This is a genomic window from Pseudomonas izuensis, from assembly GCF_002356535.2.
In the GTDB taxonomy this organism is placed as follows: Bacteria; Pseudomonadota; Gammaproteobacteria; order Pseudomonadales; family Pseudomonadaceae; genus Aquipseudomonas; species Aquipseudomonas izuensis.
Map to the genome: position 1 here is coordinate 4,837,501 of NZ_AP017423.2, position 56,109 is coordinate 4,893,609.

General features: G+C 59.2%; 57 protein-coding genes (1 of these 57 only partly in view). 34 read left to right on the forward strand and 23 right to left on the reverse strand.

Annotation, left to right across the window (positions count from 1 at the left end):
• Window positions 1-146, forward strand: partial view of a hypothetical protein gene (locus LAB08_RS21290; RefSeq protein ID WP_096509846.1) — the 3' portion only. Its footprint begins 136 nt before the window's first position; only the last 146 of its 282 coding nucleotides appear in the window; the start codon falls outside the window, past its left edge; its stop codon occupies window positions 144-146.
• An 18-nt stretch (window positions 147-164) separates the two neighbouring features.
• On the opposite strand, the gene LAB08_RS21295 is transcribed toward LAB08_RS21290, so the two are convergent.
• The gene (locus LAB08_RS21295) at window positions 165-725 is read right to left on the reverse strand and encodes a TetR/AcrR family transcriptional regulator (protein ID WP_096509845.1); all 561 of its coding nucleotides are present in this window, start codon (window positions 723-725) and stop codon (window positions 165-167) included.
• Window positions 726-816: 91 nt separating this feature from the next.
• Here LAB08_RS21295 and LAB08_RS21300 point away from each other — a divergent pair, with 91 nt between their 5' ends.
• Together LAB08_RS21300 and LAB08_RS21305 are read left to right on the forward strand one after the other, a co-directional pair.
• Window positions 817-1,545, forward strand: a complete 729-nt coding sequence (locus tag LAB08_RS21300) for an SDR family oxidoreductase (RefSeq protein ID WP_096509844.1) — start codon at window positions 817-819, stop codon at window positions 1,543-1,545.
• Window positions 1,546-1,581: 36 nt separating this feature from the next.
• Entirely contained in the window at window positions 1,582-2,172 is a 591-nt protein-coding gene (locus LAB08_RS21305) for a 2-hydroxychromene-2-carboxylate isomerase (RefSeq protein ID WP_096509843.1), read from the forward strand.
• Here the strand turns inward: LAB08_RS21305 and LAB08_RS21310 are convergent.
• Complete coding sequence (locus LAB08_RS21310; protein ID WP_096509842.1) at window positions 2,169-3,167, reverse strand: zinc-dependent alcohol dehydrogenase family protein; 999 nt, start codon at window positions 3,165-3,167, stop codon at window positions 2,169-2,171. The genes LAB08_RS21305 and LAB08_RS21310 overlap by 4 nt on opposite strands.
• A 104-nt stretch (window positions 3,168-3,271) precedes the next feature.
• On the opposite strand from LAB08_RS21310, the gene LAB08_RS21315 reads away from it, so the two are divergent.
• Window positions 3,272-4,192 (forward strand): LysR family transcriptional regulator, encoded by a 921-nt coding sequence (locus LAB08_RS21315; RefSeq protein ID WP_172901574.1) that lies wholly within the window; start codon window positions 3,272-3,274, stop codon window positions 4,190-4,192.
• Here the strand turns inward: LAB08_RS21315 and LAB08_RS21320 are convergent.
• The 4 genes from LAB08_RS21320 to LAB08_RS21335 form a co-directional block, all read right to left on the reverse strand.
• Window positions 4,185-5,993 carry an aminopeptidase P family protein gene (locus LAB08_RS21320; RefSeq protein WP_096509840.1) on the reverse strand — a complete coding sequence of 603 codons (1,809 nt, stop codon included), beginning with the start codon at window positions 5,991-5,993 and terminating at the stop codon, window positions 4,185-4,187. The genes LAB08_RS21315 and LAB08_RS21320 overlap by 8 nt on opposite strands.
• 72 nt (window positions 5,994-6,065) lie before the next feature.
• Window positions 6,066-7,223: an aminotransferase class V-fold PLP-dependent enzyme gene (locus LAB08_RS21325; protein ID WP_096509839.1), complete on the reverse strand. Its 1,158-nt coding sequence runs from the start codon at window positions 7,221-7,223 to the stop codon at window positions 6,066-6,068.
• A 205-nt stretch (window positions 7,224-7,428) separates the two neighbouring features.
• Window positions 7,429-8,043 carry a LysE family translocator gene (locus tag LAB08_RS21330; protein WP_096509838.1) on the reverse strand — a complete coding sequence of 205 codons (615 nt, stop codon included), beginning with the start codon at window positions 8,041-8,043 and terminating at the stop codon, window positions 7,429-7,431.
• Between the two features lie 101 nt (window positions 8,044-8,144).
• Complete coding sequence (locus tag LAB08_RS21335) at window positions 8,145-8,414, reverse strand: hypothetical protein (RefSeq protein ID WP_096509837.1); 270 nt, start codon at window positions 8,412-8,414, stop codon at window positions 8,145-8,147.
• A gap of 410 nt (window positions 8,415-8,824) precedes the next feature.
• On the opposite strand from LAB08_RS21335, the gene msuE reads away from it, so the two are divergent.
• The 4 genes from msuE to LAB08_RS21355 all read left to right on the forward strand — a co-directional run bounded on the left by msuE (window position 8,825) and on the right by LAB08_RS21355 (window position 12,991).
• Entirely contained in the window at window positions 8,825-9,388 is a 564-nt protein-coding gene (msuE, locus tag LAB08_RS21340) for an FMN reductase (protein ID WP_096509836.1), read from the forward strand.
• Window positions 9,389-9,398: 10 nt separating this feature from the next.
• Window positions 9,399-10,544: an FMNH2-dependent alkanesulfonate monooxygenase gene (ssuD, locus tag LAB08_RS21345; protein ID WP_096509835.1), complete on the forward strand. Its 1,146-nt coding sequence runs from the start codon at window positions 9,399-9,401 to the stop codon at window positions 10,542-10,544.
• Window positions 10,545-10,675: 131 nt separating this feature from the next.
• Window positions 10,676-11,863 (forward strand): acyl-CoA dehydrogenase family protein, encoded by a 1,188-nt coding sequence (locus LAB08_RS21350; protein WP_096509834.1) that lies wholly within the window; start codon window positions 10,676-10,678, stop codon window positions 11,861-11,863.
• 24 nt (window positions 11,864-11,887) lie between these two features.
• Entirely contained in the window at window positions 11,888-12,991 is a 1,104-nt protein-coding gene (locus tag LAB08_RS21355; protein ID WP_096509833.1) for a sigma-54 interaction domain-containing protein, read from the forward strand.
• A 136-nt stretch (window positions 12,992-13,127) separates the two neighbouring features.
• Here LAB08_RS21355 and LAB08_RS21360 read toward each other — a convergent pair whose 3' ends face one another.
• From LAB08_RS21360 to LAB08_RS21370, 3 genes are all read right to left on the reverse strand, one after another.
• A complete protein-coding gene (locus LAB08_RS21360) occupies window positions 13,128-13,898 on the reverse strand; it encodes a MetQ/NlpA family ABC transporter substrate-binding protein (RefSeq protein WP_096509832.1) in 771 nt (256 codons plus the stop codon).
• Between the two features lie 89 nt (window positions 13,899-13,987).
• On the reverse strand, window positions 13,988-14,653 hold the full coding sequence (locus LAB08_RS21365) for a methionine ABC transporter permease (protein WP_096509831.1): 666 nt from the start codon (window positions 14,651-14,653) through the stop codon (window positions 13,988-13,990).
• A 2-nt stretch (window positions 14,654-14,655) separates the two neighbouring features.
• Window positions 14,656-15,879 (reverse strand): SfnB family sulfur acquisition oxidoreductase, encoded by a 1,224-nt coding sequence (locus tag LAB08_RS21370; protein ID WP_096509830.1) that lies wholly within the window; start codon window positions 15,877-15,879, stop codon window positions 14,656-14,658.
• Between the two features lie 298 nt (window positions 15,880-16,177).
• Here LAB08_RS21370 and LAB08_RS21375 point away from each other — a divergent pair, with 298 nt between their 5' ends.
• Window positions 16,178-16,636 carry a VOC family protein gene (locus LAB08_RS21375; protein ID WP_096509829.1) on the forward strand — a complete coding sequence of 153 codons (459 nt, stop codon included), beginning with the start codon at window positions 16,178-16,180 and terminating at the stop codon, window positions 16,634-16,636.
• 171 nt (window positions 16,637-16,807) lie between these two features.
• On the opposite strand, the gene LAB08_RS21380 is transcribed toward LAB08_RS21375, so the two are convergent.
• The 3 genes from LAB08_RS21380 to LAB08_RS21390 all read right to left on the reverse strand — a co-directional run bounded on the left by LAB08_RS21380 (window position 16,808) and on the right by LAB08_RS21390 (window position 19,516).
• Window positions 16,808-17,302 (reverse strand): GNAT family N-acetyltransferase, encoded by a 495-nt coding sequence (locus LAB08_RS21380; RefSeq protein WP_096509828.1) that lies wholly within the window; start codon window positions 17,300-17,302, stop codon window positions 16,808-16,810.
• A 211-nt stretch (window positions 17,303-17,513) separates the two neighbouring features.
• The gene (locus LAB08_RS21385) at window positions 17,514-18,839 is read right to left on the reverse strand and encodes an ATP-binding protein (protein ID WP_096509827.1); all 1,326 of its coding nucleotides are present in this window, start codon (window positions 18,837-18,839) and stop codon (window positions 17,514-17,516) included.
• Window positions 18,836-19,516, reverse strand: coding sequence for a response regulator (locus LAB08_RS21390; RefSeq protein ID WP_095196723.1), 681 nt, complete (start codon window positions 19,514-19,516; stop codon window positions 18,836-18,838). The genes LAB08_RS21385 and LAB08_RS21390 overlap by 4 nt, the downstream gene beginning before the upstream one ends.
• Before the next feature lie 351 nt (window positions 19,517-19,867).
• On the opposite strand from LAB08_RS21390, the gene LAB08_RS21395 reads away from it, so the two are divergent.
• The 5 genes from LAB08_RS21395 to dsbG all read left to right on the forward strand — a co-directional run bounded on the left by LAB08_RS21395 (window position 19,868) and on the right by dsbG (window position 25,173).
• A complete protein-coding gene (locus LAB08_RS21395; RefSeq protein ID WP_096509826.1) occupies window positions 19,868-20,605 on the forward strand; it encodes a hypothetical protein in 738 nt (245 codons plus the stop codon).
• 165 nt (window positions 20,606-20,770) lie between these two features.
• Window positions 20,771-21,724: a tetratricopeptide repeat protein gene (locus tag LAB08_RS21400; protein ID WP_096509825.1), complete on the forward strand. Its 954-nt coding sequence runs from the start codon at window positions 20,771-20,773 to the stop codon at window positions 21,722-21,724.
• Window positions 21,725-21,833: 109 nt separating this feature from the next.
• On the forward strand, window positions 21,834-23,576 hold the full coding sequence (gene dsbD, locus LAB08_RS21405; RefSeq protein WP_096509824.1) for a protein-disulfide reductase DsbD: 1,743 nt from the start codon (window positions 21,834-21,836) through the stop codon (window positions 23,574-23,576).
• Window positions 23,576-24,430, forward strand: coding sequence for a TlpA disulfide reductase family protein (locus tag LAB08_RS21410; RefSeq protein ID WP_096509823.1), 855 nt, complete (start codon window positions 23,576-23,578; stop codon window positions 24,428-24,430). The genes dsbD and LAB08_RS21410 overlap by 1 nt, the downstream gene beginning before the upstream one ends.
• Complete coding sequence (gene dsbG, locus LAB08_RS21415) at window positions 24,406-25,173, forward strand: thiol:disulfide interchange protein DsbG (protein WP_096509822.1); 768 nt, start codon at window positions 24,406-24,408, stop codon at window positions 25,171-25,173. The genes LAB08_RS21410 and dsbG overlap by 25 nt, the downstream gene beginning before the upstream one ends.
• 120 nt (window positions 25,174-25,293) lie before the next feature.
• Here dsbG and LAB08_RS21420 read toward each other — a convergent pair whose 3' ends face one another.
• A complete protein-coding gene (locus tag LAB08_RS21420; RefSeq protein ID WP_096509821.1) occupies window positions 25,294-26,106 on the reverse strand; it encodes an alpha/beta fold hydrolase in 813 nt (270 codons plus the stop codon).
• 337 nt (window positions 26,107-26,443) lie between these two features.
• Here LAB08_RS21420 and LAB08_RS21425 point away from each other — a divergent pair, with 337 nt between their 5' ends.
• The 6 genes from LAB08_RS21425 (at window position 26,444) to LAB08_RS21450 (ending at window position 33,951) form a co-directional block, all read left to right on the forward strand.
• Window positions 26,444-28,486, forward strand: a complete 2,043-nt coding sequence (locus LAB08_RS21425; protein ID WP_096509820.1) for a type VI secretion system Vgr family protein — start codon at window positions 26,444-26,446, stop codon at window positions 28,484-28,486.
• Window positions 28,483-29,337: a DUF4123 domain-containing protein gene (locus LAB08_RS21430; protein ID WP_096509819.1), complete on the forward strand. Its 855-nt coding sequence runs from the start codon at window positions 28,483-28,485 to the stop codon at window positions 29,335-29,337. The genes LAB08_RS21425 and LAB08_RS21430 overlap by 4 nt, the downstream gene beginning before the upstream one ends.
• 44 nt (window positions 29,338-29,381) lie before the next feature.
• The gene (locus tag LAB08_RS21435) at window positions 29,382-30,104 is read left to right on the forward strand and encodes a hypothetical protein (RefSeq protein ID WP_254007485.1); all 723 of its coding nucleotides are present in this window, start codon (window positions 29,382-29,384) and stop codon (window positions 30,102-30,104) included.
• A gap of 12 nt (window positions 30,105-30,116) precedes the next feature.
• Window positions 30,117-30,968, forward strand: coding sequence for a hypothetical protein (locus LAB08_RS21440; RefSeq protein ID WP_254007486.1), 852 nt, complete (start codon window positions 30,117-30,119; stop codon window positions 30,966-30,968).
• Window positions 30,969-30,980: 12 nt separating this feature from the next.
• A complete protein-coding gene (locus LAB08_RS21445) occupies window positions 30,981-33,128 on the forward strand; it encodes a lipase family protein (protein WP_096509817.1) in 2,148 nt (715 codons plus the stop codon).
• 274 nt (window positions 33,129-33,402) lie between these two features.
• Window positions 33,403-33,951 (forward strand): RNA polymerase factor sigma-70, encoded by a 549-nt coding sequence (locus tag LAB08_RS21450; protein ID WP_096509816.1) that lies wholly within the window; start codon window positions 33,403-33,405, stop codon window positions 33,949-33,951.
• A 139-nt stretch (window positions 33,952-34,090) separates the two neighbouring features.
• Here the strand turns inward: LAB08_RS21450 and LAB08_RS21455 are convergent, their stop codons facing one another.
• On the reverse strand, window positions 34,091-34,894 hold the full coding sequence (locus LAB08_RS21455) for a substrate-binding periplasmic protein (RefSeq protein ID WP_096509815.1): 804 nt from the start codon (window positions 34,892-34,894) through the stop codon (window positions 34,091-34,093).
• A gap of 95 nt (window positions 34,895-34,989) precedes the next feature.
• Complete coding sequence (locus LAB08_RS21460) at window positions 34,990-35,613, reverse strand: TetR/AcrR family transcriptional regulator (RefSeq protein WP_096509814.1); 624 nt, start codon at window positions 35,611-35,613, stop codon at window positions 34,990-34,992.
• A gap of 163 nt (window positions 35,614-35,776) precedes the next feature.
• Here LAB08_RS21460 and LAB08_RS21465 point away from each other — a divergent pair, with 163 nt between their 5' ends.
• The 8 genes from LAB08_RS21465 (at window position 35,777) to ppnP (ending at window position 45,108) form a co-directional block, all read left to right on the forward strand.
• Window positions 35,777-37,579 carry an acyclic terpene utilization AtuA family protein gene (locus tag LAB08_RS21465; protein WP_096509813.1) on the forward strand — a complete coding sequence of 601 codons (1,803 nt, stop codon included), beginning with the start codon at window positions 35,777-35,779 and terminating at the stop codon, window positions 37,577-37,579.
• A 12-nt stretch (window positions 37,580-37,591) separates the two neighbouring features.
• Window positions 37,592-38,461 carry an SDR family oxidoreductase gene (locus LAB08_RS21470; protein ID WP_096509812.1) on the forward strand — a complete coding sequence of 290 codons (870 nt, stop codon included), beginning with the start codon at window positions 37,592-37,594 and terminating at the stop codon, window positions 38,459-38,461.
• Window positions 38,462-38,464: 3 nt separating this feature from the next.
• Window positions 38,465-40,081 carry a geranyl-CoA carboxylase subunit beta gene (gene atuC, locus LAB08_RS21475; RefSeq protein WP_096509811.1) on the forward strand — a complete coding sequence of 539 codons (1,617 nt, stop codon included), beginning with the start codon at window positions 38,465-38,467 and terminating at the stop codon, window positions 40,079-40,081.
• Window positions 40,082-40,107: 26 nt separating this feature from the next.
• Entirely contained in the window at window positions 40,108-41,265 is a 1,158-nt protein-coding gene (gene atuD, locus LAB08_RS21480; RefSeq protein WP_096509810.1) for a citronellyl-CoA dehydrogenase, read from the forward strand.
• Window positions 41,262-42,059: an enoyl-CoA hydratase/isomerase family protein gene (locus tag LAB08_RS21485; protein WP_096509809.1), complete on the forward strand. Its 798-nt coding sequence runs from the start codon at window positions 41,262-41,264 to the stop codon at window positions 42,057-42,059. The genes atuD and LAB08_RS21485 overlap by 4 nt, the downstream gene beginning before the upstream one ends.
• Window positions 42,060-42,174: 115 nt before the next feature.
• Entirely contained in the window at window positions 42,175-44,139 is a 1,965-nt protein-coding gene (locus LAB08_RS21490; RefSeq protein WP_096509808.1) for an acetyl-CoA carboxylase biotin carboxylase subunit, read from the forward strand.
• A gap of 71 nt (window positions 44,140-44,210) precedes the next feature.
• Window positions 44,211-44,762, forward strand: coding sequence for a 3'-5' exonuclease (locus tag LAB08_RS21495; protein WP_096509807.1), 552 nt, complete (start codon window positions 44,211-44,213; stop codon window positions 44,760-44,762).
• A 61-nt stretch (window positions 44,763-44,823) separates the two neighbouring features.
• On the forward strand, window positions 44,824-45,108 hold the full coding sequence (gene ppnP / locus LAB08_RS21500; RefSeq protein ID WP_007973461.1) for a pyrimidine/purine nucleoside phosphorylase: 285 nt from the start codon (window positions 44,824-44,826) through the stop codon (window positions 45,106-45,108).
• Between the two features lie 73 nt (window positions 45,109-45,181).
• Here the strand turns inward: ppnP and LAB08_RS21505 are convergent, their stop codons facing one another.
• Window positions 45,182-45,988 carry an MOSC domain-containing protein gene (locus LAB08_RS21505; protein WP_096509806.1) on the reverse strand — a complete coding sequence of 269 codons (807 nt, stop codon included), beginning with the start codon at window positions 45,986-45,988 and terminating at the stop codon, window positions 45,182-45,184.
• A 169-nt stretch (window positions 45,989-46,157) separates the two neighbouring features.
• Complete coding sequence (locus LAB08_RS21510) at window positions 46,158-47,093, reverse strand: chemotaxis protein CheV (RefSeq protein WP_096509805.1); 936 nt, start codon at window positions 47,091-47,093, stop codon at window positions 46,158-46,160.
• Window positions 47,094-47,557: 464 nt separating this feature from the next.
• Between LAB08_RS21510 and LAB08_RS21515 the strand changes: the two genes are divergently transcribed.
• The 3 genes from LAB08_RS21515 (at window position 47,558) to LAB08_RS21525 (ending at window position 50,080) form a co-directional block, all read left to right on the forward strand.
• Window positions 47,558-48,028, forward strand: a complete 471-nt coding sequence (locus LAB08_RS21515) for a hypothetical protein (protein ID WP_096509804.1) — start codon at window positions 47,558-47,560, stop codon at window positions 48,026-48,028.
• A 505-nt stretch (window positions 48,029-48,533) separates the two neighbouring features.
• Window positions 48,534-49,427, forward strand: a complete 894-nt coding sequence (locus tag LAB08_RS21520; protein ID WP_096509803.1) for a sensor histidine kinase — start codon at window positions 48,534-48,536, stop codon at window positions 49,425-49,427.
• Window positions 49,424-50,080, forward strand: coding sequence for a response regulator (locus LAB08_RS21525; protein WP_096509802.1), 657 nt, complete (start codon window positions 49,424-49,426; stop codon window positions 50,078-50,080). Before LAB08_RS21520 ends, LAB08_RS21525 begins: the two co-directional genes overlap by 4 nt.
• Here the strand turns inward: LAB08_RS21525 and yegS are convergent.
• Window positions 50,064-50,981: a lipid kinase YegS gene (gene yegS, locus LAB08_RS21530; protein ID WP_096509801.1), complete on the reverse strand. Its 918-nt coding sequence runs from the start codon at window positions 50,979-50,981 to the stop codon at window positions 50,064-50,066. The genes LAB08_RS21525 and yegS overlap by 17 nt on opposite strands.
• 228 nt (window positions 50,982-51,209) lie before the next feature.
• Here yegS and LAB08_RS21535 point away from each other — a divergent pair, with 228 nt between their 5' ends.
• Window positions 51,210-51,506, forward strand: coding sequence for a hypothetical protein (locus LAB08_RS21535; protein ID WP_096509800.1), 297 nt, complete (start codon window positions 51,210-51,212; stop codon window positions 51,504-51,506).
• Between the two features lie 62 nt (window positions 51,507-51,568).
• Here LAB08_RS21535 and LAB08_RS21540 read toward each other — a convergent pair whose 3' ends face one another.
• Both LAB08_RS21540 and moaB read right to left on the reverse strand, forming a co-directional pair.
• Complete coding sequence (locus tag LAB08_RS21540; RefSeq protein ID WP_096509799.1) at window positions 51,569-52,795, reverse strand: molybdopterin molybdotransferase MoeA; 1,227 nt, start codon at window positions 52,793-52,795, stop codon at window positions 51,569-51,571.
• On the reverse strand, window positions 52,779-53,318 hold the full coding sequence (moaB, locus tag LAB08_RS21545; RefSeq protein WP_096509798.1) for a molybdenum cofactor biosynthesis protein B: 540 nt from the start codon (window positions 53,316-53,318) through the stop codon (window positions 52,779-52,781). Before moaB ends, LAB08_RS21540 begins: the two co-directional genes overlap by 17 nt.
• Before the next feature lie 81 nt (window positions 53,319-53,399).
• Here moaB and mobA point away from each other — a divergent pair, with 81 nt between their 5' ends.
• Window positions 53,400-54,002 carry a molybdenum cofactor guanylyltransferase MobA gene (gene mobA, locus LAB08_RS21550; RefSeq protein ID WP_096509797.1) on the forward strand — a complete coding sequence of 201 codons (603 nt, stop codon included), beginning with the start codon at window positions 53,400-53,402 and terminating at the stop codon, window positions 54,000-54,002.
• A gap of 78 nt (window positions 54,003-54,080) precedes the next feature.
• Entirely contained in the window at window positions 54,081-54,302 is a 222-nt protein-coding gene (locus LAB08_RS21555; protein ID WP_096509796.1) for a YgdI/YgdR family lipoprotein, read from the forward strand.
• 84 nt (window positions 54,303-54,386) lie between these two features.
• Here the strand turns inward: LAB08_RS21555 and LAB08_RS21560 are convergent, their stop codons facing one another.
• The 3 genes from LAB08_RS21560 to LAB08_RS21570 form a co-directional block, all read right to left on the reverse strand.
• The gene (locus tag LAB08_RS21560) at window positions 54,387-54,665 is read right to left on the reverse strand and encodes a PA2433 domain-containing protein (protein WP_096509795.1); all 279 of its coding nucleotides are present in this window, start codon (window positions 54,663-54,665) and stop codon (window positions 54,387-54,389) included.
• Between the two features lie 160 nt (window positions 54,666-54,825).
• Window positions 54,826-55,716 carry a pseudouridine synthase gene (locus tag LAB08_RS21565; RefSeq protein WP_096509794.1) on the reverse strand — a complete coding sequence of 297 codons (891 nt, stop codon included), beginning with the start codon at window positions 55,714-55,716 and terminating at the stop codon, window positions 54,826-54,828.
• A gap of 71 nt (window positions 55,717-55,787) precedes the next feature.
• Window positions 55,788-56,105 carry a transcriptional regulator gene (locus LAB08_RS21570; RefSeq protein WP_096509793.1) on the reverse strand — a complete coding sequence of 106 codons (318 nt, stop codon included), beginning with the start codon at window positions 56,103-56,105 and terminating at the stop codon, window positions 55,788-55,790.
• Window positions 56,106-56,109 lie beyond the last annotated feature (4 nt).

Genomic DNA, 56,109 nt, shown 5'->3' on the forward strand with positions numbered 1-56,109 from the left:
ACACCAGCGCCGCCAACTCGTGCGCCCCCAAGGGATACAAGGTCATCGCCAAGTCAGGGGATGCCGTGGAAGAACCCGGGGATTATCCGTTCGGCCTCAACCCCGCCGGGTATACCAGCCGCAGCATGATTGTCATCTGCAAATAAAAAATCGATACCTCGCCGTCAGGTTCTCGAACCAGCGATCTGACGGCCGATCTCTGTGTAACTCGACTTCAACACCGTACGCTGAAGCTCCGGCGTGGCGAGCATCCGCGCCACCACCAACGCACCAATACATTGCGACAGAATGGCCCAGGCCAGGCTATCGCTCTCCAGCACCTGCGCCCAACTCTCCTGAAGTCGACAAATCCAGTGCTCCGCCTGCTGTCGGATCATCACATCGGAACGGGCAATCTCGGCGCCCAATGCCGGCAACGCACAGCCGGTTTCCGGATGATCCACATGGGACATGCTGAGATAGTGCTTCAGGCAACGCTCAAGCTTGTCGCGATCCTGATCAGCCCCCAAACGCTCCATACTCTGGCGCAACTCATGTTCGACTATTGAAGCGAACAACTCGTCCTTCGACGAAAAGTGGCTGTAAAAAGCGCCTCCACTCAAGCCGATGGCTTTCATCAGGCCGTCGACACCCACGGTGGAAAAGCCGGACGCCTTGGCAGACACCGCACTGCTCTGCAGCAATTTTTCCCTTGTTTCCAGCTTGTGATTGGCTGAGTAACGCATGCCCTTCCCTCAGAGATGATCGTCTTGACGCTGATCGAATCGTAGCATAACGTTCGTTTAGTTAACGATCGTTTACCAAAGGGATCTATCCATGAATAACAAGAAGGTCGTACTGGTCGTCGGCGCAGGTGATGCCACGGGTGGCGCCATCGCCAAACGTTTTGCGCAGGGAGGATTTGTCGCCTGTGTCACCCGGCGCAGCGCGGATAAGCTTCAGCCGTTGGTGGATTCCATCAAGGCCTCTGGCGGTGAGGCCCACGGTTTTGCCTGCGATGCCCGCAAGGAAGAAGACGTAGTGGCACTGGTCGAGCAGATCGAAAGCGAGATTGGCCCCATTGAAGCGTTCGTGTTCAACATTGGCGCCAACGTGCCTTGCAGCATTCTTGAAGAAACTGCCCGCAAGTATTTCAAGATTTGGGAAATGGCCTGTTTCTCAGGGTTTCTCAATGCCCGTGAAGTGGCCAAGCGCATGGCCCAGCGACAACGGGGTACGATCCTGTTTACCGGTGCCACCGCCGGCATGCGCGGTGCCGCCGGTTTTGCCGCATTCGCGGGCGCCAAGCACGGGATCCGCGCGCTGGCGCAAAGCATGGCCCGTGAACTCGGGCCGATGAACATTCACGTTGCACACATCATCGTCGACGGCGCCATCGACACCGATTTCATCCGCGAAAGCTTCCCTGAAAAATACGCGACCAAGGACCAGGACGGCATTCTCAATCCCGACCACATTGCCGAGAATTACTGGTACCTGCACAGCCAGCCCCGCGACGCCTGGACCTTCGAGCTGGACCTGCGCCCCTGGAGCGAACGCTGGTAAGCCCTCCCCCACAACAATAAGCAGAGTGCATCGACCATGAGCAAAACCGTGGAATTCCTGTTCGATCTGGGCAGCCCCGCTACGTACCTGGCATACACCCAGCTACCGAAAATCTGTGAGCAAACCGACAGCCAGTTGATCTACGTTCCGATCCTGCTCGGTGGCGTGTTCAAAGCCACCGGCAATGCCACCCCGGCGGCCATTCCGGCCAAGGGTCGCTATATGTTTCAGGATCTCGACCGATATGCGAAACGCTATGGCGTGCCGTTGAAGTTCAATCCGCATTTCCCGATTAACACGCTGATGCTCATGCGCGCCGTCACCGGCATGCAGCTACGCCATCCTGAACGCTTCGCGGCATTCATCGATTGCCTTTTCAAAGCGCTATGGGTTGAAGGCCACAACCTCAATGAACCGGCAACCGTTGCGACTGTACTGAGTCAAAACGGTTTCGATCCCAACGAAGTGCTGGCCCTGACAGCCGATGAGGACGTCAAGGCTGTGCTCAAGGACAACACCGAGAAAGCAGTGCAACGCGGTGTATTCGGTGCCCCGAGCATGTTTGTCAGTGGCCAGCTGTTTTTCGGCCAGGACCGACTGGAATTCGTCCGCGAAGCCCTGAGTTAAATCTCGATGACCAACCGCCCCTGCGCCGCTCCCGACAGGAGCAGCCCATGGGCGGCCTCGGCAGTGTGCAGAGTGAAACGGCGCGGATCGATAATGGGTGTGAGCTTGCCCGCCTCGATCAGACGCGCCGCCTCGCGCAAAATTTCACCATGACGCTCACGCCCCTGGCCCGTCAACAACGGCAACAAGGTGAACACCCCGGAATAACTCGCCCCGCGAAACGACAGCGGCGCGAGACTGTGTTGCCCCCAGCCCAGACAACTCACCACATGACCGTGATACATCCGCACAGCCTTGAAGGACGCATCCAGGGTTTCGCCTCCCACAGTGTCATAGACAATATCGAAGCCCTCCCCGGCCGTGTGCTCAGCCACATAATCGTCGACTGAAGCGTTGCGGTAATCGATAAAGGTCGCGCCCAATGCTTCTATGATCCCCTGCTGCCGCGCAGAGCCGGTAGCAAATACCTCTGCACCAAATGCACGAGCGATTTGTACAGCGACATGCCCTACACCACCCGCCCCGCCGTGAATCAACACTTTGTGCCCCACCCTTACCCGAGCCCGGTCGACCAACCCTTCCCATGCCGTGATGAGCACCAACGGCAACCCGGCCGCTTCACGCATGCTCAGATTGCCCGGTTTTCGCGCCAGCAGCCGTGCATCGACCACCGCGTACTCAGCCAACGAACCCTGAACCCCACCAATCCCCGTCGCCATGGCGTAGACCTCATCGCCCGGCACCCAGCCACTGACGCCTTCTCCCGACGCCTCCACGACTCCCGCCAGATCCATGCCCAACACCGCCGGCAGCGGCTGCCGAGCATGAGCGGCCTGGCCCGAACGAATCTTCCCGTCCAATGGATTCACCCCACTGGCCGCTATCCGTATCAATACCTGTCCAGCGCCAGGTACGGGCCGCTGTATGGAAGCCAAGCGTAGTGGCGCGTTAGCCGAGTCAACAATCAGTGCGCGCATTTGCAGTGAGTCAGTCATTTCGCCTATTTCCGTCAGAGGTGGTTGTAGGACTGATCTTCCTCCCACCCGCTCATGCCGATAAGACGCTATATAGCTATAGTAAGCATGCCCCTTTGGCATGAATGAGGCCCCCTGTGGATAAGCTCAATGCAATGGCTACTTTCGTGCGAGTCGTCGAACGCGGCAGTTTTTCCGCCGTCGCCCGGGAGCTGCAGACCAGCCAGCCGACCATCAGCAAAGTGCTGCGAGCGCTGGAATCACAGCTGGGGGGAAAGCTGCTCGCCCGCAGTACCCGACGGCTTTCCCTGACTGATGAAGGGCAGCGTTACTACAACCAATGCCGACAAATCCTCGCAGCGGTGGACGCCGCCGAGAACAGCTTTCAGTCCGGCCGGGAAATCATCGCCGGGCCACTGAGAATTGGCTCCTCGGTCAGTTTCGGGCGCTTGCAGATTGCTACGCGCCTGCCGGAGTTTCTCAGGCGTCATCCCGAAGTTCAGATTGACTTGCAACTGAGCGATCAGAATCAGGATCTGGTCAGCGAAGGTCTGGATGTCACATTCAGGATCGGCGCGCTGAACGACAGCGGTCTGATCGCCCGCCATATCGGCATCACTCACCGAGTGACTGTCGCAACGCCGGATTACCTGGTTCAACACGGCCTGCCGCAAACGCCCGAGGAACTCAGCAGACACAACTGCCTGCTGTTCAATTTACTGACCAGTCAGAATTTTTGGATTTATGAGAAAGATACCCAGCGCTACGAAGTGCGGATCAAGGGCAATGCGCAAAGCAACAATTCCGAAGCGATTCGCGAGATGGTGCTCGGAGGTTTGGGGATCGCGTTGTCGCCGGTATGGCTGTTCAGCGAGGATCTGAAAGCCGGGAGAGTGACGGCAATATTGCAGGAATACACCGCGCAGTCGTTGCCGATACATGCCGTGTCCCCGGCGAATCGTCGCCAATCCGCCAGGGTCAAAGCCTTTGTCGACTACATGAGCCAGGCGCTGGAATCAGCGCCGGAGCTACAGCCGATTAAATAGCCGCAGTGCGAGTGTTCAGCCACTCAAGGGCCGCACCGTCGAGCAACGGACTCAGGCGCTCACGCACTTCGGCGTGATAAGCGTTGAACCACTGCTTTTCTTCCTCGCTCAGCAACGACGGTTCCAGGCAACGGGTGTCGATCGGGCACAGCGTCAGGGTTTCGAATTTCAGGAACTCGCCGAATTCACTGCTGCCTGCTTCACGGTTCATCGCCAGGTTCTCGATGCGCACACCCCAACGACCCGGACGGTAGGTGCCTGGTTCGATGGAAGTGATCATGCCCGGTTGCATCGCGGTTTGCGGTGCAGGCGCGGCTTGATAGGCGATGACTTGCGGACCTTCGTGAACATTGAGGAAGTAGCCCACGCCGTGACCGGTGCCGTGACCATAGTCGACGCTTTCGGCCCAGATCGGCGCGCGGGCGATGGCATCGAGCAGTGGCGACAAAATGCCTTTGGGAAATTGCGCGCGAGACAAGGCAATCACGCCCTTGAGTACGCGGGTGCAATCGCGCTTCTGCTCGGCGGTCGGCGTTCCCACCGCTACCATTCGCGTGATATCGGTCGTTCCGCCCAGATACTGGCCACCGGAGTCGATCAGCAACAGACCGTCGCCCTCGATCACCGCGTGCTCTTCTTCAGTGGCGTGGTAATGCGGCATGGCGCCGTTGGCGTTGAACGCGGCAATGGTGTTGAAGCTCAACGAAACGTAACCCGGACGACGTTCACGTGCGGCGGTGAGTTTCTCGTCGATGGTCAGTTCGGTGATGTGCTCACGGCCCAGCGCCGAATCGAGCCAGGTGAAAAACTCACAGAGCGCCGCCCCGTCCTGCTCCATGGCCTGACGGATGTGCTCGGCATCGGCCAGGCTTTTCTGCGATTTGGCCAGGGTGGTCGGGTTGAGACCCTCGATCAGCTTCACGCCGCTGTCGAGGTTATCGAGCAGCCCCGCCGTCACGCGTGCCGGATCGACCAGCAGGTTCGCACCGCTCGGCACGGCGCGCAGTGCATCAGCCACTTCGCTGTAATCGCGCAGGGTCACGCCGTCCTGTTCCAGGACCGCGCGCAGCTCCGCATCGACCTTGCTCAGCGCCACGAACAGCGTTGCCTGTTGCTGGCTGATCAAAGCGAAGGAAACGAAGACCGGGTTGAACGACACATCGCCGCCACGCAGGTTGAACAGCCAGGCGATGTCATCGAGGGTGGCGATGAAGTGCCAGTCGGCACCCTTGGCCTGCAAGGTCTCGCGCAGCTTGGCGAGCTTTTCGCCACGGCTGACGGTGGCTTGCGGTGGCAAGTGCTGATAGATCGGCTCGTTCGGCAGAATCGGGCGATCTTTCCAGACTTCGCTCAACAGATCGATGTCGGTGCGCAGGCGTGCGCCACGCTCCTGGAGTTTGCTGCCCAGGGTGCGCGCCGAGGCCACGGCCATGACTGCACCATCGACCGCGACCACGCCGCCTTCAGGGGTTTGCTCAGCCAACCAGTCCAGAGGACTCGGTTGCCCCGGTTGCAGCTTGACCAGTTCGATGCCGCTGCCCTTTAGCTCCTTGGTCGCCTGTTCCCAATAACGGCTGTCGGCCCAGACCCCGGCAAAGTCCGGGGTCACGATCAGGGTGCCGACAGAACCATGGAAACCGGACAACCACTGGCGCCCTTGCCAATAGCCCGGCAGGTATTCGGACAGGTGCGGGTCGGCCGACGGCACCAGAAGCGCGTGAATGCCCTCCCGGCTCATCAGCTCGCGGGTGTGCGCCAGGCGCTGGGGCACAGATCCATCGATTGAAGACTGCGTATTCATCGTAACTCCTGCTAACCACTCATCATTATTGTGTTGTTGTGTCGGTGCCGATCAGTGCCGGTACCAATCGCCCTATTGCCAGAATGCCGGAGCACTGGCGCAGGCCGCTTTAATCAGTTGTGCCGCTTGATCGATATCCTGCTCCGTGGTGAAACGTCCCAGGCTCAAGCGAATGGTGCGACTCGCCGCGCGAGCGTCATGCCCCAGTGCCAGCAGCACATGGGACGGCGCATTGCTTGCAGAATTGCAGGCCGAGGTCGCCGAAAACGCGATCGAGGCCAGCAAGGCCGTCGAATTGAACTCACCTTCACTGAAGGTCAGGCTCAGGGTGTGCGGGATGCGTTGGGTGGGGCTGCCGTTGAGTCGCACGCCCGCAATACCGAGCAATTGCTTGAGCAAGCGCTCACGCAAACCCACGATCAAGGCCTTTTCTTCATCGAACGAAGCGGCGGCCAGGGCGAAAGCTTCGCCCATCGCGACAATCTGATGAGTCGCCAGGGTGCCGGAGCGCAATCCGCCCTCGTGCCCGCCGCCGTGGATCTGCGCCAGCAAGCGCTGTTGCGTCCGCAGGCCGACATACAGCGCGCCGATGCCCTTGGGGCCATAGAGTTTGTGCGCCGAAAACGACATCAGGTCCACCGGCCATTCGGCCAGATCGATCGCTACTTTGCCGGCGCCCTGGGCCGCGTCGACATGGAACAGCGCACCACGATTGCGCACCACCTGGCCGATGGCCGGGATGTCGTTGACCGTGCCCAGTTCGTTGTTGACCAGCATCAGCGAGACCAGGAAGGTGTCCTCGCGCATGGCTTCGCTGACAGCTTGCGGGGTGATCAGGCCGTCGGCGTCCGGCACCAGGAACGTCACCGCGATGCCGGCGTCCTGCAACTGCTTCGCGGTATCGAGGATTGCCTTGTGTTCGATCTGGCTGGTGATGATGTGGCCGCCGGCAATGCCCCGCGCCTGGGCGACACCCTTGAGGGCGAGGTTGTTGGATTCGGTGGCGCCGGAGGTCCAGACGATCTGCTCAGGTTGCGCACCGACCAGTTCGGCGACCTGGCGCCGCGCCTGTTCGACCGATTGCCGGGCCTGCTGGCCGAACGCGTGGGAGCTGGAGGCCGGGTTGCCGAAATTGCCGTTGAACCCCAGACACTCGACCATGACCTTGATGACCCGCTCATCCACCGGCGTGGTGGCGGCGTAGTCGAAATACAGCGGACGTTTATTCATAAAAGACTCGCAGAGCGTGTTCCGGGATCAGGAAGCTCGTGACTGAAAACGTCGAGACGCAGCCTCGTGAGCTGCGTCCGGGTTCAGAACGTTACCAATACCTGATCGGATGCCGTTAAAGAAGTACAACTTCATTTAAAAGTGCGTAGGAACGCTCCTGAAAAGCCAGCTTAACAGGCATCGGGCAACCGGTTGAAGCAATGCGTCAGCTAAAGCTTTCGAGCAATATCGGATACAGCGATGCCACCAGCAGCGCGGCCATGCCCCAATTGAACAGACGCAACCAGCGTCGGTCCTTGAGCACGTTGCGCAACAGCGTGCCGCATGCCGCCCAGACACCGACGCTCGGCAGGTTGATCACCGCGAACACCGCGGCAATCACGATCACATTGGTGAAGTAACCTTGCATTGGTGTGTAAGTGGTAATGGCGCCGATGGCCATGATCCAGGCCTTGGGGTTGACCCACTGGAACGCAGCGGCGCCGAGGTAGCTGATCGGTTTGGCCTCACCGTTCTCGCTGTCCGAGACCGGCCCGGAATGGGCGATTTTCCACGCCAGATACAGCAAATACGCCGCGCCGACGTAGCGCAGCACCGTATAGAGCACAGGGTAAGTCTGGAATACCGCGCCCAGGCCGAAACCGACCGCCACAACCAGCACGAAGAAGCCGCAGGTGATGCCAAGCATATGGGGAATGGTGCGGTTGAAGCCGAAGTTCACGCCGGATGCCAGCAACATCGTGTTGTTCGGGCCGGGCGTGATCGAGGTGACAAGGGCAAATAGCGCAAAGCCCATCAGCAGATCGAGCGAGAGTGTCATGGGTGGCAGTCCGTCAGGGTCGGTCAGGTATTGACCCTATCGCACACCTCGGGGGAAACCCACGGACAGTTAGGTGAAAGTTCGAGCAGTACAGTTCTTGATCAGCTTGGGCGACCGTGCAGCTGTACAGTTCGCTCTGCATTCATTTCGCCCTGTTTGTCGAAGCCAAAAGTCTTGCGCGGCTCACCGAGCAATTCGGCCTTCTTCGCATGGTACTCGTCGAAGGACAAACCACGGCGATTCAACGCCTCCAGCGCCAGCTCCCGGGTTTCTTCAGCGGTGTAGGGGCGCAGTTCCGGGGAAACATGACTGGCACATCCGGCGAGAACGGAGAGGGTCAGCATCAGGAAAGTGGTGATGAGGGTTTTCATGTCGAGCATCCTGGCAAACTGGGTTCGGGGCAATGAACACAGGCTACTCGCGCCTTCGAACGGGCAGAAATCAACGCTCTCGATAGTCGTTATCGCGTTTTTCTAATTGGCTCGCCATTCAGCACCTTATATTCCATAAAGAACTATAAATATTAAATAAACTTCTTTTACGGAATAAAAACGAAGCTTTATAACGAGTGCATCCGCTGATGAACTGTTGCTCTCGCAACTGTTCGCCACGCAACAGTCATTCAACAAACAACCCTGAATTTTCAACAGTGTGGACTGATCAACGCGCTGCAGGCCCCGTAAAACCTGGCTTCGAGGGATTGGTACAGCTCTTGCTCAAGGGGGAGAAGCCCAGTGATGACTCACTGCTTCCCCAGCAACTGTTTAAAAAGGAACTGATCATGTCGCGTCCATTGAAAGTCGTTGCCGTTTCCGGCGGTACCTGGCGCCCCTCTCGCACCCTGGTGCTGACTCAAGCGTTGTTGGCGCAATTGGCCGGGCATCTGCCGATCGAGAGCACGCTGATCGAACTGGGCGATATCGCCCGGCCACTGGGCGCGGCGCTATCCCGTCAGGAAGTGAGTGCGCAAATCGAAGCCGAGCTGCAGGCGATTGAAAGTGCCGATCTGCTGATTGTCGCCGCACCGGTGTATCGCGGTTCCTACCCTGGCCTGCTCAAGCACCTGTTCGACCTGATCGATCTGAATGCACTGATCAACACCCCGGTGTTGCTGGCTGCCACCGGTGGCAGCGAACGACATGCACTGGTGCTCGATCATCAGTTGCGGCCGCTGTTCAGCTTCTTCCAGGCGCTGACTTTGCCGATTGGCGTGTATGCCACCGAAGCCGATTTTTCCAATTACCAAATAACCAGTGAGCCCTTGAAGGCCCGCATTCGATTGGCTGCAGAACGCGCCGCGCCCTTGTTCAGTGCCTATCCCGACCCTCTGCTGAAAATCGCTTAAGGACTTCTTCATGGATGTTTTCTGGTTTCTGCCCACCCACGGCGACGGCCATTACCTGGGCACCACCCAGGGCGCGCGCCCGGTCACCCTCAACTACCTGAAACAAGTGGCCCAGGCCGCCGACAGCCTGGGTTACCACGGCGTGCTGATTCCCACCGGGCGTTCCTGCGAGGATTCGTGGGTGATCGCTTCGGCGCTGGTGCCACTGACCGAACGCCTGCGTTATCTGGTAGCGATCCGCCCGGGAATCATTTCGCCGACCGTATCGGCGCGCATGGCCGCCACCCTGGACCGCCTGTCCAACGGCCGCTTGCTGATCAATGTGGTGACCGGCGGCGATCCCGATGAAAACCGCGGTGACGGCAGCTTCCTCGATCACAGCGAACGCTACGAAGTGACCGACGAATTTTTGAAGATCTGGCGCCGGGTGTTGCAAGGTGAGTCAGTGGATTTCGAGGGCAAACACCTGCGGGTGCAGAACGCCAAGGCGCTGTATCCGCCGGTGCAGAAACCCTATCCACCGCTGTATTTCGGCGGTTCGTCCGATGCTGCTCATGACCTGGCCGCCGAGCAGGTCGATGTCTACCTGACCTGGGGCGAACCACCGGCCGCCGTGGCGCAAAAACTCGCCGATGTTCGTGAGCGGGCCGCCCGTCACGGGCGCACGGTGAAGTTCGGCATTCGCCTGCATGTGATCGTTCGCGATAGCGCCGAAGAGGCGTGGAAAGCCGCGGACAAACTGATCGAACACATCAGCGACGAAACCATCGCCGCCGCGCAGAAGTCATTCTCGCGTTTCGATTCCGAAGGCCAGCGGCGCATGGCCGCCCTGCATGACGGGCGTCGCGACAACCTGGAGATCTCGCCGAATTTGTGGGCCGGTGTCGGCCTGGTACGCGGTGGCGCCGGGACGGCGCTGGTGGGCGACCCACAGCAAGTGGCGGCACGCATCAAGGAGTATGCGGACCTCGGGATCGAGAGTTTCATCTTCTCCGGCTACCCGCATCTCGAAGAAGCGTATCGCTTTGCCGAACTGGTGTTTCCGCTGCTGCCGGAGCCGTACGCCAGCCTTGCCGGGCGGGGCGTCACCAACCTCACCGGGCCGTTTGGCGAAATGATTGCCAATGATGTGCTCCCGGCCAAAGCCTCAGCCTGATTCCGCTCCTGTAGGAGCAAAGCTTGCTCGCGATGCAGACACTGCGGTTTATCCAGCTGGACCGAGTCATCGTTCATCGCGAGCAAGCTTTGCTCCTACAGAAGTGTGTCGATTTTTAGAAGGAAACCCGCGTGACTGCCAAGCCGCACAGCGCCCTGATATCCCCGCTGCAAACCGCCCGCCAATTGGCCGCCGGGTTTGCCTTGACTGCCGTCGAACGCGACGAGCGTGGCGGTACGCCCAAGGCCGAGCGTGACGCCCTGCGTCAAAGCGGCCTGCTGGCGTTAAGTATTCCCACCCGGTTCGGTGGTCTTGGCGCCCACTGGAGTGAAACCCTGAACGTCGTGCGCGAGTTCGCCAAGGTCGACAGTTCGATTGCCCATGTCTTCGGTTTCCATCACCTGATGCTCGCTACCGTGCGCCTGTTCGCCCGCCCCGAACAATGGCAGCCATGGTTCGAACAGACCGCCCGCCAGAACTGGTTCTGGGGCAATGCCCTCAATCCGCTGGACACCCGCACCGTGGTGAAAAACCTCGGTGGTTGGCGTGAGTTTTCCGGAAAGAAGAGCTTCTGCTCCGGCGCCAGCGATTCGCAAATGCTCATTGCCTCGGCGGTGGATGAAAGCGCTGGCGGAAAGCTGTTGATCGCCGCCATTCCCAGCGGTCGCAGCGGCATCACCTTGCACAACGACTGGAACAACATGGGCCAGCGCCAGACCGACAGCGGCAGCGCCACGTTCGAACGGGTGCGCGTCGAGGAATCGGAACTGTTGCTTGATCCGGGGCCGCTGAGCACGCCGTTCGCCTGCCTTCGCCCGTTGATCGCCCAGCTCACGTTCACCCACCTGTTTCTCGGCATCGCCGAAGGCGCCTTCGAAGAAGCGCGGCAATACACGCTGACCGAGACCCGTCCGTGGCACAAATCCACGGTTCGGGATGTGCGTCAGGACCCTTATGTACTCGGCCACTTCGGCGAGTTCTGGGTGGCGCTCGAAGGTGTCCGGTTGCTGGTGGAGCGCGCCGCCGAACGGCTCGACCAAGCCTGGGCCAAAGGTCCGGATCTGAGTGCTGAAGAGCGCGGACATCTGGCCACGGCCATCGCCACGGCCAAGGTCGCCGCGACCCGCCATGGCCTGGAGTTGTGTAGCCGCTTGTTCGAAGTGACCGGCGCGCGTTCGACCCACGCCTCTCTGCGCCTGGACCGTTACTGGCGCAACCTGCGCACCCAGACCCTGCATGACCCGGTGGACTACAAGATTCACGAACTGGGTGACTGGGCGCTGAACCAGGCCTTGCCGATTCCGACTTTCTATTCCTAGCCTGCCCTCATTGGAGCGTGCCTTATGCAACTGCTGACCTTACCGCCCTCGCCCGCTCTGGCGACATCGATCCGCGCCACCGCGCAGGTGTTCGAAGACCCGAAATCCCAGGCCTTGCTCGCGCACCTGCAACAAGTCGCGCCGAGTGAAGCCAGCGTGCTGATCATTGGCGAAACCGGCACCGGCAAAGAGCTGGTGGCGCGGCACATCCACAACCTCAGCGCCCGGCGCAACCGGCCATTCGTGGCGGTGAACTGCGGCGCGTTCTCCGAATCCCTGGTCGAGGCCGAGCTGTTCGGCCATGAAAAAGGCGCGTTTACCGGCGCATTGAGCGCCAAGGCCGGCTGGTTCGAAGAGGCTGACGGCGGCACGCTGTTCCTCGATGAAATCGGTGATTTGCCGATGGCGATCCAGGTCAAGTTGTTGCGCGTACTTCAAGAGCGCGAAGTGGTGCGTCTGGGTTCGCGCAAGAGCATTCCCATCAATGTGCGAGTGCTGGCAGCGACCAACGTGCAACTGGAAAAAGCCATCAACGCCGGGCATTTTCGCGAAGACCTGTATTACCGGCTCGATGTGGTCAGCCTGGAGTTGAGTCCACTGCGCGATCGTCCCGGCGACATCTTGCCGCTGACCCGCCACTTCATCGACGCCTACAGCCAGCGCCTGGGCTACGGCAGTATCACCATCAGCAAAGAGGCTGAACTGAAACTGCGCGGCTACAGTTGGCCGGGCAACATTCGCGAACTGGAAAACGTCATTCACCACACCCTGCTGATTTGCCGAAACGGCGTGATCGAACGCGACGACCTGCGCCTGTCGAACATGCGTATCGAGCGTCAGGATGACCACCAGGCGCAGGTCGATGACTCTGCCCAGGCGCTGCTGGATCGTGCTTTCCAAAAGCTCTTCGAAGAACAGGCGGGTGCGCTGCACGAAAAAGTCGAAGACGCCCTGTTGCGCGCCGCCTACCGATTCAGCCACTACAACCAGGTGCACACCGCCGCGTTGCTGGGCCTGAGCCGCAACGTGACCCGCACGCGCCTGATCAAGATCGGCGAACTGGCGGTGAACAAGCGCCGGCCCACGGAAAACGTGCAGGGCGAGCGCTTGATGCAGCTGTCGATCTAGCTTCTGGAATTGGAGGCAAATCCAGAATCAGCGGTGCGGCCTTCGCGGGCAAGCCCGCTCCCACAGGGTTTGTGAACAACACCAATCCTGTGGGAGCTGGCTTGCCAGCGATGGCATCCTAAAGGCCAACGAAAAATCAGAACCCTGGCGCAATCTGTCCTTTGTAGCGCGTCAGAATGAACTGGCGCACGTCATCGGAGTTCAACGCCTTGGCCAGTTTCTGCAGGCCCGGATCGTTGATGTTGTCTGGCCGGGCCACCAGGAACTCGATATACAGGCTCTTGCCCTTCTCGACGATCAACGCACTGTTGGTGTCGATCCCCGCTTCCAGCGCGTAATTGGCAAACACGAACGCCAGGTCCACCTGGCTCACTGAACGTGCCAGCAATGCACCTTCCAGCTCACGGATTTTCAGGTGCTTGGGGTTTTCGGCGATGTCCCGTTGGGTTGCCAGGGTATTGCTCGGGTCCTTGAGTTTGATCAGCCCCGCTTCGTGCAGCAGCACCAGCGCGCGCCCGGTATTCACCGGATCGTTGGGGATCGACACGGTGGCGCCGTCCTTGAGCTCGGAGATGTTTTTGATCTTGGTCGAATAAGCCCCGAACGGCTCGATGTGCACGCCGACCACCGGCACCAGATCGGTATGGCGGGTCTTGTTGTAATCATCGAGGAACGGTCGGTACTGGTAATAGTTGGCGTCGAGATTCTTCAGCGCCAGTTGCTGGTTCGGCTGGATGAAGTCGGTGAACACCTTGATGTCCAGGTCCACGCCTTCCTTGGCCAGGGTCGGTTTGACGAATTCGAGGATTTCCGCGTGGGGCACCGGCGTAGCGCCGACGGTGAGTTTTTCATTGGCGTGAACGCTCAACGAGACGAGGGCAGCCAGAATGGCCAGGGTCTTTTTCATGCTGTGCTCCTAGGCATATTTCAAGTGGCCGTCGTGGGGCGGACGTGGGGCCGGTTTTTTGTTTCTATTAAAGAGAAGGAATCGAATGCTTATCGCCGGCTGTAACGCGCCACCAGACGGTCGCCACTCATTTGCAGGGCCTGGACCAGGATCAACAGCAGCACCACGGTGACCACCATCACGTCCGTCTGGAATCGCTGATAGCCATAGCGGATCGCCAGATCGCCAAGACCGCCACCACCTATCACCCCGGCCATCGCCGTGTAATCGACCAGCACGATCGCGGTCACCGTAACCGCTGCCAACAGCCCTCCCCTGGCTTCAGGCAACAAGGTGTGGCGGATGATTTGCCAGGTATTGGCGCCCATGGCCTGGGTCGCTTCCACCACGCCGCGGTCGACTTCCCGCAACGCGGTTTCCACCAGTCGTGCGAAAAACGGCGTGCACCCCACCACCAACGGCGGAATGGTCCCCGGCACACCCAGCGAGGTGCCCACCAGCAAGGTAGTCAGGGGAATCAGCACGATCAGCAAAATGATGAACGGCAGCGAACGCAGCATGTTCACGATCACCGACAGCACCCGGTAAATACCGACGGCTTCATGCAATTGGCGCTTGCCGGTGAGGAACAGCAGCACTCCCAGCGGCAGCCCCAGCAGCACGGTAAAACCGAGGGCCGCGCCGAGCATGCTCAGGGTGTCAAGGCAGGCCTGGCCGATGTCTGCCCAGTAAATGTTTTTGAACAGTTCGGCCATGGTCACGACCAATCGTGGCGTGGCGGTTTCACACCGTTGAGCAGCCAGTTGCCGACCACGTGGTACTTCCAGCGCACCGGGTCATGCAGGGTATGCACCCGTGCGTTGCGCCAGTGACGGTCGAAGTTGTGCTTCTTCAAGGTCGAACGGGTACCGCCGAGCTCGAACAACTTGTTGGTGGCTTCGATGGCAATTTCGGTGGTCAGCACCTTGGCCTTGGCCACCGCCAGCGAGGCATGGGCAACATTGTCTTCATCCGGTGCCGGGCGCGCCGCATCCAGCGCTTGACCAGCGCGCTCCAGCAAGGCTTCGGCAGCCTCCAGGCGAATCTCCAGGCCTCCGACCTGAATGATGGTCAGCGGGTCTTCGCTGGCCTTGTCCACGCCCGCATCGATCCATGGCCGGGCTGACTGCCGGACGAACGCGATGGTGTCGCGCAGGGCGGCACGGGCGATGCCGGCGTCGATGGCGGCCGTGGTCAACTGGGCGAACGGGCCGGCCAGGGTCGGGCTCTCATAGGAACGATAAGTCGGGAACAGGTTGAATGCCGGGACGTGCAGATCCTCGGCCAGCACCGTCCCGCTGGAGGTGGTGCGCTGGCCGATGCTGTCCCAGTCGTCGACGACCACCAGCCCCTGGGTACCGCGCTCGACGAAGGCCAACTGGCCCTTTTGCTCTTCATCCAGCGCCAGCACCGCCAGCCAGTGGGCGTAGAGCGAACCGGTGCAATAACCCTTGCGCCCGTTGATCACATAACCGTCGCCGTAGCGACGGACTGTCGCCTGGATGTCCTGCACATTCTTGCCGCCGGTTTCCGACAAGGCATTGGCAAACCGGTGACCTTGTAGCGCCACCGCGAAGAAATGCGCCTGTTGCTCCGGTGTGCCCTGCAGGCGGATGTCTTCCAGTAGGCAGTAGTGGTTTTGCGGAATTTGTCCCAGGGACGGATCGGCCGCCGAGATGATCGCGATGACCTGCGCCAGCACGGCATAGGACACCTGCGCGCCGCCGAATGCCTTCGGCACGGTGATCCCCCACAGGCCACTGTTGGAATACAGATCGACGACTTCGGCGGGTACCTGTCGGGTTCGGTCACGCTCGGCGTCCTGCTCCAGCAGGATCGCGGCGACACGCTCGGCTACCCGCAGGGCTTCAGCTTCGTCGACGATCCGGTGGGCGGCCGGCGGATTGATCGGATAAACGGCAGATTCGGAATAGGCAGACATACAGGACTCTCGATACCAGTGATGACTGAGTCATTGCAGCTTCTGTGCCTGACCGCGCGGGTCAATGTTTACGGGCGTTGAAAGGGCCCTTGGGAGGTTTCAGGATGATGAGGCCGGACAGTCTGTTGCTTCACTGTTGATGGCTGAACAGTGGCGTTGTTAGCGATCGCTGCGATTTTTTTGTGAACTTGAAACATGCTGAAAGTCAAAATCAAGAGATCGCCGCCTTCAGCAACTCCTACACTTGTTTGTCCTGCTCAAAGGCAGCGGATTCACAACAACTTCAGGGAGAACCATCATGAGCGTCAAACCTATTCCAGAGGGTTATCACAGCATCACCCCGTACCTGGGCATTCAAAAAGCCGCTGAAGCCATCGACTTCTACAAAAAAGCCTTCAATGCCATCGAAGTCATGCGCCTGGCCATGCCCGATGGCCGCGTCGGTCACGCCGAACTGCGTATCGGCGACTGCCCGATCATGCTCGGTACGCCGTGCGATCAAGGGCCGTTGAGCAATCCTAGCCAGTCGCCGTCCGTGGGTCTGCATCTGTATGTGACCGATGTCGACAAGTCTTATAAACAGGCGATTGCCGCCGGCGGCATCGTGGTGTCGGAGGTCAAGGATCAGTTCTATGGCGACCGTTCCGGCACCTTGAAGGATCCCTATGGCCATCTGTGGTTCCTGGCCACGCGCAAGGAGGATCTGACTCAGGAACAGATCGAACAGCGGGCGAAGGAGATGTTTCAGCAGGGCTGAATTCTTCGTCGACTCATCGGCCGTCATCGCGGGCAAGCCCGCTCCCACAGACATCATGCCGGTCGCAAAATGAGCGTGCGACTCGGATCTGTAGGAGCGGGCTTGCCTGCGATGACGTTAGTACATTCGACAAATGTGTCGGCAGTCAGACCTCAATCGCGGCTCAAGGATTTAGCCTTTCGATGAAACAGAGATCAGGCCCTTGTGCATGGGAATGGCCTGGAGCCCTGAGACCATGAAGGCCCGGGCACAGGGCTGATAGCCCAGATGCCGGTAGAACGCTTCGCTGGTGCGGGTGCTGTTGAGTCGCGCCTGGCGCAGGCCCTGACTGATCAGCCAGCCTTCGAGGTCCTGCACCAGTGCTTGCCCGGCGCCCCGGCGAAACCATTCCGGTTGCACGTAACAGAACGCCACCTTGCCGCTGATCGAGGCCATGGCGACGCCAACCGGTTTGTCCTGCAACAGGGCGATGTTCAAGTACAGCCGCGGGTCGGTGAGCCAGGGCTGGATGTGTTCGATGGTCTTGTTGTGGGTCCAGGTGGCAACGGTTTGCGGATGGTTGCGGTGATCGCGGGCGCAACCGACGCGAATGGAGCGCTCGATGATGCGGCTGATGATGCCGGCGTCGGTTGGAGTTGCCTTGCAGGTGCGAATCGGATCTTCCATGGCGCTGTTACCTCAATCCGTTGAGTGCGAGGAACGATAGCCTTGCGAGGCCCGGGCGGCCAATGGAGAGAAGTTACATTTGATGTGCAACACAACACCAACTGTGGGAGCGAGCCTGCTCGCGAAAGCGTTCTGTCAGTCACATCAAATGCTGGATGTGCTGCCGTCTTCGCGAGCAGGCTCGCTCCCACAAGGAGTGTTGTGGTGTTTTTTAGACCGGCTGCAACGGCATGGTCAGCTCAACCCGCAGTCCATCCGGCCGGCTGTCGAAATACAGGGTACAGCCGCAGCGCTGGACAATGGCCTGGACAATCGCCAGGCCCAGGCCGCAACCGGTGCTCTGGCCGTTACGCCAGAAGCGCTGGGTCAAATGCTGCAGATCGTCTTCTGCAATGCCCGGCCCGTGGTCGCGCACCACGAACTGCACACGGTTGCCAGTGGTTTGCAGGCTCAGTTCCACCGAGCCGTCGCCGGGCGTATGGCGCAGGGCGTTGTCCAGCAGATTGCGCAGCGCGGCAATCGACAGCACCGCGGGCATTTGCACCGGCGCGTGGGAGAGTCTGGCCGGTAGCTCGAACCTGATGCGCTGGCGATCGCCGCCGGCGGTGTCTTGAATCGCCAGTTTCGCCACTTGTTCGGCGCTGCATTGCACACCATCGTCAAACGACAGGCTGCCCTCGACCCGCGCCAGCAACAGCAATTGTTCGAGTGTCCGGTGCAGACGGTCGGCGCCCTCCTCGGCCCGGGCCAGGGATTGATCCCGGGCCGCCCCCTCGGTCATGCGCGCCACTTGCAGGTGAGTCTTGATCGCCGTCAGCGGGCTGCGCAATTCGTGGGCGGCGTCACCGGTCAGACGGCGTTCGCGCTCGATGGTCTTGCCGATTCGCTGGAGCAACTGGTTCTGCGTATCGAGCAATGGTTGCAGCTCACTGGGCAATGGCTGGACCTGCAAGGGTTCCAGGGAGTCGGCGCTGCGACGCATCAAGGCATCGCGCATGCGGTTGAGCGGCGCCAGCCCCTGGCCGATCCCCAGCCAGAGCAGGCACAGGCAACCAAGCAAGGCCACGCCCACCGGCACCGACGCGGCCAACAGGATCGACATGTTCAACGCCTCCCGCTCGATCTGCCGATCAGCCGTGGTGATGCGCAGATCGCCCCTGGCCAGGGTGAAACTGCGCCATGGCGCGCCGTCGATCATTTGATCGTGGAAGCCCAGTTTTTCGGCTTCCAGGGTTTGTCCCGGATCGCTGTGACTGCGGGCGAGGATTTCCCCGCGTAATGAGCTGACCTGACAGGCCATGCCCCCGGGAATATTAAGCTGTTCGGCACTGAAATGCGTGCCCTCGCCCTTGCTCGGCACCGGCGGCAATTGCTCCATCAACCCGGCGACCATCCGCGCCGAAGCCACCAGGCGCTGGTCGAGGGAAAACATCATTTGATTGCGCAGATCGCTGAGCATCCACGCCGCCGCCAGCGCCCAGATCAGCGCAAACGCGGCGCCGAGCGTCAGGCTCAGGCGCAAACGCAGACTCATCACTTCGATTGTTCTCCACCATCGGCCGGCCCCAGGCGATACCCCAGGCCGCGCACCGTCTCGACGATACCATTGCCGAGTTTGCGCCGCAGGTGATGGATATGGACGTTGAGGGCGTTGCTCTCAAGCTCGTCGTTGAAGCCATAGACGCTGTCCTTGAGTTGCTCGGTGGACAGCACGCGACCACGGTTGTGCAGCAGGGCCTGCAACAACGATTGCTCGCGGCGCGAGAGATCCACCGGCTGGCCGGCCAGCGTGGTTTCGCGACTGCTCGGGTCGTAAGTCAAGGCACCGTGTTCGATCAGGTTGACGCTGCGCCCCGCCACCCGTCGCAACAGGGTGTGCAGGCGCGCGGCCAATTCGCGCAGGTCGAAAGGTTTGAGCAGGTAGTCATCGGCGCCGGCCTGCAAACCGTCGACACGGTCGGTGACCGAGTCCCGGGCCGTGAGGATCAGCACCGGCAGTTCCAGACCGTTGTGGCGCAACTGCTGCAGCAGCTTCAGGCCATCCTCGTCGGGCAAGCCGAGATCGAGCACCATCACGTCGAACTCCGCCACCTTGAGCATCGCCCGTGCCGCGGACGCCGTGGCCACGTGCTCCACGGTCAGGCCCTGGGCGGTCAGGCCGGCGACGATGCCGCTGGCGATCAACTCATCGTCTTCGCAAACCAGTACGTGCATGGGGGCCTCCATAAAAAACACGAGTCAAACAAACCGGCATTAAGTCCGGATTATGTCGATGAATACGGCTGGGGAGAAGCTCAAATCCGACGGTGTACCGACACCGCTGTACAGCGGTTGTGGTACCCACTCAACTTTCCGTACCAATAACTACCGCAACATAACAACATCGCCTTTAAGCTCATTGGATTTCGAAACAACTATAAACAAAACCCAGAATACAACACATTTATTTCATAGTAGTTTCAACCCACAACTCAAGGCCACTGCCAAATATAGTTAAACACTTACCTAATGATAAAACCTCTTAAACGGGCTTGAAGCACTCAGTTCACTGAAAGGAAGAAAACCATGCCAACACTTAAAAATTTTGTTGCTGTCGACTGGCGTGCGGGCAAAGACAAGATTTATTTCTTCTTCAAGGATATTAACAAATACTCTCGATTCGACCTCGCTGATAATACCGTCGAAGCTGGATACCCCTTCGACATCAATGCCAAGACCTGGGGAGATTTTCATTCCCATGCAAAAGACCTGCGCTTTGGCTTCACGACGACCGCACATAATTCAAAAATAGAAACTGGGGCCAGCATGAGTGAAATGGACCTGGATGTTTTGTGGCTTTTTTATTACGCAGATGGCAGGCCCACAGTCTGTCGATTCGATCAAGACAGGGACAAGGTCATTAGCGTACACCGTGTAGAAGACTCAAAATGGCACCAGCTAACCCCCTACTTCGATCGTATCGTTGCCGGCACGTGGTGGGGTTCACCCGACAATTCCTTTTTGTTCCACTTCTTTTTGAATGACGGCACATTCCTGCGCCTTGACTTTAAACCCGAAGCCGTAAGCCACAAATTAAAAACCATTAGACATGCGTCGATTACAAACAGCAATCATCCAGGACTGGAACGTTACAAACATCGGATTATTGGTGCAGTACAGAACGACCGCCCCATGTTCAATCGTTATTATTATATTTTCCTGACCAACAACGAATACATCAGATACGACATGGGCAATAACCGAGCCGAGACAGGCCCAGTCAAAATTGACGACGTGTCCTGGCCCGGGCTGTTGCGCGACTGAATATCGCGACGACGTCGCAGCCGACCAGTCCTTGGGGGCGGTTAATCATCGCGAGCGTCTACAGGATTCCACGCGATACATATATACCGCCCCCATCCCCCTCCTCCTCAATAGCCTGTATCGGGTTGCACTCAAATTCATTCCTACTCGATAGAGGCTGCAAATATGCATTCACATTTAAGTATTTTAACGACTCTGTTCAACCTGCGTGACACCCTGAGCGCACTGATAACCCGAATCACCGATCAGCCCCAAGAAGCGATCACCAAGGGCATCGTCCTGTACAACCTGGGAGAATTCAGCCAGGCCAAGTCCTATCTGACGATCGGCGCCACCGCAGGCGACCGTGCGTCGCAATACGCGTTGGCCGAGGTGATAAGGCGTCAGGCAGGCAGCATCACCGAAGAAGCAAAAAACTGGTATCGACTCGCTGGCGCTCAGGATCATGTTTACGCCCTGATGCGACTGGGAGACGAAGCCTCGCTCAAGAAAGCGAAGGAACTGGCCCAGACCGAAGCCGACAAAGGCAATGCTGACGCCATGCTTGAGTTGTACGAGTTGAACCAGAACATTGAGGCATTGAGAAAAGCCGCGGATGCCGGTTCTCTGGAGGGGCAGTACATTCTTGCGGTCAAGTACGACAAGGACGAATCGCTCATTGCCGACAGCCGCCTACGTCGAGCCACCATCGATTTGCTGTTGAGAAACGCAGCCGAGGCCGGTTTCTCAAAGGCCATGCATTGGTACAGCAACCGCTTTCCGATCAACCAGAATCTTCCTCTCAGGCGTCAATGGCTGGAAAAGCGCGCCGAACTCAATGACGTCAATGGGGTGCTGGACTATGGTCTGGGGCTCTGTGGTTTCTATGAGGATGATAACGGCGTCGACAAGGAGTACGGGTTCAGCCGAAATCTGGTTAAAGGCTATGGTTTGATCTGGCTGGTTGTCGAAACCACCGCAGAACTGTCTCGACACACGACCGCCAAACAGTGCCTTGAGGAGACTGCCAAGGAGATGACAACCGATCAAATAGCCGCCGCGAAAACCTTCGCGCAACAATGGAAGAAGTCTCATCCTCCGATGTCCGAATACAGGCTGGCCTATAGCGATGTTGTCTGATCCGGTCTGGCAGTCATTGCCAGGGACGGCCATCGACGGGTTGCGTTAACACCCGGTTAATCGCGGGCCATCATCTTGGGCAATGTGTGTCATCCCCAAGGCGTTGTCGATGCGTTACATTCTTTCATTGTTATTAGTATTCTTTGCCAGCCTGGGTCAGGCCCAGGCTGGCGGCAATCCGTTTGAATCCAAGCCCGATTTTCTGCCCGTCGGCAAAGCGTTCGTTTTCACCTCAGAGCGCCTTGAATCCGGTGAAACCCAGTTGTTCTGGCAAATTGCCGACGGCTATTACCTATACCAGAAACGCCTGAAATTCGATGGATTGTCTGCCGGGCAGCATCCTGTGCTACCGGAGGGCGAGTCCCACAGCGACGAGTTTTTCGGTGAGCAGCAGGTCTATCGCCAGGGCCTGGAGCTGAAGGTCCCGGCTGGAGCCACCGGGCAGATCAAGGTGGGTTTCCAGGGCTGCGCCGATGCCGGATTGTGTTATCCGCCGCAGACTCAGGTCGTGGATCTGGGCGGTAACGTCGATGTTTCCGCGACGAACGAAGCACCGGATCAAGCCCTGGCCAGTGGTCTGCAACAGCGGGCGCTGGGCTGGAGCCTCATGGTCTTCTTCGGCCTCGGTTTGTTGCTGGCCTTTACCCCGTGCTCACTGCCAATGTTGCCGATTCTGGCCGGGCTGATTGTCGGCAGTGGTGCCACACCCAGACGCGGTCTCACCCTGGCCGGCAGTTATGTGGTCAGCATGGCACTGGTGTATGCGGCGATGGGCGTCCTGGCGGCGTTGCTCGGGGCAAATCTGCAGGCCCTGCTGCAAAACCCTTGGCTGCTGGGCAGTTTCGCCGCGATTTTCGTGCTGTTGGCGTTACCCATGTTCGGCTACTTCGAGCTGCAACTGCCGGTGGCCGTGCGTGATCGACTGGAAAATGTCTCGCGCAATCAGCGTGGCGGCAGCCTGGTCGGCGCGGGTGTGCTGGGAGCCTTGTCCGGTCTGTTGGTTGGCCCGTGCATGACCGCGCCGCTGGCAGGCGCGCTGCTTTACATCGCACAAAGCGGTAATGCTCTGCATGGCGGGCTGATCCTGTTCGCCCTGGGTATTGGTATTGGTGTGCCACTGTTGTTGCTGGTGACAGTCGGCAATCGCTTCCTGCCCAAACCCGGTGCCTGGATGAATCTGGTCAAGGGCATCTTCGGCTTCCTGTTCCTTGCCACCGCATTATTGTTGCTACGCCCGGTATTGGATGAATCACTTTGGGTTGGCTTGTGTGGTGCGCTGCTGCTGATTGCCGCCTATAGCGCCTGGAAGCAATCGGACGGTTTTGGACGCATCGCGCATCTGTTCGGCGCAAGCTCTTTACTGCTCGGTCTGTGGGGCAGCCTGTTGATGGTCGGTGCGGCGGGCGGCAGTGATGATCTGTTCAAGCCGTTGCAGGTGTTCCGCGCTTCAGGTTCGGCTGTCGCCGCGATGCCAACGGGCCACGACGCCTTCACTACAATCAAAGACCCGGCCGCGCTACAGCGGGAACTCGATGCGGCGCAAGCCCAGGGCCAGTGGGTTTTGCTGGACTACTATGCCGACTGGTGCGTGTCGTGCAAGGTCATGGAAAAACAGGTGTTCGGTAAGGCCAAGGTCCTCGAGGCCCTCAGCGATGTGCGCTTGCTCCGGCTGGATGTGACCGCCGACAATGCCGCCAGCCGCGAACTGCTCGGCCGCTATAAAGTGCCGGGACCACCGAGCCTGCTGTGGGTCGGTGCCGACGGCGTTGAGCGTCGCAGCCAGCGCATCACCGGCGAGGTCGATGCCGAGACCTTCCTGCAACGCTGGACCACCACCCGAGACGCCCGTTAATGCTGACCTTCACCCTCGGCACCTTTGCCATCGCGCTCAACCATCTACTGCTGATCAGTGCATTGGCACTGGCGACGTTCGTCGGTTGGCGGGTGGCCAGGCGCGGTGGCGATAACCCCGAGTCGGTACTGTTCAGCCTGTTTTTGATCGGCTTGCTCGCGGCACGGGTCGGTTTCATCGCAGCTTACTGGGCGCACTACCGCAACGATCCCTGGCAGGTGATCGACCTGCGCGACGGCGGCTTTCTCGCCTGGCCGGGGGTGATCGCGCTGGTGCTTGCCACGCTGTACCGGGGCTGGCGTCGCCCCGGCCTGCGCCGTCCGTTGGGCTTTGGCGTGGCCAGTGGACTGGCGTTCTGGCTGCTGGCGACCTTCTCCCTGAGCCTTTATGAGCAAGGCACGCGCCTGCCGGAAATCACCCTGCGCAACGCCGCCGGTGAAACCGTGCAACTGGCCGACTACAAGGGTGGCCCGCTGGTGATCAATCTGTGGGCCACCTGGTGCCCGCCCTGCCGTCGGGAAATGCCGGTCCTGGAAAACGCCCAGCAACAACGCCCGGACCTGACGTTTCTATTCGTCAATCAGGCCGAAAGCATGCAAAGCGTCGCTACCTTTCTGGAAACCCAGGGCCTGAGCCTGGCCAACGTGCTGTTCGACGGCGGTGGTCGCCTGGGCCAGGCCGTCGGTTCCATGGCCTTGCCGACGACGCTGTTCTATAGCCCCGACGGTCGCCTGTTGGGCAGCCATCTGGGCGAACTGTCGCAAGCCAGCCTGGCCCGCGCCCTGGAAAACTTCGACTCCGCACCTGCCACCTCTTCAAGGAAACCGCCATGCCCCGCCTCCGCCACCTGCTGACCCTGACCCTGGGTGCCGCCCTGCTGCACTTGCCGTTGGCGCAGGCCGAAGAGTTGCCCGAAGCGATCAAGAAGATCGAAGCCAAAGGTGCGAAAATCGTCGGCCAATTCGACGCACCCGATGGCTTGCGTGGTTACGCGGCGCAATACCAGAACCGTGGCATGGCGCTGTACCTGACACCCGATGGCAAGCATGTGCTGCTGGGCAACCTGTACGACGCCGAAGGTAACGACTTGAGCAGCGCGCCGTTGCAAAAACTGGTGTACGCGCCGATGGCCAAGGAAATCTGGGGCAAGATGGAAGCCAGTAACTGGATCGCCGATGGCAACAAGGATGCGCCACGCGTCATCTACCTGTTCAGTGACCCGAACTGCCCGTACTGCAACATGTTCTGGGAACAGGCACGGCCCTGGGTCAAGGCCGGCAAGGTCCAGTTGCGCCACATCATGGTCGGCATCATCCGCGAAGACAGCCCGGGCAAATCCGCCGCGCTACTGGCCGCAAAGGACCCGCAGAAGGCCCTGCATGACCACGAAGCCGCCGGCAAGGGCAGCTCGCTCAAGGCGTTGAAGGACGTGCCGCCGGCGATTCAGGCAAAGCTCGCCGCCAACATGCAATTGATGGAAGACCTGGAACTGCAAGCCACTCCGGCGATTTTCTACATGGATGACAAGGGCGAGCTGCAACAGCAACAAGGGGCGCCTTCGCCGGACAAGTTGGTGAAGATTCTCGGGCCCAGGTAGTTGGTTTTGCTGTCAGACTTGTAGTGGCAGCACTGACGTCATCGCGGGCAAGCCCGCTCCCACAGGTATGTGCGATCTCTGTGGGAGCGGGCTTGCCCGCGATGACGTCAGTACGAACAACTATCTCTTCCTGGCTAAAAACTTCAGCAGTGCTTCAGTCACAAACCCCGGATTCTCCAGATTGGAGATATGTCCCGCCTCCGGCACCAGCACACACGGGCAACCGATCAACTGCGCCATTTCACGGGCTTCCGAAGGTGGACGTGGCTTGTCCTGATCGCCACAGATCACCAGCGTGGTCGCTGCATCCAGCTCACCCAGACGCGGCAACAGGTCATCGCGGCCAAAGGTAATCCGCCCCATCGGTACGATGCTTTCGCGCAGGCGCTCGGGCGGAAGTGCCGCCAATTTGGCGCGGAAGTCCTGATACAACGCCGACTGCGGATCAATGCCCGGGCGGAAGAAAATCGGCACCACGATATCCAGCAACTGTGGCGCGATCACGCCGGTTTCTTCGATCATCTTGAACAGCGAAAAGTAGTATTGGCGGGTCGGCTCCGGCTCGACGCCAACATAGGTGTCCATCAGTACCAACCCGTTGAGCCGCTGCGGTTCCGACAAGGCCAGGCGCACGCCCCACATGCCCCCGACCGAGAGGCCAACCAGGGTCGCGCGATCGATGTCCAGATGATCGAGCAATGCCAATGCCTGGCGCGCCACATCGTCCAGCGACGTCGTGCCGGCAGGCAGTGCCCCTGATTCACCATGGCCCCACAGGTCCAGGGCAATCACCCGATACTGTTGTGACAGCGCGGCAATCTGCGGCGCCCACATGGCCTGATCCCACAGGTAACTGCCAGCCAGCAGGACTGCCGGGCCGGTGCCTTGATCGATGTAATGAAGGGGGCGACCGTCAATGGTTACGAAAGGCATCGGAGCGTCTCCGTTTGAAAAATGGAGTCGGAAGATTGAGTGTCTGATGGTTAGCAGTCAATCACACGAATGTAAGCGTTTGCCGTTTTCGCGAGCAGGCTCCCACAGGGACTGATGGTATTCACACATCGGCGCCCCGCTGGATTGCAGCGTTCTAATTGAAGGTTTGTAACGGCATTTTAGGAAGCGTCTGACATCAATTCATTGGCAGCCTTGGTAGCGTTGCAGCTGAACCCGGCTTCAGAACGTTTTACCGTAAAGGGTCATGGATGACCTTTTTACACGCGTGCATCAACGTTCCGGAGTCTGTGCAACGCCGCAGGACAAGGAGTCATGCATGCCCGACGCGACCCTCGATACCCGTTTCACGCTTGCGATCACCGATTTCGAACACGACCTTCAGGTCCTATCCTTCGTTGGCAATGAGTCCATCAGCCAGACCTACGCCTTCGATGTCGAACTGGTCAGCGACAGACCGAACCTGGACCTGGAAAACCTCCTGCACAAACAGGCTTTCCTGGCCTTTAACGATCATGGCAACGGCATTCATGGCCAGATACATAGCGTTGCCCACGGTGAGAGCGGTCATCGCCTGACCCATTACAGCCTGACGCTGGTGCCTCGTCTGGCCTATCTCAAACACCGAATCAACCAGCGCATTTTTCAGCAATTGACCGTTGCACAGATCATTGCGACGGTATTGGAAGACCACGGCCTCAATCGTGAATTTCACGAGTTCCGCCTGACCTCGGTTTATCCCCCTCGCGAATATTGCGTGCAATACCAGGAATCTGATTTGCACTTCATCCAGCGCCTCTGTGAAGAAGAAGGCCTGCATTACCACTTCAGCCATAGCCGCGAAAAACATCTGCTGGTGTTTGCCGATCATCAGTCCATGTTCCCCCGGATTGAAGGGGTAACACCTTATCGACGGGACAACGGCCTGGTTGCCGAAGGGCCGGTCATCAAGCGATTCAAGCGACAACTCAATACCCGCCCCAGTCGCACCACACGCCGAGAGTACGATTTCAAGAAAGCCAGCATACTGTTGGAATCCAACTGCCGATCCGCGCCCGGCCAGGTTCAGCCGGATCTGGAAGATTATGCTTACCTGGGAAGGGTTGATCTGGTTGAGCGTGACAAGGTGCGAAGTCAACGATCCCTGGAACGTCACCGCGTCGATCACGACCGGGCAAAGGGCAAAAGCGATCAACCGTCCCTGGTATCCGGGCACCTTCTGCAGATGTCGGAGCACCCGATCCGTGAATGGAACGACCTCTGGCTACTGACCAAAGTGCGCCATGAAGGCCGGCAACCCGCCGTGCTCGAGGAGAATTTCAGCCACGACGCGATCGATCGCCAGGACGGCTTTGTCCAGGGTTATCGCAACCGGTTTGTTGCCATTCCCTGGGATGTTTTCTACCGCCCGCCCCTCGTCCACGAAAAACCGCGAATGCTCGGCAGCCAGACCGCGAAGGTCACCGGTCCCGAAGGCGAAGAGATCCATTGCGATCGATACGGGCGGGTCAAGGTGCAGTTTCATTGGGATCGCGAAGGGCGACACAACGATCAAAGCAGTTGCTGGCTGCGGGTGGCCTCCGGTTTCGCCGGCAATGCCCACGGTAGCGTCAGCCTGCCGCGGGTCGGCATGGAAGTACTCGTCAGCTTTCTGGAAGGTGATCCCGACCAACCGCTGATCAGCGGCTGCCTGATCAACAGCATCAACCCACCGCCCTATGCATTGCCGGAGCATAAAACCCGCAGCGTGTTTCGCTCGCGCAGTACACCGAACAGCACCGGCTTCAATGAAGTGCACCTGGAGGATCGCGTCGGTCGGGAGTTGATCTACCTGCGCGCCCAACGGGATATGGAACAGAAGATCGAAAACGACAGTCGCCTCGAAGTGGGCAATGAGCGGCGGGAAACCATCAAGGGCAACAGTTTTACGCTGCTGGAGGCGCAAGAACATCGCACTGTCCTGGGGGATCACATGGTCCATGTGGCCAGCAACAGCCACACCCGCGTCGATCAAAACCTGGTCATCGAGGCTGACCAGGTTTGCATCAAGGCCAGCAAGTTTCTGATCCTGGAGGCCGCCGCGGGCGTCAGCATTCGGGGAGGCGACCAACACCTGGTGATTGGCCATGGCGGCATTTTCGGCAGCAGCGAGCTCCAGCTCGGTGGCGCACCGGTGCCCGGCTCGGCCATCTCGGCACCCGCAATGGTTCAAGCACTATCGGCGCCAGCGGAACTGCGCCCCGTGCTGGCGCTCAGCCAAAGGGCATTGATGACGCACAGCAAAATGCTGGGCGCGGACTTCTGCCCCGTTTGCGAGGCCTGCCGTGCGGGCATTTGCCTGCCACAAGGAGACCTGGCATGACTGACTTGTTTGTCCGTCGCTGGATGACTGACCAGCAACGTGCTGGCTATTCGCTGTGCTTGATTCTGGACCCTGAACATGAAAACGACATCTGCCAGTCACTGTTGAACGCCAGCCCGATCGAGCAGTATCTGAGTGTCTACGAAGGCACTGCCATCACCGACCTGGCCAATGCCGGGCCGTTCATTTTCACCCTCGACCAGCCCGGCGACAGACGCATCGATGGACTGCTCGAACATCCGCAGCGTAACTGGGGATGGCTGGCCAGCCTGCCGAAAGGTGACTTGCCCAACCTGGCCAAACACTGGCGCGAACGCTTGCTCATCGGTCCGCGTGCGCATCAAGCGCTGTACCGCTTTCATGACAATCGGGTGTTGGCCCGGGCCCTCGAACAATTACCTGCCGACGCTCTTCCGGCCTACCTAGGGCCGGTGATCAGTGTGTGCTGCTGGGATGGCGCAGGCTGGAAAATCACCGACAACCCGGCACCCGGCACTTATCCAGTGCCCAATGAACCCCTGTGGTTGCGCACATCGACTTGCGCTTGGCAGGCAATGCAAATTCGCCTTATCAATGCCCATCGTTACCTATTGGCCGAGCACGTAAAGGCCTACGCCGACCTCGCCGGACAACATGATCCGGATGCATGGATACGCGATCGACTGACCCAAGCGGATGCATGGGGCTGGCACGCGCCGGAGCAAGTGGAGTTTCTCTTGGTGCAGAGCCTGCAAGCACCGGCCTATACCCTGGAGGCGTATTGGCAGGCGCGTGCCGATGAAACACCGGCCAGGCATTTTGAGCGGGTGTATTCGTTACAGGGGTTTGGCAAAAGGCAGACGTCGTTATGAACGGCCCATGGCGCGGCGCCGGCCTGGGGGGATGCATGGTGTTAATGGCCGGCTGCGCCAGCCAGCCGAATACCTTCACCTTCACGGCGGAGTTACCGCCGGATTTCGCCTACGTCGCAACGGTCTACTACGTGCCCGTCGAGGGCGAAACCTGCACCGTCAAAAACCGGCGCAACAAAAACATCATGTTCAACCGGGAATGGCGCAGGCAATACACACCGGATGCCGAAATCGCTATTCGGAGAACGATCCATGGCTGCCCCTCGGTGATCCGGCGTATTGAGCTGGATATCAATGCGACCTATGGAGAAGACCGGGGAGATTTTGGGGCCGACAGCGCCAACGTCGCCTTTCGCGACGAGTTGGAAGAGCAATACAAGCGCACGTTCAGTGACGCGGGTGAAAGTACGTTTTACGGTGAATGCCAGTGGCTGTTCCGCACTGCTGGCACTTACCGACGGATCGTCAAAATCCTCGACTGCAAAAAAACCAATGCACAGGGCGAGCTGGGAAAGGGGCGTCCGTTCTCGGCGTACACCCTTGATCAACTGTCCGGTAAAACCGTGAGGATGAAGATCAAACTGGCAGAGGAAGAAAGGCCTGCCATTGGCGACACCTGGGTCAAGGTACCCAATGGCTGGAAGCGCTGCATGGGTGACAACTTCGAAGATCAGTACGCGTTTTGCTTCGGTAATTACAAAGATTTCAGCGGCTATCAAATGCCCGACGGGCGCCAATGCACGATTTACCCCGGCTGTACCGAATAAGGAGATTTAGACATGGAAAGCCTTTCACATCCGGGTGCTGGAGCCTGTGCCACGTCACCCGATAAGGAACACTGGAGGTTCGAGGCGGCCCCATACCACCGAGCGCTGCGCCGTTTGATTCCAGGCTGCTGCCTCGTGCTGACCGCCGGCTGCGCCAGCCAGCCGAATACCTTCACCTTCACGGCGGACTTGCCGCCTGATTTTGCCTACATCGCAACGGTCTACTACGAGCCCGCCGAGGGCGAAACCTGCACCATCAAAAACCGGCGCAATAAAAACATCATGTTCAACCGGGAATGGCGCACGCAATACACACCGGACGCCGAAATCACTATTCGAAGAACGATAGATGGCTGCCCCTCGGTGATCCAGCGTATTGAGCTGGATATCAATGCGACTTATGGAAAAGACCGGGGAGATTTTGGGGGAGACAGCGCCAACGTCGCCTTTCGTGACGAATTGGAGGAGCAATACAAGGGCACGTTTAGCAACACGGGTGAAAGTATGTTTTACGGTGAATGCCAATGGCTGTTCCGCACCTCCGGCAAGCCCCGCATCCTTCGAAAAATCCTCGACTGCAAAAAAACCGACGCACAGGGCGAGCTGGGAAAAGGGCGTCCGTTCTCGGCGTACACCCTTGATCAACTGCCCGGTAAAACCGTGAGGATGAAGATCACGCTGGCTGAGGAAGAAAAACCTGGCTGGGGAGACACCTGGGTCAAAGTGCCCGGGGGTTGGAAGCGTTGCATGGGCAAAGGTTTAGAAGACCAGCGCGCTTACTGCGATGGCAATTACACGGATTTTAGCCATTTCAAGATGCCGGATGGCCGCATTTGCACCATTTACCCCGGCTGCACGGAATAAGGAGATTTAGACATGAAGTCCATGGATGAAGAATTGTCATCACGCTTGAGCAGCAGAGTGCTGGCATGCCCGGTACAAGGCAAATGGACCAGTTTTCAATTGGTCGACGAGTTCGGCTCGGGAGAACCCTACGCCGGACTGGTCTACACAGTGATCGATTCGGAAGGCCAGAAATACAGCGGCTATCTCGATATCACAGGCACAGGAAAAGTCACTAACCACTTTGCAGGCCCGGTTGCGCTGGTTTTCCATGAGAAGTACGAAGGCACAGAACAACTGTATAAAGACTTACGAACCAGACCTCACTACCCTCTCCAAATAACCGAACTCCAGGTACGCGCCGAGCAAGCCCGCTTCCTGAACCCGGACGCAACACGCCCCATCAGCAATCCAGCCCAAGCCTGCGCCGATGAATTCGTCCAGATAGAAGTGCGTCATCTGGTCGAGCATGTTTCGCATCTCCCTCCAGAGTCGTCCTGCCCGGGTAGTACAGGACGCTCAACCATCATGGGGGAGCATGGCAAGCTCGGCTTTGCCCTGCTACCGCAACAGCACACGGTGCTTGAAGTACGACCACTGCGGGCCTTGCGCCCCATGCTGTCGACCGGCCCCGATTTCTGCGCACTGAACCTCTATCAACTCGCGCTGATGTCAACCCTGAGCTATTGCCCTTTTGGTCAGGAACCAGAGAAAGCGCCCATAAACTCTACCGTGAGCTTTCCGCTGCAACCGAGCGTTGGAAACTGGTTTGGCGATGCGATGGCCGTGTCAGATGAAATTTGGCAGGTCAATTCATCACAAACCAAACCTTACTATCCGTTGTATGAAGATGTGCCGTACTCCAAACGTCTGGAAATCGTGCCGTTTGATCCCTCTCTCTATGACGTGAATAACCCTGCACTAAAGAGCAATCAGGAACACCCTGCCAAAGTTCACTTTCTCAACGATATCGATAGAGAAGATGCCACAGATACCCAAGCCTTCATCACCCACAACGACGAACTGATCCTGATTGCCGTGCGGGGTACTTCCGAGAATCCTCCCGATGCCCTTCGCGACGCCGATGCATACCAAGTGCCGTTTCAAGGCACCGACAGCAAGGTGCACCGAGGTTTTTATGGAGGTGCGTTAAAGGCTTACGACTTTGTACTCAACTATCTCGACAAATTTTATGCGGGCCAAAAGCTCTTGATCTGCGGCCACAGTCTCGGCGGCGCCGTAGCCTTGCTGCTCGCGGAGATGCTGCGTCGCAGATCGGAAAACTACACCCTCCAACTCTACACCTACGGCGCCCCCCGAGCCGGTGATGCCAACTTCGTCAAAGGCGCGGAACCGCTGGTGCACTACCGCATGGTCAACCACAACGACCCGGTGCCCAGCGTGCCTGGCACCTGGATGAATACCAAGGCCAATGTTTTCGGCGCCGGGGCCGCGATGACCTTTGTCAACGTTCCGCTCGGCCTGTCGGTGTTTGTCGCGGGCATTACCAATTGGACCGGTGAGCCGTACGAGCACCACGGCGCCTTGCTCCACTTCATGCCTGTGCGCTTCAACAGCCAGGAAATGTCTTCGATTCTCTGGCAGCCGGGCTGCGACGTCATCAACCAGCATGCCGCGTGCACAGTGGCGCTGCAGCAGCAAAACGGCCTGCCGCAGCGACCCTCGTTGCTGTCTCAGATTTTCCAGGCCGCAGACCATTTCATGGCGCCTGCCTACATTCCCGCCTGCTGGGCGACGTTGCGGCGCTGGCAGCAAGCATCGGAATCGAACCTTCCCCTGATCACCCGTCGCGAGCTTCAATTTGTAGAAGGCGCATTGAACATCGTCTCTGAAGAAATGCGCCGCAAACGGCAGGATCTGATGGCCAGGCCGGATGCCTATGTGCGGAGCCAGGAAAAGCTCATCAATGCCCTCGAGCAGGAGATTGACCGGATCAAAACCACACAAGCGCGACTGGCGCCCCTGTCTTATCAGTCCATCAAACAGGAAGATGTCTACGGCGTGCTGTGTGCGCAACCCGAGCAACTGGCGCAGAACCTGGCCCGCTGGCAGGCACATCCACAGAACCAGGCTCCCGTGCAACTGGCAGTGGCGCCGCAACCAGGCGCGAACGAACGCTCGATTCCACCGATGACCATCGATATCGATTCGATTGTTTGAACCATATCCGGCATCAACGGTGGGCAGTGGTGGACACCCAATATATGAACACCCTGAATCCCTGTAGGAGCGAGCCTGCTCGCGATAAACCGGAGAACACCGCGGGGTGTCAGGTGAGTCCGCGTGTCGTAGCGTTCACACCCCACATTCGAGCGCACTGCTCGCCCCCCCTCAATTGACAATAATTATCATTACGAATAATTTGTCGCTCGATGTGCTGGACGGCCAGGATTTCCCGGCGTCCCACTAACCTATTGGCAGCAAGGTGATTTCCATGACGGAACAAGTGTCCACAAGCAGGTGCGATTCACCGCTACTTCAGGCCTTCGTCGACAATCGACTGATTCTGGTCAAGATTGCAGCGCGCATCACCGGCTGCCGTTCGCGTGCAGAGGATGTGGTGCAGGATGCATTTTTCCGGTTGCAATCGGCACCCCCGATCACGTCCTCGTTCAAGGCTCAACTCAGTTATTTGTTCCAGATCGTGCGCAACCTGGCGATCGATCACTACCGCAAGCAGGCACTGGAGCAGAAGTATTCCGGGCCTGAAGAGGAAGGGCTGAACGTGGTGATTCAGGGCGCTTCGCCGGAAACGTCGCACATTAATTTTTCGACCCTGGAAAACATCGCCGACGCCCTCACCGAACTGCCGAGCCGTACCCGCTACGCCTTCGAAATGTACCGCCTGAACGGCGTACCGCAAAAGGACATCGCCAAGGAACTCGGTGTCTCGCCAACCCTGGTCAACTTCATGATTCGCGATGCGTTGGTGCATTGCCGCAAGGTGTCGGGCAATCGTGCGGATGCCAGTGCACGTCGTTAAGCGACGACATTTGTGTCGCTCCCATCGCGAGCAAGCCCGCTCCCACAGGTTCAGCGCTAACCCTGTAGGAGCAAGCTTGCTCGCGATGGACGTCAACGATAACCCGTGATGTCTGAATGAGCGCGACCTGTGGAACCCTCTAATGCGGAACCGGCACCACCGCAATCTTGTACGGATCAAAAATCTTCAGCATCTGGCCATTGTCCCGCAGCTCTTGCAGCAAGCTGCCGAATGCCTCACCCGTGATCGGCGCTGTCGGGCGCAGGATGGCGTAATGGTGATAAACCTGGTCGACGCGATCGGACACCAGCAACTGATCAGCGACTTTCAGATTGCGTAAAAAGTAGTCGCTCAAGTATGAGCGCGTCACCAGGGCGATGTCGGCGCGGCCACGCAGCACCATCAGCAGGTTACTGTCATGGGAGTAGGTCAACGTGGCGTTGTAGTGGGTGGCGAGGTATTTGGGCTCGGCGTTGAAGCTGGCAAATTCATAGTGGTAACCGCTGAACAGCGCCAGACGCTTGCCCGTCAAGTCGTCAAAATAGTCTTGCTGGCGAGCCGACCGGCCTTCGGGTTGACGTTGGGCGACGAATATTTCGGCGTCTTCCAGGCCCATGTCGACAATGGTGTGCGGGATTTCTTTCCAACCCCAGTCGGGATTTTCGAAGATCGCCATGTCCACCCGCCCTTGCTTGAAGTCACCAAAGCGTCGGGGAATGGAAGTGGGCACCAGCACGAATTGATAGTCGCTTTGCAGGGCATTGAGCGCTGCGACCAATTGCGGCAGCAGGCCCGTGTCGGCCCCGGTTTCCGGGCGCACGGTGTACGGAGGAAAGTGCGCGGCACCGATGCGCACCAGTTGTGCGGCCTGGGACGGCAAAATCGATAACGCCGCAAGCGCTGCCAGCAAAAAACGCGAAGCCGTCCGAATTGGCGAAGACATCAATACGACCCACTCCCCAAAAATACTGCATCAATGCTTTCAAGCTAGGCGGTTTCGCCCAGTTAGCCAGTTTCCTGCCGACCAACACAAACTTATTATTTTTCCTCCAGCACCAGAGTCAGCGCTTCATCGGCCAACTGATCGAGGCTCATGCTGCCATCAGCGCGAAACCAGGTGGTCGTCCAGGACAAAGCCCCGGTCAGGAAACGCCGGGTGACGAATACATCACCGCGAATGAACCCGGCGCTCTTGGCTTCGCCCAGCACCTGCAACCAGATGTCTTCATAGATGTCCCGCAGTGCGAGGACTTTTGCCTGGCCGTCCTCGGACAGCGAGCGCCATTCGTAGACCAGCACCGCCATGGCCTCACCGCTGCCGCCCATGATCGACTGCAATTCGCAGCGGATCAGCGCCAGCACCCGCTCGCGCACACTGTGGGCTTCGGCGAGGGCTGCGCGCATCAACGCGGTGTTGTAGCGGACGGTCTCTTCCATCACGGCCCGCAGGATTTCGTCCTTGCTTTTGAAGTGATGGAAAATGCTCCCCGACTGAATGCCCACGGCACCGGCCAGATCGCGCACGGTGGTGCGCTCGTAGCCTTTGTTGCGAAACAGGTGGGCCGCCACTTGCAGCAGCTTGCCACGGGCGCTGTCCGGATCGGTCAACTGGCCGTTGTCGACCAGATCACGCATGACCCTCAGGGCTTTTTGCTCGTCCACCCGTTCTCTCCTACAGTCTTGATCACCGCTAAAACAGCGGGCTTGCGCGGGCAATTTAAGCTGGCATTGGCAACCAAGCAAGCGCTCGGGCAGAAGATATTTCAGTCATTTACAAACCAAGCGCTTGCTTGGTAGTCTCGATTCACATCTGTCGGAGGTGGTTATGGAATTGACTGCGCCCAAAACGATCCGCATCGGTTGCGCAAGCGCCTTCTGGGGCGATACCTCGACTGCCGCCGCGCAACTGGTGGAAGGCGGGCGCCTGGACTACCTGGTGTTCGATTACCTGGCCGAAATCACTATGTCGATCATGGCCGGCGCGCAGATGAAAGACCCCCAGGCCGGTTATGCCAGTGACTTCATCGAAGTCCTGAGCCCCCTCCTCACACAGCTCGCCGAACATAAAATCCGCGTCATCAGCAATGCCGGCGGAGTCAATCCACAGGCCTGCGCCGCCGCCCTGCAAGCGGCCTGCGACAAGGCCGGAGTGGCATTGAAGATCGCCGTGCTGCTGGGTGACGACCTGCAACCGCAGTTCAAACAGCTGAGCACCCTTGGCCTCCATGAAATGTTCAGCGGCGCCCCGCTGCCGCCGATGTGTGTCTCGACCAATGCCTACCTCGGCGCGCCGGGCATCGTCGAAGCCCTGCGTCTGGGGGCGGACATCGTGATCACCGGGCGCGTGGTCGACAGCGCCGTGGTCAGCGCCGCGCTGGTGCATGAATTCGGCTGGTCGTGGCACGACTATGACAAACTGGCCCAGGCGGCGCTGGCCGGGCACATCATCGAATGCGGTGCGCAGTGCACCGGGGGCAACTTCACCGATTGGCGCGATGTGCCGGACTACGAACACATCGGCTTTCCTATCGTCGAAGTGAGCGCCGACAGCCAGTTCATCGTCAGCAAACCCGAAGGCTCCGGTGGACTGGTCACGCCACTGACGGTAGGCGAGCAGATGCTCTATGAGATCGGCGATCCGCGCGCGTATTTGCTGCCGGATGTGGTCTGCGATTTCACCCAGGTCAAACTCGTTCAACAAGGCAAAAATGCCGTTCAGGTGCATGGCGCAAAAGGCCTACCACCGACCGCTCAGTACAAAGTCAGTGCCACGTATCCGGATGGTTTCCGCTGCACCGCCAGTTGCCTGATCGCCGGCATCGATGCGGTCGACAAGGCCCGTCGAGTCAGCGCGGCGATCATCAACAAGACTTCGGAAATCTTCACTCGGCGTGGCTGGGCGCCCTACAGTGACGTCAGCATCGAACTGCTCGGCAGTGAAGCCACGTACGGCCCCCATGCCCAGCGCCAGGACAGCCGCGAAGTGGTGATCAAGCTCGCCGTACGCCATCCGAACAAGCAGGCATTGATCGTGTTTTCCCGGGAAATCGCCCAGGCGGCCACCGGTATGGCGCCGGGGCTGACCGGCATCGTCGGCGGACGGCCGACGGTGTATCCACTGATCCGCTTGTTCTCGTTCCTCATCGACAAATCCGCCTGCACGCTGGAAATTGATTTCATGGGTCAACGCCATCCGTGCGCCCTGCCCGCCCTGGACATGCTCGATACCCATGATTTACCCGCGCCGTTCGAACCACCCAGACCCGATGGTCCGGCGGACGCCAGCGTGGCGCTGATCAAACTCGCCGTGGCGCGCTCCGGCGACAAGGGCAACCACAGCAACATCGGCGTCATGGCTCGCGCACCCGAGTACCTGCCGTGGATTGCCGAGGCCTTGACCCCGGAGGTGATCGTCGACTGGATGAGCCACGTTCTCGACCCGGTCCACGGACGTGTCGAGCGCTGGTATTTACCCGCCACCCACAGCCTGAATTTTCTTCTTGAAAACGCCCTCGGTGGCGGCGGCGTTGCCAGTCTGCGCATCGACCCGCAAGGCAAGGCCTTCGCCCAGCAACTGCTGGAAATCCAGATTCCGGTGCCGCAGCGCATCGCCGACCAGGTCAACTAGAGGATTGCCACCATGGCCTACGATTCGATTTTCAAAGCCGATTTGTTTGCCGGTCAAACCATCATCGTCACCGGTGGCGGCAGTGGCATCGGCCGCTGCACCGCCCACGAACTGGCGGCCCTGGGCGCCCATGTACTGCTGGTCGGGCGCAAGGCCGACAAACTGAAAAGCGTCGCCGCCGAGATTGCCGAAGACGGCGGCAAGGCCGACTGGATTGTCTGTGATATCCGTGACGAAGACGCGGTCAAGGATCGTGTCGGCGACCTGATCAAAAAACACGGCCCGATACACGGCCTGGTCAACAATGCTGGTGGGCAGTACCCATCGCCCCTGGCCTCGATCAACCAGAAGGGCTTCGAAACCGTGATGCGCACCAATCTGGTGGGCGGTTTCCTGATGGCCCGGGAAGTGTTCAATCAGTCCATGAGCAAGCATGGCGGGTCCATCGTCAACATGCTCGCCGACATGTGGGGCGGCATGCCCGGGATGGGCCACTCCGGCGCGGCACGTTCGGGCATGGACAACCTGACCAAGACCGCCGCCTTCGAGTGGGGTTACGCCGGCGTGCGGGTCAACGCCGTGGCGCCGGGCTGGGTTGCGTCCAGCGGCATGGACACTTACGAAGGTGCGTTCAAGGCGGTAATCCCGACCTTGCGCGAACACGTGCCGCTCAAGCGCATCGGCACCGAATCGGAAGTCAGTGCGGCCATCGTTTTCCTGCTGAGCCCGGCAGCGGCGTTTATCAGCGGCAGCACCTTGCGCATTGATGGTGCGGCCAGTCTCGGCGGACGGGCGTGGCCGATTCACAAAGCGACGAACAGTGAGTCGTACAACGGTTTTCACCGTGCGTACCTTCCTGATGTGCTCAAGGACAAGGAATAACCCATGCCGGTGATTCAGTCACAACTCGATTCCCACAGCGAACAGTTCGCCCGCAATCATGCGGCGATGCTGACGTGCATCGAACACGTCCGAACACTCGAACAGAACCTGCTGAACAAGGCTGCCGAAGCCAGGGCCAAATTCGAAAAACGCGGCCAACTGCTGCCCCGCGAACGCCTCAATCTGCTCCTGGACCCAGGCGCGCCGTTCCTCGAACTGGCGAGCCTGGCCGGCTACAAACTGCACGACGACAAGGATGGCAGCTCGGCCGGTGGCGGCTTGATCGCCGGAATCGGCTACGTATCCGGCGTTCGCGTGCTGGTGGTAGCGAACAACAGTGCGATCAAGGGCGGGACCATTTCCCCCAGTGGTTTGAAAAAGTCCTTGCGCCTGCAACAAATCGCCATGGAAAACAAACTGCCGATGATCACCCTCGCCGAAAGCGGCGGCGCCAACCTCAACTACGCGGCGGAAATTTTCGTCGAGGGCGCGCGCAGCTTTGCCAATCAGGCGCGGATGTCGGCCATGGGTTTGCCGCAGATCACCGTGGTGCACGGTTCAGCGACGGCGGGCGGCGCCTACCAGCCGGGATTGTCGGACTACGTGGTGGTGGTGCGCGGCAAGGCCAAGCTGTTTCTCGCAGGTCCCCCGCTGCTCAAGGCTGCCACCGGCGAGGTCGCCACCGATGAAGAACTGGGCGGCGCCGAGATGCACGCGCAAATGGCCGGCACCGCCGAATACCTGGCCGAAAACGATGCCGACGGCGTGCGTCAGGTGCGCGAGGTCGTCAGCCTGCTGTCATGGAACGATCAACTGCCGTGGCTCCCTGAACCTCAGTGGGAAGAACCGCTCTACCCCATCGACGAACTGCTGGGGCTGATCCCGGAGGATCCGAAAAAGCCTTACGACGTACGCGAAATCATCGCCCGTATCGCCGACGGCTCGAATTTCCTCGAATTCAAGGCCGAGTTCGATCAGCAAACCGTGTGCGGTCATCTGAAAATCCAGGGTCGCGCATGCGGCTTCATCGGCAACAACGGCCCGATCACGCCCAAGGGCGCGAGCAAGGCTGCACAGTTCATTCAGCTGTGCGACCAAAGCCAGACGCCACTGCTGTTTTTCCACAACACCACCGGGTTCATGGTCGGCACCGAATCGGAGCAGCAAGGCGTGATCAAGCACGGCGCCAAGATGATCCAGGCGGTGGCCAATGCCCGGGTGCCCAAACTCACCATCGTCGTCGGCGGTTCCTATGGCGCCGGCAACTACGCGATGTGCGGCCGTGGTCTCGACCCGCGCTTCATCTTCGCCTGGCCCAACAGTCGCACTGCGGTGATGGGCGGCGCCCAGGCCGGCAAGGTGTTGCGCATTGTCACCGAGGCCAAACAGGCCAAGGACGGCCTGGTGCCCGACCCGAAAATGCTCGACATGCTGGAGCAGGTCACCGCGCAGAAACTCGACAGCCAGTCCACGGCGCTCTACGGCAGCGCCAATCTGTGGGACGACGGCCTGATCGATCCACGGGATACCCGGACCCTGCTCGGTTACTTGCTGGATATCTGTCACGAGGCCGGGATACGGCCGCTGCAAGCCAACAGTTTTGGTGTGGCCCGGTTCTAGGCCGATTGATAAGGAGAACAATAAAAATGATCTTCACCCAGGAACACGAAGCACTGCGCCGCACCGTCCGCCAATTCGTCGATCATGAGATCAACCCTCACGTCGATGAATGGGAAAAGGCCGGGCGCTTTCCGATTCACGAGATTTTCCGCAAGGCCGGCGAGCTGGGTCTGCTGGGCATTTCAAAACCGGAAAAATTCGGCGGCATGGGCCTGGACTACAGCTACTCGATCGTCGCTGCCGAAGAGTTCGGCACCATTCATTGCGGCGGCATTCCGATGTCCATCGGCGTGCAGACCGACATGTGCACCCCGGCCCTGGCGCGTTTTGGCTCCGATGAGCTGCGTGACGAGTTCCTGCGCCCGGCAATCAGCGGCGAACAGGTCGGCTGTATCGGCGTTTCCGAAGTCGGTGCCGGTTCCGACGTGGCCGGGTTGAAAACCACCGCGCGCAAGGACGGCGACGACTACGTGATCAACGGCAGCAAGATGTGGATCACCAACTCGCCGAGCGCCGACTTCATCTGCCTGCTGGCCAACACCTCGGACGACAAGCCGCACGTCAACAAGTCGCTGATCATGGTGCCGATGAACAGTCCCGGTATCAGCCTCAGCTCGCACCTGGACAAACTCGGCATGCGCAGTTCGGAAACCGCCCAGGTGTTTTTCGACAACGTGCGCGTGCCGCAGCGCAACCGCATCGGCCATGAAGGCGCGGGGTTCATGATGCAGATGCTGCAATTCCAGGAGGAACGCCTGTTTGGCGCGGCGAACATGATCAAGGGTCTGGAATACTGTGTCGACAGCACCATCGAGTACTGCAAGGAGCGCAAGACATTCGGCAGTGCGCTGATCGACAACCAGGTCATTCACTTCCGCCTGGCCGAATTGCAGACCGAAATCGAATGCCTGCGCGCGCTGGTCTATCAGGCCACTGAGCAATACGTCAAAGGCCAGGACGTCACGCGCCTGGCGTCCATGGCCAAGCTCAAGGCCGGTCGTCTGGGCCGCGAGGTCAGCGACAGTTGCCTGCAATATTGGGGCGGCATGGGCTTCATGTGGGACAACCCGGTGGCCCGTGCTTACCGCGATGTGCGGCTGGTGTCGATCGGCGGTGGTGCCGACGAAATCATGCTGGGGATCATCTGCAAACTCATGGGCATCCTGCCGGGGAAAAAGCCATGAGCAGCCTGCCGGTTTGCCAGACGCTGCTGCTGGAGCTGCATAACGGCGTGCTGCACATCACCCTCAATCGCCCGGAAAACCGCAATGCCATGAGTCTGCAGATGGTCGCCGAACTGCGCTCGGTGCTGGCGGCGGTGCGCAATGACCGTGCTGTTCGCGCCCTGGTGATCGGCGGTGCCGGCGGGCACTTCTGTTCGGGTGGCGACATCAAGGACATGGCCAGCGCCCGCGCCCAGGGTGCAACGGCGTACCGCGAAATGAACCGTGCCTTCGGTGCCCTGCTGGAAGAAACCCAGCACGCGCCACAAGTGGTGATCACCGTGCTGCAAGGCGCGGTGCTGGGCGGCGGCTTTGGGCTGGCCTGTGTCAGCGATATCGCCCTGGCCGATCATCAGGCGCAATTCGGCCTGCCGGAAACCAGCCTCGGCCTGTTGCCGGCGCAGATCGCGCCGTTCGTGGTCCAGCGCATCGGCCTGACCCAGACCCGGCGCCTGGCCCTGACGGCGGCGCGTTTCGATGGCACTCACGCGCGGCGAATGGGGCTGGTGCATTTTGTCGAGCATGATCCACAGGCATTGGCCGAACGCCTCGATGAAGTGCTGGCCCATGTGTTGTGTTGTGCGCCGGGGGCGAATGCGATGACTAAAAAGTTGTTGTTGGCGGGTGCCGTGCAGCCATCGGACGAGTTGCTGGATCAGGCGGCCGAGTGGTTCAGCGAAGCGGTGATCGGCGAAGAAGGGGTCGAGGGGACCATGGCCTTTGTGCAGAAACGCAAACCGGGGTGGGCCCTTTAAAAGCATCGCTGGCAAGCCAGCTTCCACAAGGATATTTGCCGTTCACAAATCCTGTGGGAGCTGGCTTGCCAGCGATGAGGCCCTCACATTCACCGCAAAAGCAGGGAAATAAACCATGCCCGGATTCACAAAAATCCTGATCGCCAACCGCGGTGAAATCGCCTGCCGCATCCAGCGCACCGCCCAGGCCATGGGCTACCGTACCGTCGCCGTGTTCAGCGATGCCGATGCCGATGCGCTGCATGTACAAATGGCCGACGAAGCCGTGCATATCGGTCCGGCCCCGGTGCAACAGTCTTACCTGAACATCCAGGCGATCCTCGACGCGGCGCGCCTGACCTGCGCGGATGCGATCCATCCGGGTTACGGTTTTCTCTCTGAAAACGCCGGGTTCGCCCGTGCTTGCCAGCACGCCGGCATCACCTTCATCGGGCCCAGCCCCGAAGCCATCGAAATGATGGGCAGCAAACGCCTGTCGAAAATCGCCATGCTCAATGCTGGCGTGCCGTGCATCCAGGGCTATCAGGGCGCCGAACAGGATGACGCAACGCTCAGTCGCGAAGCCGAACGCATCGGCTACCCACTGATGATCAAGGCCAGTGCCGGAGGTGGCGGGCGCGGCATGCGGCTGGTGCATGATGCCGGTGATTTGCTGGAACAGATTCGCACCGCTCGCTCCGAAGCCCTGCACGGGTTTGGCAGCGACGAACTGATCCTAGAACAGGCGTTGATCGAGCCCCGGCATGTCGAGGTCCAGCTGTTCGGCGACCAGCATGGCAACCTGATCTACCTCGGCGAGCGCGATTGTTCGATCCAGCGCCGCCATCAGAAAGTCATCGAGGAAGCGCCGTGCCCGGTCATGACCGCCACTTTGCGCCAGGCCATGGGTGAAGCGGCGCTCAAGGCCGGTCGGGCGGTGAATTACGTCGGTGCGGGCACCGTGGAATTCCTGCTGGATGTGCGCGGGCAGTTTTATTTCCTGGAGATGAACACCCGGCTGCAAGTGGAACACCCGGTCACCGAACTGATCACCGGCCTGGATCTGGTTGCCTGGCAACTGAACGTCGCCGAAGGACAACCGCTGCCGTTGCGTCAGGAGCAGGTACAACTCAACGGGCATGCCATGGAGGTGCGCCTGTATGCCGAGGACCCGACCCGGGGCTTTCTGCCACAAACCGGGCGCATAGACGCTTGGGAACCGGCACTGCAAAGCGGCGGCGTACGGATTGACCATGGCCTGATCGAAGGCCAGCAGGTCAGCCCTTTCTACGATCCGATGCTGGGCAAGATCATCGCCCATGGTGCCACCCGCGAGGAGGCCCGGCGCAAGTTGCTGCGGGCGGTGCAGGACAGCGTTCTGCTGGGGGTGCAGAGCAACCAGTGCCTGCTCGCCAGCCTGTTGCAGCACCCGCAGTTCATCAGCGGCGAATTCAGTACCGGATTCATTGCCCGGCAATTCGCTGACCATCCGTGCCTGCATCCCCCTGTACCGAGTGCCGAGGAACTGGCGATTGCCGCCGCCCTGCTTTACCAGACCTCGGCCCAGATACACCGCGGGCCGCTGGCCGGGTGGCGCAACAACACCAGTGTGCCGCTGCATTATCGCCTCGGCCTGGACGATCAGCAGTGGTCAGTGGCGCTGAACGCCGTACCGGGCGAAGCCTGGCGTGTTCAGGTCGCCGGCCGCAGCCTTGAACTGAAGATCATCGAGTGCGACGGGCGCTGGGCCACCCTGGAAATCGACGGCATCCGTCGTCGCCATGCCTACCGACTGCACGCCGGGCAAATCTGCCTGTTTACCCGCCCCGGCAGCCTGCGACTGGATGACCGGACCCAGGCATTGGTCAGCAGCCAGTCCAGTATCAGCTGCGGCACCCTCAAGGCGCCGATGGACGGCGCCATTGTCGATGTGCTGGTCAACGAGGGCAGCCCGGTCAGCAAGGGGCAATTGCTGGTGGTGCTGGAGGCGATGAAAATGGAGCATCCACTCAAGTCGGGCATCGATGGCGTTCTCAAGCGCCTGCAGGTGCGCGTCGGCGATCAGGTGAAGAATCGTCAGATTTTACTGGAGGTCGAATAAGCCGCTAGGCGGAACCGCCGCGTTTGGCTACGCTCAAAGCCTATCAGGACGCGGATACCAGGAACCCTGCAATGCCTCACTGGCTGGTCATTGATCTGGAAGCCACCACCGATGAGGGTGGCTGGCCAGTAACTGAAATGGAAATCATCGAAATCGGCGCCACCCTGGTGGACCGCAAAGGCCGCGAAGTGGATCACTTCCAGTGCTTTGTGCGGCCATTGCGGCGGCCGTTGCTGACACCGTTTTGTCGGGAACTGACGCACATCACCCAGGCCGATGTCGATGCGGCCCGGACGCTGAGCGAGATCTGGCCGTCATTCGAACGATGGCTGGGGCAACATCATTCGCAACTGGAAGGCTGGATAAGTTGGGGGGATTACGATCGCCAGCAGCTCATTCAGGAATGGCAGCGGCTGCAACTCGATAGCGTCTTGAGCCGCACACCGCACATCAATCTCAAGCAGCGCTTTGCCAAGGCCCGTCGCCTGGAACGCCCGCTGGGGCTCAATGGCGCACTGCAGCTGGCAGGTCTGCAATTTACCGGTCAACAACACCGTGCGCTGGAGGATGCACGCAATACCGCGCGCCTGTTACCGCAGATTTTCCCTCCTTCGGAGAGGTGACGACTCCGGCCCCCTTGTGCATACTGGCCGGCCCTTTTTAGCCCTTTTCGAGGAATCGCCCATGTTTAAAGTCAACGAGTACTTCGACGGCACCGTCAAGTCGATCGCCTTTGGCACCGCTGAAGGTCCGGCGACCATCGGCGTCATGGCTCCGGGCGAATATGAATTCGGCACCAGCCAGCGTGAAATCATGCACGTGGTCTCCGGCGCGCTGACCGTCAAGCTGCCGGACAGCAACGACTGGGAAACTTTTGCCGCCGGCAGCCAGTTCAATGTGCCCGCCAACAGCAAATTCCAGCTGAAAGTCGCCGTCGACACCGCTTACCTGTGCGAATACCGCGGCTAAACCCTCGGGTTTTCACGGCAACAAAAAAACGCCCGTGTCTTTGAAGACACGGGCGTTTTTCATTTCAAGGCGATTATTCCAGGATGGTCACCGGCATACCGACTTCCAGCCGTCCATTGCTGTCATTGACCAGATTCTGCCCGAACATCGCGCCATCCGCTTCGGCACGATACTTCTGCAAGGTCGCCAACGGTTCGCGATCTTCGCTACGTTCGCCGGTTTGCGGATCGATGGTGGTGAGGATGCAGCGTGAGCACGACTTGACCACCCGGAATTCGACATCACCAATGCGAATGCGCTTCCAGCCATCCTCGGCAAAAGCGTCACTGCCCTCAATCACCAGGTTCGGTCGAAAGCGCAGCATTTCCAGCGGGCGACCGACCCGTTGCGACAGATCTTCCAGCGACGCCTGACCGATCAGCAACAGGGGGAAGCCATCGGCGAACGCCACCTGATCGTCTTCCTTGCCGTAGCCGGCCTCGGTAGTACGCGCCCGCTCCAGTGGCACATGCACCAGACGCGTCGGCTTGCCAATGAATTCACTGACCCAGGCACCCGCCGCATCGCCGGCATCCGGCACGCGCAAGCTGTCGCGCCAGATGGTCACGCCGCGCAGCTCAGCGTCGCTACCAGGCAACGCGATATCAATCGGCGAGTAACCGGGAGCATTGAGGGTCAGGCCGCCATCGGCATTCCACAACGCCGAGAGTTGGCTCATCTGCGCCACCGCCCGCTGGGTCAGGAAACGCCCGCTGGCCTCGTCCACCAGCATCCAGCGGCGATCGCCGTCCAACCCCAGCTTGTCGAGGCCGACCTGCTGCAAGGTTTCACCCTTGCCGGATTTCAATGGATAACGATAAAGCGCGCTCAGTCGCAACATGGCCAGCTCCCTGGTAGGCAAAAACGCCACCCTATACGAGCCTGCTCCCTGAATCAAAGTGCAAAAACAACTGTAGGAGCGAGCCTGCTCGCGATGGTGTGTCAGCTGCACTGATGTTGACTGACACACCATCGCGAGCTTGCTCGCTCCCACAGGGATTACATCGTTATCAGGCAGGGACGGCGTCCAGCATCAGGCGCTGGCGCACCACGTCGACGAGCTTGTCCGGCTGGAACTTGGAGAGAAAATTGTCGCAGCCGACCTTCTTGACCATCGAGTCGTTGAAGCTGCCGGACAAAGACGTGTGCAGCACCACATAAAGGCCACGCAGACGTGGGTCGTTGCGGATTTCCGTGGTCAGGCGATAACCATCCATCTCCGGCATTTCCGCGTCGGTGAAGACCATCAGCAGTTTGTCGGTCATGTTCACCCCGGTGTCGGCCCAGGCCTTGAGCATGTTCAGTGCCTTCAGACCATCACTGGCGATGTGCATTTTCACGCCCAGTTGACCCAGGGTGTCGCGCAGTTGCGCCAAGGCCACATTGGAGTCATCCACCAACAGCACCTCACGTCCACGGGCACGCTCGAGCACCGGGTCATCGAGTTTGTCGCGGGACACCTTGGCGTTGTAGGGCACGATTTCCGCCAGGACTTTTTCCACGTCGATGATTTCCACCAACTGGTCGTCGACCTTGCTGATGGCGGTCAGGTAGTGTTGGCGACCGGCGCTGGTCGGCGGCGGCAGAATCGCTTCCCAGTTCATGTTGACGATACGGTCCACGCCACCGACCAGGAACGCCTGCACGGAACGGTTGTACTCGGTGACGATGATTGTACTGTTCGGGCCCGGCACCAGCGGACGCATGCCGATCGCCTGGGACAGGTCGATCACCGGCAGGGTCTGGCCACGCAGGTTGACCACGCCGCAAACGAACGGGTGGCGTTGAGGCATCAGGGTCAGTTTTGGCAGTTGCAGGACTTCCTGCACTTTAAACACGTTGATTGCGAACAATTGCCGCCCGGCGAGCCGGAACATGAGAATTTCCAGGCGATTCTCACCCACCAGTTGCGTACGTTGGTCTACCGTATCGAGAATGCCAGCCATCAATGACTCCTGGGCTTGTACTGATGAATTCACTAATAGAGGGTTATCGGCTGTTTTCCCCAGACCTTGACCCCTGCGAAATGCCATGCTCAACCATTGATGTCACATTAACATCATGGTTTACTGGCGCTATGATTTGATCTGCTACATGCTCTGCGCGGCGACCGTTATTTTCGCCCAAGGTTCCGTCGCGTAAGGGATTCCCCTAGCAACAATCAGCCACAACCTGATATTCGCAATATCCAATAGCCATTAATGTGACGCCATTCTCATTGCATGAATGGAGTCAGGCTTTTGTGTGCGATCGCAGGTCAGTGGCCAGCCACCCTCTCAAGTAGTTTCCCCGCCTGTGTTCAAGCCGGCCGGAATGCGATCTCACGACGAAACGGTTACGTCGGGACAGCCATTGTCCCCGTCGACACGCACGACATCCCCTCATTAGTCATGACGTTGTGGAGATAAGCATGCCGAACAATCGTAAAGAGTGGGCAAAGCGGGTCCCGGAATTTCTCGTCGAAGCCGAATCACTCCTGGCCAAAACCGAAGAATGCCTGAGCCATCTGCAACTGATCAGCAATGACAAGGACGCCATCGACTGCATGCTCAGCACGCTGCTCAAACTGGCCAGCAAGGCGGACGCCCTCGCACTGGCGGCGGTTTCAGAGTTCTCACTGCACATTCATGGCTTGCTCAACCACGCGCAAAATCACATGGCACTGCACGACGAGGCCCTGGGTGCGTTGAAAGACTGCCTGACATTGATTGCCTGGCAACTTGAACTGATCGACCAGAAAACCGGCCAACTGAGTCTCGATGAAACCGAACAGACGACCCTGATCGAGGCCTTTGCCTTCCAGGTCGGCCAAAGTCAGTTTCAACCTCCGGTTAATTCCAAACCGTTCGCACTCGTTCCCTACCTGGAGCGGCAGGCTTAGATCCACGGAGTCGTGTCGCGCTACACACTTAATTGTCATGACTGTGCAGTAACTTGAGCGCGCACATGTCGCAATTGAATACTGCATACCCATTAACGACAGCGGCAAATAAAATAACTATTCTTTCCGGCAATAGCGTGTCTGTCCCGACTAGGGTTTTGCCTGACGTCAAAAGACAAAATCCATTGATAAACGCCCCCCTCCGACAACGATAACCACACTTTCCAATGTGGAACTCACCTGCGCAACACCTTGCCTCCTGACGCCCAGGACATATATCGCATGCGCGACCAACGGTATCTTAAGTGGTATTATGCCGCCCATTAGTTGACGTCAATTAATGGCAATATGATTGCCGCGGCTGTAGCCTGACCAAGTTCCAGGCTGAATTTTCTTATACAGAAACTATGCACCGTTGAAGTTGTTGTACAACATTACAAAACAGAGACCCGTCAATCAACATGGCCGGTCTGCCCGCAGCGAACATCCATTGGCTCCATCCGCTATGTACGCCAGCCTCAAGTCAATTGCCACGTGGCCACCCTCCCGAGAAAACGCGCGTCGGTTCACGCTTTTGCTATGTGCCTGCTCCACCCTTGGCAGCCTGCTGATCTATTTTCTTTCCACTCAACTGCCGCTGGGTCTGCTGGTGCTCAACATGGCTGCCTTGGGTTGTGTCTGGGTGCAATATCGCCTGTCGCGCAAGTCGATCAAGTTCCAACCCCAGGAACTCGCCGACCGTCTGCTCCAGGTCCAGGAAAACGAACGCCACCGGCTCAGCCGGGAACTGCATGACGACATCGGCCAGTTGCTCACCGCCGCCAAACTTCAAAGTGACTGGCTCAAGCGCCGGATGCCGGAAGAACTTCAGGGGCAATGCTCCGTACTTTGCGACACCCTGGAAGAAACCCTCGCCAAAGTCCGCGACGTGTCAGCCATCCTGAACCCCCGGCAGCTGACCAGTCTCGGACTGGAAGCCAGCCTGCGGGCACACCTGCTCAAGACGCTGGCCAATACCTCCGTGCACTGGAGCCTGGAATGCCACCAACGCCTGACGGGGATTCCGGAAGAAATGGCCGTGGCGGCCTATCGCATTACCCAGGAAGCGGTCACCAACATACTGCGGCATGCCCAGGCAAAGAATCTGCTGGTTTGCCTGCAGCGTTTGCCCCAGGGCCTGTCATTATCGATCAGTGACGACGGCCAGGGATTCGCCCCGGCCACCGACCCGGGTCGAGAAGGCCAGCGTGGCATGGCCGGGATGTCGGAGCGGATCAGTCAACTGGGCGGCACATTGACCGTGACCAGCGAACCGGGCAAAGGCACTCAAATCGAAGCGCTCTTCCCCTGGGCACCACGCTCGCTCGAACGAGCCAGTACAAATAAGGTTATGCATTGACTTGTAACTTACTCCTGGTGGATGACCACTCGCTGATCAGGGCTGGCGTGCGCGCCCTGGTGCTGGACCTTCCTGGCTATGCGGTCATCGGCGAGGCCGATGACGGCTCACAGCTGCTGGCCATGGTCGAGCATCTGTCCCCGGATATCGTATTGCTGGATATATCCATGAAGCAGACCGGCGGCCTTGATGCCTTGCAGCAACTCAAGCGAGTCCGCCCGCAGAGCAAGGTATTGATCCTGTCGATGCACACCGATCCGGCCCTCATCATGCGAGCGCTGGAATCCGGGGCTCACGGCTACCTGCTCAAGGACACCACGGCCACCGAACTGGCGCATGCCCTGGAAGCCTTGCGTAACAACGAACGCTACCTGAGCCCGGCCATTGCCCATACCGTCATCACCCAGGCACTGACCCGGAACCAGAAAAACCCCGAACCTGCCGACTCGCACAACCTGACGGCCCGTCAACTGGAGATTCTGCGGTTGATTGTTCGGGGAAAATCCACCCGCGAAATAGCCAACGGCCTGGGTCTGAGCGTCAAGACCGTTGAAACCCACCGCTCGCAGATCATGAAACGCTTGCAGATTTTTGACGTGGCTGGCCTGGTGCTGTTCGCCGTGCGCGAGCAGATCATCAGCCTGGATGACTGACAGGCTGCGACGCACTCAACAGCGGCGAGCCTTCAGGCAAGTGCACCCGAAGTGCCGCCGGCCGTGTCGAAAAGCGCAGACAGTCACCCTCGAGCGGTTCGCCATCGAGATTGATACAGAGGCCTTCCGAAGCCTTGATCTCGACCCATGGCAAGCGGGCTCTCACGAACATGTTGTCGATGCCGAAACCATCGGCCAGCAGGTTTTTCAAGGTGTCGACCACTTCCTGCGGGGCTGGCAAGATGCTGATATCGAGCAAACCATCATCCGCCAGCGCCTGCGGGCATAATTCATGACCCCCACCCGCCTGCCGACCATTACCGATGCCCAGCGCCAACAGGTCCCCACTCCAGTGAAAACCCGGCCCCTGCAACTCGCCATACGCCGCGTGCAGCTCACTGAAGCGTGACAAGCCAGTGAACAGGTAAGCCGCGCCGCCGAGTACCTTTTTCAAGTCCTCGGAGGTATTGGCCGTGACCTGACTGCCAAAGCCACCTGTGGCCATGTTCAGAAAAACCTGCCCACCGACCTCCCCCAGATCAATGGCACTCGGCTTCATGTCCAATAAATCCAGAGCCTGAGCAGGTTCCAGCGGAACACCGGCGGCGCGTGCAAAATCGTTGGCGGTGCCCAGCGGCATCAGTACCAGACTGGCCTGTGTCGACTGTGCTGCCATGGCTTGGGCAATATCGCGCAAGGTTCCGTCACCACCACCGGCAACAATCTGCCTGTACCCTGCCGCCAGTGCTTCATCCACCAGCCGCTGCGCGTCGCCGGCTTCCCATGTCAGCCTGACGGCCAGCTCCCAACCTTTTTCGCGACGGCTTTCGACGGCAGCGCGAACTGCTTCGTTGAGCGCCTGCTTGCCATGCAGAATCAACAGCGCCTTGCGATCGCTCATAGATGTCACTCCCCGGTATGAATAGCGTATGGGAGATGTTGACCGCGTCGATTACCTTAAAAGTCGCAAAAAAATGATGTTTTTTTCAGGCGGGCCATCTTGCGTCCTGCATGACGGGATATTTCTTACAAATCGTGAGGAATCGGCTCAATTGACCAATCAGTGTGATTGGTACAGTTTGGTGTCCAGTTTTTTCAGTTATCCGCAAGACAATCACAAGGATGTGCCATGCAACACCACGACCTGAAGTTGCCGGGGATTCCGGGCGTAACGCTCGCAGAGAAACGGCCCCGTCAGCAAGCTGCGAAACCCACTGGAGAAGTTGATATGGAGCCTCGTGTCATTGAGCTGGAAAGACACCTCAACAACATGCGAAGAGAAATGGAAGAAGTTCGCAGTGACGTAAAGTCCATCAAACACCGGCTTGCCTATTCCGCTGGCGGAACAGTCGTAGTGCTCGGCCTGCTCGGCTGGGTCGCCAACAGTCGCTTCGATCAGCTCGTGACACTGCTCCTGGCGCATTGATTCGTCTTGACGCCAAACCCGGTCAGATCAACCGGGCTTGCACGGCAGGACAATTGCCAAGGTCAGCTCAGTACTTCACTCAGCGCAATGAAATAGACGGAATCACCTGCAATCAGGGTGCGATGCTCCGGCACTTCGACTAGTCCATCAGCCCAGGCGGCGCTGCGTAACACCCCGGAACTCTGATTTTTGTAAATGATTGCCCGACCATTTTCCAGACGAGCGCGCAAGTACTCACGTCGATTGCCGGCGATGGGCCAGTCAAACCCTGCTGGCACCTGCACCTTCAGCGGCTCCACCTGTTTGACGCCCTGAAGACGCAAGAGATAAGGCCTGGCCAACAAGGCAAATGTCACCAGGGTGGATGCCGGATTGCCCGGCAAGCCAATGACCGGTACGCCGCGAAAATGCCCGAACGTCAGCGGTTTGCCAGGTTTGATGGCAAGCTTCCACAAACTCAACTCACCCTCTTCGCGCAAGGCAATGCCCAGAAAATCTGCCTCGCCCACCGATACGCCACCGGTAGAAAGGATCAGATCGACATCCTTCAATTCACCGAGGCGGGCCCGCGTGGTGACCAGATCATCGGGAAGAATGCCGGCGTCGATCACCTCACAGCCCATCCGCTGCAACCAACTGCAGAGCAAAACACGATTGCTGTTATAGATCTGCCCTGGCCCAAGCGCCTGACCCGGTTCGACCAATTCATCCCCGGTCGACAGCACCGCAACGCGCACCTTGCGAATGACGTCCAGCTCGGCGCAACCGAGCGAGGCAGCCAGCCCCTGCTCAATCGGCCCCAAACGCGTACCCGCCGGCAGAATCAGTTCACCCACCGTGGTTTCCTGGCCTTGTGCACGGATGTTTTGTCCAGGGGTCAGGGTTTCGGTGAAGCGCACTCGCTCATCCGCCTGTACGTCGGCATTTTCCTGCATCTCGACACAATCGGCGCCGGCGGGAACAGGCGCCCCGGTGAAGATTCGTGCACAGGTTCCCGGCATCAAGGCATCAGGTGCCTGCCCGGCAAAAACCTTCTGGCTGACGACCAGGGGTTCTCCCGTCCAGTCGGCTGCACGCAAGGCATAACCGTCCATGGCGCTGTTGGGCCATGGCGGCAGATCAAGCGTCGACACCAGATCATCGGCCAGCACTCGCCCCTCGACCCGCGCCAACGGCAAGCGCTCGCGTTCGACAATTCTCGAGGCGTCAGCCATTTCCAGCAAACGTGCGAGCGCCACTTCGACCGGCATCAGGCTGCCGGACTTGCCCGGCTTACCCGCGGGATTCACAGGGAGCCGCCTGTTTCAGATGAGGCACGAAATTGCAGGGGCGATGCCGTGAATCCAGCTGCTCGGCAAGAATGCCATCCCAACCGGTGCGTACGGCATTGGTCGATCCCGGCAAACAGCAAACCAGCGTGCCATTGGCCAGACCCGCCAGCGCGCGGGATTGAACGGTCGATGTGCCGATGTCCGCCACCGAAATCTGCCGGAACAACTCACCGAATCCATCGACTTGCTTATCGAGCAGGCAACTCACTGCTTCCGGCGTACTATCGCGTCCAGTGAAACCGGTGCCGCCAGTGATCAGCACCACCTGTACGACATCGTCGGCAATCCAGTTGGCCACTTGCGCGCGAATTTTGTAGAGATCATCTTTGAGCAACACCCGGGAGGCCAGGTTGTGGCCGGCGGCGGTCAAGCGGTCGACAAAGACCTGGCCTGAAGTATCGGTTTCCAGGGTTCGGGTGTCGCTGACCGTCAGCACCGCAATGTTGAGCGGGGCGAAAGGTACATCAGCCTTGGCTTTCATAGGCTCATCCAGTTGTAGGAGAAACAGCCCGGTGTTATATCACAGCGCCCCATTTTTTCGCCGCCCCCATGGAGACTCGCCATGACCTCAAATCCGGATTTACCGCCCTGCTCCATTCTCCTCCTGGCAGGCGGTCGCGGCCAACGCATGGGCGGTCAGGACAAGGGGTTGGTGCAATGGCACGGCGAACCGCTGATTGCACACCTGCATCGCAAGACGCGCCCGCTGAGCGATGACCTGATCATTTCCTGCAACCGCAATCTGGAAAAGTACGCGCCCTACGCCGACCAACTGGTTCATGACGATGAAGGCGATTTTCCGGGGCCATTGGCCGGCATTCGCGCCGGCCTGAAAGCGGCTCGCCACCCGCATCTGCTGGTCTTGCCTTGCGATGTACCGCGCATCGATGAAGCGCTGCTCGCCAGCATGCGCGAAACGGCGAGCCAACATCCCGACAAACCGTTGATGCTGCGCCATGACGAGCATTGGGAACCTTTGCTGTGCGTCATTCCCGTGGCACTTCGCGGTGATTTCGAACGCGCCTGGAGCGACGGCGAGCGTAGCCCGGGGCGACTCATGCGCAAACTGGGCGCAACCGCGCTACAGTGTCCTGACAACGACCCGCGCCTGGCCAACCTCAACACGCCGGAACTGTTAAGCACGCACGGCACTGTGTCAGACTGACAGCACCCGAGGAACTTGCACACGCCGTATACGTCTCAAGTTCAGTAACCAAAAGTATTCAATTTCGGAGACACACCCATGACTCAACGGACCCTGGCCACTTTCATGCTCGCGCTGGGCCTCACGACCCTCGCCGGTTGCGCATCGCCTACAGTGATCACCTTGAATGACGGTCGCGAAATCCAGGCCGTCGACACGCCACACTATGACAAGGATTCGGGCTTCTACGAATTCGAGCAGCTGGATGGCAAACAGACCCGCATCAACAAGGATCAGGTTCGCACCGTTAAAGAGTTGTAATCTACGCGGCGACTACCGGATACAGAAATGCCCCGACTTGTCGGGGCATTTGCTTTTCTTAAATCCGGAAACCAAGCCTGTTCGTCAAGGGTTTGGCTCATTGGTCAGTTGATCTACCCGGGCCAGCGCTTGCGTGGCTTCGGTGATGCACTTCCTGTCATCGTCGGCCGCTCGAGCCGATTCCGCGCTGGCCTGCATCCGCCTGATTTCCATGGCGGTATTTTCGGACGTGGCCGGCAGGCTGGAAACCTTGTTCTTGAGTTCCTGGAGCTTGATGGTGCAAAGGTCGTGGTCTGCGGCGAATACGGGAGAGGCCAACATTACAGCGCAAATGAACATCCCGGCGAAAACGGTACGTCTCATTGGTATCTCCTTGCATGGAAGGTTTCGGGCCGCACGATCTGGCTGCTGTACCGAGGGTCACTGAATGCCACGTTCGTGGGGCCTGTTCAAATGACTGCAAACCCGCCCATTAATTCGAATTTTCCAATCAACGCACTGAATCGGATTTTGGAACACTTGATCACCATTGCAGGGTGATCGTGCTCTCGAACTCTCTTTCCTGCCCCGTGACCGGGTCCACGAATTTCAGGCCTTGGGCCAACAGTTTCAAGGGATTGGCGTAGTCATCCTCGATATCCTTGATTACCTGAGGATAGAACGGGTCGTTGCAAATGCTCGCGCCTAACGCGGTCATATGTACCCGCAGCTGATGTTTCTTGCCCGTCACCGGATAAAGGCCATAGCGCCAGAGATCACCGTTCCTTTCCCTGACTTCGACAGCCGTTTCAGTATTGCTGGCACCCGGTCCTTCCTGCATGCGGAAGAAAGGTTCGCCATCGATGAGCCGGCTTTTATGAACCAATGGAAACGAGAGCTCAGGCAACGCCGGGGCAATGGCCTCGTAGCGTTTTTCGATCTGGCGCGAAGGAAACAGCGATTGATAAGCCGAGCGACTTTGAGGGTTGGCGGAAAACAACACCAGCCCCGCCGTATGCCGGTCTATACGATGCAACGGCACCAGGTGCGGGTTGTCCAGACGACGGATCAACCGTCTCAGCAAGGTTTGCTCGACATATTCACCCGCTGGCGTCACGGGTAGAAAGTGCGGCTTGTCCGCCACCACCAGATGCGCGTCCGCGTAGAGGATCGACTCGATCACCGGGATCGGTTTTTCGTCCGGCACTTCGCGAAAATAGTGAATGCGCAGGCCTTCCTTGTAAGGCAAATCGAGGGCGATCGGCGTGCCGTGCCCATCGAGAACGCGGCCCCGGGCGATTCGGTCCAGCCACTGTTCACGACCGATGGCGCTGAAATGCTCGCACAGGCAATCGAAAACGGTCGCCCACGCACCAGGTGGCAAGTAGAGCGTACTGGCCTGGTTGTGTGCAGCGGAAAAAGGTGAACTGGACATACGAAAACTCTAACCCTCGATACAGAGCGGCATTATCCGACAGCACCGGGAACGAACCTAGCGAAGAATCCTCAGGCCGGTATCTGCGTGCGCGCCGCCGCTTCGGTGTACTCCTTGAGCCAGCGCAACACATCGACCGCCTCCCAGCGAACTGGGTCGTACAGTGCATACAACAAACCTTGATAACCCACGACGTCCAGTTGCCGGTGGTAGCCTGCGCGCTGAAACAACGCTTCGATTTCAGCGAAACAGGTATTGAAGTGCAGTTTGTTGAAAGGTGTTTTGCCTTCCGTTACCAGGCCGTCCAGACGCAATTCGAGGACAGCCTCGCGGACCACGTCCACCGACATACGGTTTACGCTGCTCTTCAATTGTTCGACATTGACCACGATT

Coding starts and splice junctions, on each gene's coding strand:
- msuE (WP_096509836.1), top strand. CDS start 8,825: ATGTCGCGTCCATTGAAAGTCGTTGCCGTTTCCGGCGGTACCTGGCGC.
- LAB08_RS21445 (WP_096509817.1), top strand. CDS start 30,981: ATGAAGTCCATGGATGAAGAATTGTCATCACGCTTGAGCAGCAGAGTG.
- atuC (WP_096509811.1), top strand. CDS start 38,465: ATGCCGGTGATTCAGTCACAACTCGATTCCCACAGCGAACAGTTCGCC.
- LAB08_RS21330 (WP_096509838.1), bottom strand. CDS start 8,043: ATGACACTCTCGCTCGATCTGCTGATGGGCTTTGCGCTATTTGCCCTT.
- LAB08_RS21485 (WP_096509809.1), top strand. CDS start 41,262: ATGAGCAGCCTGCCGGTTTGCCAGACGCTGCTGCTGGAGCTGCATAAC.
- dsbG (WP_096509822.1), top strand. CDS start 24,406: ATGCCCCGCCTCCGCCACCTGCTGACCCTGACCCTGGGTGCCGCCCTG.
- LAB08_RS21520 (WP_096509803.1), top strand. CDS start 48,534: ATGTACGCCAGCCTCAAGTCAATTGCCACGTGGCCACCCTCCCGAGAA.
- LAB08_RS21360 (WP_096509832.1), bottom strand. CDS start 13,898: ATGAAAAAGACCCTGGCCATTCTGGCTGCCCTCGTCTCGTTGAGCGTT.
- LAB08_RS21505 (WP_096509806.1), bottom strand. CDS start 45,988: ATGTTGCGACTGAGCGCGCTTTATCGTTATCCATTGAAATCCGGCAAG.
- LAB08_RS21430 (WP_096509819.1), top strand. CDS start 28,483: ATGACTGACTTGTTTGTCCGTCGCTGGATGACTGACCAGCAACGTGCT.
- LAB08_RS21295 (WP_096509845.1), bottom strand. CDS start 725: ATGCGTTACTCAGCCAATCACAAGCTGGAAACAAGGGAAAAATTGCTG.
- LAB08_RS21565 (WP_096509794.1), bottom strand. CDS start 55,716: ATGTCCAGTTCACCTTTTTCCGCTGCACACAACCAGGCCAGTACGCTC.
- LAB08_RS21470 (WP_096509812.1), top strand. CDS start 37,592: ATGGCCTACGATTCGATTTTCAAAGCCGATTTGTTTGCCGGTCAAACC.
- LAB08_RS21510 (WP_096509805.1), bottom strand. CDS start 47,093: ATGGCTGGCATTCTCGATACGGTAGACCAACGTACGCAACTGGTGGGT.
- LAB08_RS21515 (WP_096509804.1), top strand. CDS start 47,558: ATGCCGAACAATCGTAAAGAGTGGGCAAAGCGGGTCCCGGAATTTCTC.
- ppnP (WP_007973461.1), top strand. CDS start 44,824: ATGTTTAAAGTCAACGAGTACTTCGACGGCACCGTCAAGTCGATCGCC.
- ssuD (WP_096509835.1), top strand. CDS start 9,399: ATGGATGTTTTCTGGTTTCTGCCCACCCACGGCGACGGCCATTACCTG.
- LAB08_RS21375 (WP_096509829.1), top strand. CDS start 16,178: ATGAGCGTCAAACCTATTCCAGAGGGTTATCACAGCATCACCCCGTAC.
- LAB08_RS21370 (WP_096509830.1), bottom strand. CDS start 15,879: ATGTCTGCCTATTCCGAATCTGCCGTTTATCCGATCAATCCGCCGGCC.
- LAB08_RS21380 (WP_096509828.1), bottom strand. CDS start 17,302: ATGGAAGATCCGATTCGCACCTGCAAGGCAACTCCAACCGACGCCGGC.
- LAB08_RS21320 (WP_096509840.1), bottom strand. CDS start 5,993: ATGAATACGCAGTCTTCAATCGATGGATCTGTGCCCCAGCGCCTGGCG.
- LAB08_RS21435 (WP_254007485.1), top strand. CDS start 29,382: ATGGCCGGCTGCGCCAGCCAGCCGAATACCTTCACCTTCACGGCGGAG.
- yegS (WP_096509801.1), bottom strand. CDS start 50,981: ATGAGCGATCGCAAGGCGCTGTTGATTCTGCATGGCAAGCAGGCGCTC.
- LAB08_RS21300 (WP_096509844.1), top strand. CDS start 817: ATGAATAACAAGAAGGTCGTACTGGTCGTCGGCGCAGGTGATGCCACG.
- LAB08_RS21420 (WP_096509821.1), bottom strand. CDS start 26,106: ATGCCTTTCGTAACCATTGACGGTCGCCCCCTTCATTACATCGATCAA.
- atuD (WP_096509810.1), top strand. CDS start 40,108: ATGATCTTCACCCAGGAACACGAAGCACTGCGCCGCACCGTCCGCCAA.
- LAB08_RS21390 (WP_095196723.1), bottom strand. CDS start 19,516: ATGCACGTACTGGTTTGCGAAGACGATGAGTTGATCGCCAGCGGCATC.
- LAB08_RS21310 (WP_096509842.1), bottom strand. CDS start 3,167: ATGACTGACTCACTGCAAATGCGCGCACTGATTGTTGACTCGGCTAAC.
- LAB08_RS21535 (WP_096509800.1), top strand. CDS start 51,210: ATGCAACACCACGACCTGAAGTTGCCGGGGATTCCGGGCGTAACGCTC.
- LAB08_RS21325 (WP_096509839.1), bottom strand. CDS start 7,223: ATGAATAAACGTCCGCTGTATTTCGACTACGCCGCCACCACGCCGGTG.
- LAB08_RS21465 (WP_096509813.1), top strand. CDS start 35,777: ATGGAATTGACTGCGCCCAAAACGATCCGCATCGGTTGCGCAAGCGCC.
- dsbD (WP_096509824.1), top strand. CDS start 21,834: ATGCGTTACATTCTTTCATTGTTATTAGTATTCTTTGCCAGCCTGGGT.
- LAB08_RS21555 (WP_096509796.1), top strand. CDS start 54,081: ATGACTCAACGGACCCTGGCCACTTTCATGCTCGCGCTGGGCCTCACG.
- LAB08_RS21365 (WP_096509831.1), bottom strand. CDS start 14,653: ATGGCCGAACTGTTCAAAAACATTTACTGGGCAGACATCGGCCAGGCC.
- LAB08_RS21335 (WP_096509837.1), bottom strand. CDS start 8,414: ATGAAAACCCTCATCACCACTTTCCTGATGCTGACCCTCTCCGTTCTC.
- LAB08_RS21410 (WP_096509823.1), top strand. CDS start 23,576: ATGCTGACCTTCACCCTCGGCACCTTTGCCATCGCGCTCAACCATCTA.
- LAB08_RS21490 (WP_096509808.1), top strand. CDS start 42,175: ATGCCCGGATTCACAAAAATCCTGATCGCCAACCGCGGTGAAATCGCC.
- LAB08_RS21455 (WP_096509815.1), bottom strand. CDS start 34,894: ATGTCTTCGCCAATTCGGACGGCTTCGCGTTTTTTGCTGGCAGCGCTT.
- LAB08_RS21400 (WP_096509825.1), top strand. CDS start 20,771: ATGCATTCACATTTAAGTATTTTAACGACTCTGTTCAACCTGCGTGAC.
- LAB08_RS21450 (WP_096509816.1), top strand. CDS start 33,403: ATGACGGAACAAGTGTCCACAAGCAGGTGCGATTCACCGCTACTTCAG.
- LAB08_RS21305 (WP_096509843.1), top strand. CDS start 1,582: ATGAGCAAAACCGTGGAATTCCTGTTCGATCTGGGCAGCCCCGCTACG.
- LAB08_RS21495 (WP_096509807.1), top strand. CDS start 44,211: ATGCCTCACTGGCTGGTCATTGATCTGGAAGCCACCACCGATGAGGGT.
- LAB08_RS21395 (WP_096509826.1), top strand. CDS start 19,868: ATGCCAACACTTAAAAATTTTGTTGCTGTCGACTGGCGTGCGGGCAAA.
- LAB08_RS21355 (WP_096509833.1), top strand. CDS start 11,888: ATGCAACTGCTGACCTTACCGCCCTCGCCCGCTCTGGCGACATCGATC.
- LAB08_RS21425 (WP_096509820.1), top strand. CDS start 26,444: ATGCCCGACGCGACCCTCGATACCCGTTTCACGCTTGCGATCACCGAT.
- LAB08_RS21315 (WP_172901574.1), top strand. CDS start 3,272: ATGAGGCCCCCTGTGGATAAGCTCAATGCAATGGCTACTTTCGTGCGA.
- LAB08_RS21440 (WP_254007486.1), top strand. CDS start 30,117: ATGGAAAGCCTTTCACATCCGGGTGCTGGAGCCTGTGCCACGTCACCC.
- LAB08_RS21560 (WP_096509795.1), bottom strand. CDS start 54,665: ATGAGACGTACCGTTTTCGCCGGGATGTTCATTTGCGCTGTAATGTTG.
- moaB (WP_096509798.1), bottom strand. CDS start 53,318: ATGAAAGCCAAGGCTGATGTACCTTTCGCCCCGCTCAACATTGCGGTG.
- mobA (WP_096509797.1), top strand. CDS start 53,400: ATGACCTCAAATCCGGATTTACCGCCCTGCTCCATTCTCCTCCTGGCA.